The 57,671-nt window shown below is 59.0% G+C and carries 47 protein-coding genes and 1 pseudogene (1 of these 48 running past the window's edge); 32 read left to right on the top strand and 16 right to left on the bottom strand.

Going from position 1 to position 57,671, the window contains the following annotated elements; genetic code table 11:
• The 3 genes from EKD03_RS09880 to EKD03_RS09870 form a co-directional block, all read left to right on the top strand.
• Positions 1 to 672, top strand: the end of a protein-coding gene (locus EKD03_RS09880) for an Ig-like domain-containing protein (protein WP_129630087.1). Its footprint begins 5,919 nt before the window's first position; only the last 672 of its 6,591 coding nucleotides appear in the window; its start codon lies off the left edge, out of view; its stop codon occupies positions 670 to 672.
• Positions 673 to 1,203: 531 nt separating this feature from the next.
• Positions 1,204 to 3,375 (top strand): SUMF1/EgtB/PvdO family nonheme iron enzyme, encoded by a 2,172-nt coding sequence (locus EKD03_RS09875; RefSeq protein ID WP_129630085.1) that lies wholly within the window; start codon positions 1,204 to 1,206, stop codon positions 3,373 to 3,375.
• 512 nt (positions 3,376 to 3,887) lie between these two features.
• Positions 3,888 to 5,327 (top strand): KAP family P-loop NTPase fold protein, encoded by a 1,440-nt coding sequence (locus EKD03_RS09870; RefSeq protein ID WP_129630083.1) that lies wholly within the window; start codon positions 3,888 to 3,890, stop codon positions 5,325 to 5,327.
• Between the two features lie 182 nt (positions 5,328 to 5,509).
• Here EKD03_RS09870 and EKD03_RS09865 read toward each other — a convergent pair whose 3' ends face one another.
• On the bottom strand, positions 5,510 to 5,926 hold the full coding sequence (locus tag EKD03_RS09865) for an OsmC family protein (protein ID WP_129630082.1): 417 nt from the start codon (positions 5,924 to 5,926) through the stop codon (positions 5,510 to 5,512).
• A gap of 191 nt (positions 5,927 to 6,117) precedes the next feature.
• On the opposite strand from EKD03_RS09865, the gene EKD03_RS09860 reads away from it, so the two are divergent.
• A complete protein-coding gene (locus tag EKD03_RS09860; protein WP_202976784.1) occupies positions 6,118 to 6,459 on the top strand; it encodes a thioredoxin family protein in 342 nt (113 codons plus the stop codon).
• Between the two features lie 4 nt (positions 6,460 to 6,463).
• Positions 6,464 to 7,381, top strand: coding sequence for an NAD(P)/FAD-dependent oxidoreductase (locus EKD03_RS09855; RefSeq protein ID WP_129630079.1), 918 nt, complete (start codon positions 6,464 to 6,466; stop codon positions 7,379 to 7,381).
• A gap of 151 nt (positions 7,382 to 7,532) precedes the next feature.
• Here the strand turns inward: EKD03_RS09855 and EKD03_RS09850 are convergent, their stop codons facing one another.
• Positions 7,533 to 8,144 (bottom strand): GyrI-like domain-containing protein, encoded by a 612-nt coding sequence (locus tag EKD03_RS09850; protein ID WP_129630077.1) that lies wholly within the window; start codon positions 8,142 to 8,144, stop codon positions 7,533 to 7,535.
• A gap of 181 nt (positions 8,145 to 8,325) precedes the next feature.
• Here EKD03_RS09850 and clpB point away from each other — a divergent pair, with 181 nt between their 5' ends.
• The 10 genes from clpB (at position 8,326) to EKD03_RS09800 (ending at position 19,517) form a co-directional block, all read left to right on the top strand.
• Positions 8,326 to 10,905, top strand: coding sequence for an ATP-dependent chaperone ClpB (clpB, locus tag EKD03_RS09845; protein WP_129630075.1), 2,580 nt, complete (start codon positions 8,326 to 8,328; stop codon positions 10,903 to 10,905).
• Between the two features lie 344 nt (positions 10,906 to 11,249).
• Positions 11,250 to 11,663 carry a hypothetical protein gene (locus tag EKD03_RS09840; protein WP_129630073.1) on the top strand — a complete coding sequence of 138 codons (414 nt, stop codon included), beginning with the start codon at positions 11,250 to 11,252 and terminating at the stop codon, positions 11,661 to 11,663.
• Between the two features lie 321 nt (positions 11,664 to 11,984).
• On the top strand, positions 11,985 to 13,157 hold the full coding sequence (locus EKD03_RS09835; protein WP_129630071.1) for an aspartate aminotransferase family protein: 1,173 nt from the start codon (positions 11,985 to 11,987) through the stop codon (positions 13,155 to 13,157).
• A 5-nt stretch (positions 13,158 to 13,162) separates the two neighbouring features.
• Entirely contained in the window at positions 13,163 to 14,680 is a 1,518-nt protein-coding gene (locus tag EKD03_RS09830; protein WP_129630069.1) for a Ppx/GppA phosphatase family protein, read from the top strand.
• A 39-nt stretch (positions 14,681 to 14,719) separates the two neighbouring features.
• Positions 14,720 to 15,178, top strand: a complete 459-nt coding sequence (nrdR, locus tag EKD03_RS09825; protein WP_129630067.1) for a transcriptional regulator NrdR — start codon at positions 14,720 to 14,722, stop codon at positions 15,176 to 15,178.
• Position 15,179: 1 nt separating this feature from the next.
• Positions 15,180 to 16,079 (top strand): restriction endonuclease, encoded by a 900-nt coding sequence (locus EKD03_RS09820; RefSeq protein WP_174842852.1) that lies wholly within the window; start codon positions 15,180 to 15,182, stop codon positions 16,077 to 16,079.
• Positions 16,080 to 16,261: 182 nt separating this feature from the next.
• Positions 16,262 to 17,014: a 3-oxoacyl-[acyl-carrier-protein] reductase gene (fabG, locus tag EKD03_RS09815; protein ID WP_129630065.1), complete on the top strand. Its 753-nt coding sequence runs from the start codon at positions 16,262 to 16,264 to the stop codon at positions 17,012 to 17,014.
• Between the two features lie 248 nt (positions 17,015 to 17,262).
• Positions 17,263 to 18,636 (top strand): acetyl-CoA carboxylase biotin carboxylase subunit, encoded by a 1,374-nt coding sequence (gene accC / locus EKD03_RS09810; RefSeq protein WP_129630063.1) that lies wholly within the window; start codon positions 17,263 to 17,265, stop codon positions 18,634 to 18,636.
• Between the two features lie 75 nt (positions 18,637 to 18,711).
• Complete coding sequence (gene nusB / locus EKD03_RS09805) at positions 18,712 to 19,164, top strand: transcription antitermination factor NusB (RefSeq protein WP_129630061.1); 453 nt, start codon at positions 18,712 to 18,714, stop codon at positions 19,162 to 19,164.
• 101 nt (positions 19,165 to 19,265) lie between these two features.
• Complete coding sequence (locus tag EKD03_RS09800; protein WP_129630059.1) at positions 19,266 to 19,517, top strand: acyl carrier protein; 252 nt, start codon at positions 19,266 to 19,268, stop codon at positions 19,515 to 19,517.
• Positions 19,518 to 19,625: 108 nt separating this feature from the next.
• Here EKD03_RS09800 and EKD03_RS09795 read toward each other — a convergent pair whose 3' ends face one another.
• Genes EKD03_RS09795 through EKD03_RS09785 form a run of 3 tightly spaced genes read right to left on the bottom strand, consistent with a single transcriptional unit; the run spans position 19,626 to position 22,267 of the window.
• Positions 19,626 to 20,177, bottom strand: a complete 552-nt coding sequence (locus EKD03_RS09795; RefSeq protein WP_129630057.1) for a TlpA family protein disulfide reductase — start codon at positions 20,175 to 20,177, stop codon at positions 19,626 to 19,628.
• 10 nt (positions 20,178 to 20,187) lie between these two features.
• A complete protein-coding gene (locus tag EKD03_RS09790; protein WP_161569227.1) occupies positions 20,188 to 21,576 on the bottom strand; it encodes a sensor histidine kinase in 1,389 nt (462 codons plus the stop codon).
• 4 nt (positions 21,577 to 21,580) lie between these two features.
• Positions 21,581 to 22,267 carry a response regulator transcription factor gene (locus EKD03_RS09785; protein ID WP_129630053.1) on the bottom strand — a complete coding sequence of 229 codons (687 nt, stop codon included), beginning with the start codon at positions 22,265 to 22,267 and terminating at the stop codon, positions 21,581 to 21,583.
• Positions 22,268 to 22,415: 148 nt separating this feature from the next.
• Here EKD03_RS09785 and EKD03_RS19175 point away from each other — a divergent pair.
• Positions 22,416 to 24,218: pseudogene (locus tag EKD03_RS19175) on the top strand (glycosyltransferase family 39 protein); the annotation flags it as partial.
• 123 nt (positions 24,219 to 24,341) lie between these two features.
• Here EKD03_RS19175 and fabG (EKD03_RS09775) read toward each other — a convergent pair.
• The 3 genes from fabG (EKD03_RS09775) to EKD03_RS09765 form a co-directional block, all read right to left on the bottom strand.
• Positions 24,342 to 25,082, bottom strand: a complete 741-nt coding sequence (gene fabG, locus EKD03_RS09775) for a 3-oxoacyl-ACP reductase FabG (protein ID WP_129630049.1) — start codon at positions 25,080 to 25,082, stop codon at positions 24,342 to 24,344.
• An 82-nt stretch (positions 25,083 to 25,164) separates the two neighbouring features.
• Positions 25,165 to 26,271, bottom strand: a complete 1,107-nt coding sequence (locus EKD03_RS09770; RefSeq protein ID WP_129630047.1) for a PHA/PHB synthase family protein — start codon at positions 26,269 to 26,271, stop codon at positions 25,165 to 25,167.
• Between the two features lie 62 nt (positions 26,272 to 26,333).
• Positions 26,334 to 26,795 carry a poly(R)-hydroxyalkanoic acid synthase subunit PhaE gene (locus EKD03_RS09765; protein ID WP_129630045.1) on the bottom strand — a complete coding sequence of 154 codons (462 nt, stop codon included), beginning with the start codon at positions 26,793 to 26,795 and terminating at the stop codon, positions 26,334 to 26,336.
• Positions 26,796 to 27,120: 325 nt separating this feature from the next.
• On the opposite strand from EKD03_RS09765, the gene EKD03_RS09760 reads away from it, so the two are divergent.
• The 3 genes from EKD03_RS09760 (at position 27,121) to EKD03_RS09750 (ending at position 29,135) form a co-directional block, all read left to right on the top strand.
• Positions 27,121 to 27,435: an autorepressor SdpR family transcription factor gene (locus EKD03_RS09760; protein ID WP_129630043.1), complete on the top strand. Its 315-nt coding sequence runs from the start codon at positions 27,121 to 27,123 to the stop codon at positions 27,433 to 27,435.
• Positions 27,428 to 28,069 (top strand): SdpI family protein, encoded by a 642-nt coding sequence (locus EKD03_RS09755; RefSeq protein ID WP_129630041.1) that lies wholly within the window; start codon positions 27,428 to 27,430, stop codon positions 28,067 to 28,069. Before EKD03_RS09760 ends, EKD03_RS09755 begins: the two co-directional genes overlap by 8 nt.
• A gap of 160 nt (positions 28,070 to 28,229) precedes the next feature.
• Positions 28,230 to 29,135: a CPBP family intramembrane glutamic endopeptidase gene (locus EKD03_RS09750; protein WP_129630039.1), complete on the top strand. Its 906-nt coding sequence runs from the start codon at positions 28,230 to 28,232 to the stop codon at positions 29,133 to 29,135.
• Positions 29,136 to 29,212: 77 nt separating this feature from the next.
• Here the strand turns inward: EKD03_RS09750 and hemN are convergent, their stop codons facing one another.
• The 4 genes from hemN to EKD03_RS09730 form a co-directional block, all read right to left on the bottom strand.
• Positions 29,213 to 30,592 carry an oxygen-independent coproporphyrinogen III oxidase gene (gene hemN / locus EKD03_RS09745; RefSeq protein ID WP_129630037.1) on the bottom strand — a complete coding sequence of 460 codons (1,380 nt, stop codon included), beginning with the start codon at positions 30,590 to 30,592 and terminating at the stop codon, positions 29,213 to 29,215.
• Between the two features lie 120 nt (positions 30,593 to 30,712).
• Positions 30,713 to 32,377: a magnesium-protoporphyrin IX monomethyl ester anaerobic oxidative cyclase gene (bchE, locus tag EKD03_RS09740; RefSeq protein ID WP_129630036.1), complete on the bottom strand. Its 1,665-nt coding sequence runs from the start codon at positions 32,375 to 32,377 to the stop codon at positions 30,713 to 30,715.
• Positions 32,378 to 32,423: 46 nt separating this feature from the next.
• Positions 32,424 to 33,020, bottom strand: coding sequence for a bacteriochlorophyll 4-vinyl reductase (gene bchJ / locus EKD03_RS09735; protein ID WP_238613472.1), 597 nt, complete (start codon positions 33,018 to 33,020; stop codon positions 32,424 to 32,426).
• A 155-nt stretch (positions 33,021 to 33,175) separates the two neighbouring features.
• A complete protein-coding gene (locus EKD03_RS09730; RefSeq protein WP_129630034.1) occupies positions 33,176 to 33,616 on the bottom strand; it encodes an RrF2 family transcriptional regulator in 441 nt (146 codons plus the stop codon).
• Between the two features lie 341 nt (positions 33,617 to 33,957).
• Between EKD03_RS09730 and EKD03_RS09720 the strand changes: the two genes are divergently transcribed.
• Entirely contained in the window at positions 33,958 to 34,617 is a 660-nt protein-coding gene (locus EKD03_RS09720; protein ID WP_129630031.1) for an HAD family hydrolase, read from the top strand.
• Positions 34,618 to 34,683: 66 nt separating this feature from the next.
• On the opposite strand, the gene EKD03_RS09715 is transcribed toward EKD03_RS09720, so the two are convergent.
• From EKD03_RS09715 to EKD03_RS09705, 3 genes are all read right to left on the bottom strand, one after another.
• The gene (locus tag EKD03_RS09715; protein ID WP_338030939.1) at positions 34,684 to 35,529 is read right to left on the bottom strand and encodes a tetratricopeptide repeat protein; all 846 of its coding nucleotides are present in this window, start codon (positions 35,527 to 35,529) and stop codon (positions 34,684 to 34,686) included.
• A 78-nt stretch (positions 35,530 to 35,607) separates the two neighbouring features.
• Positions 35,608 to 36,981, bottom strand: coding sequence for a MiaB/RimO family radical SAM methylthiotransferase (locus EKD03_RS09710; RefSeq protein ID WP_129630029.1), 1,374 nt, complete (start codon positions 36,979 to 36,981; stop codon positions 35,608 to 35,610).
• 65 nt (positions 36,982 to 37,046) lie between these two features.
• On the bottom strand, positions 37,047 to 37,670 hold the full coding sequence (locus EKD03_RS09705; RefSeq protein WP_129630027.1) for a hypothetical protein: 624 nt from the start codon (positions 37,668 to 37,670) through the stop codon (positions 37,047 to 37,049).
• A gap of 564 nt (positions 37,671 to 38,234) precedes the next feature.
• Between EKD03_RS09705 and EKD03_RS09700 the strand changes: the two genes are divergently transcribed.
• The 12 genes from EKD03_RS09700 to EKD03_RS09640 all read left to right on the top strand — a co-directional run bounded on the left by EKD03_RS09700 (position 38,235) and on the right by EKD03_RS09640 (position 55,338).
• On the top strand, positions 38,235 to 39,158 hold the full coding sequence (locus tag EKD03_RS09700; RefSeq protein WP_238613471.1) for a ribonucleotide reductase N-terminal alpha domain-containing protein: 924 nt from the start codon (positions 38,235 to 38,237) through the stop codon (positions 39,156 to 39,158).
• Between the two features lie 219 nt (positions 39,159 to 39,377).
• On the top strand, positions 39,378 to 40,847 hold the full coding sequence (locus EKD03_RS09695) for a TSCPD domain-containing protein (protein ID WP_274542409.1): 1,470 nt from the start codon (positions 39,378 to 39,380) through the stop codon (positions 40,845 to 40,847).
• Positions 40,848 to 40,958: 111 nt separating this feature from the next.
• Entirely contained in the window at positions 40,959 to 41,588 is a 630-nt protein-coding gene (locus EKD03_RS09690) for a ComEA family DNA-binding protein (protein ID WP_129630024.1), read from the top strand.
• 8 nt (positions 41,589 to 41,596) lie between these two features.
• Positions 41,597 to 43,021, top strand: a complete 1,425-nt coding sequence (pyk, locus tag EKD03_RS09685) for a pyruvate kinase (RefSeq protein WP_129630022.1) — start codon at positions 41,597 to 41,599, stop codon at positions 43,019 to 43,021.
• Positions 43,022 to 43,613: 592 nt separating this feature from the next.
• Entirely contained in the window at positions 43,614 to 44,435 is an 822-nt protein-coding gene (gene nifH, locus EKD03_RS09680; protein WP_129630020.1) for a nitrogenase iron protein, read from the top strand.
• Between the two features lie 24 nt (positions 44,436 to 44,459).
• A complete protein-coding gene (locus EKD03_RS09675) occupies positions 44,460 to 45,383 on the top strand; it encodes a radical SAM protein (protein WP_129630018.1) in 924 nt (307 codons plus the stop codon).
• A gap of 17 nt (positions 45,384 to 45,400) precedes the next feature.
• Positions 45,401 to 46,840 carry a nitrogenase component I subunit alpha gene (locus EKD03_RS09670; protein ID WP_129630016.1) on the top strand — a complete coding sequence of 480 codons (1,440 nt, stop codon included), beginning with the start codon at positions 45,401 to 45,403 and terminating at the stop codon, positions 46,838 to 46,840.
• 1 nt (position 46,841) lies between these two features.
• Positions 46,842 to 48,269: a nitrogenase component 1 gene (locus EKD03_RS09665; protein WP_129630014.1), complete on the top strand. Its 1,428-nt coding sequence runs from the start codon at positions 46,842 to 46,844 to the stop codon at positions 48,267 to 48,269.
• A gap of 190 nt (positions 48,270 to 48,459) precedes the next feature.
• Positions 48,460 to 48,669, top strand: coding sequence for a hypothetical protein (locus EKD03_RS09655; RefSeq protein WP_129630010.1), 210 nt, complete (start codon positions 48,460 to 48,462; stop codon positions 48,667 to 48,669).
• Positions 48,670 to 48,941: 272 nt separating this feature from the next.
• Positions 48,942 to 49,208, top strand: coding sequence for a hypothetical protein (locus tag EKD03_RS09650; RefSeq protein ID WP_129630008.1), 267 nt, complete (start codon positions 48,942 to 48,944; stop codon positions 49,206 to 49,208).
• A gap of 129 nt (positions 49,209 to 49,337) precedes the next feature.
• Positions 49,338 to 53,396: a CHAT domain-containing protein gene (locus EKD03_RS09645; RefSeq protein WP_129630006.1), complete on the top strand. Its 4,059-nt coding sequence runs from the start codon at positions 49,338 to 49,340 to the stop codon at positions 53,394 to 53,396.
• Positions 53,386 to 55,338, top strand: a complete 1,953-nt coding sequence (locus EKD03_RS09640) for a hypothetical protein (protein ID WP_129630004.1) — start codon at positions 53,386 to 53,388, stop codon at positions 55,336 to 55,338. Before EKD03_RS09645 ends, EKD03_RS09640 begins: the two co-directional genes overlap by 11 nt.
• Before the next feature lie 579 nt (positions 55,339 to 55,917).
• On the opposite strand, the gene EKD03_RS09635 is transcribed toward EKD03_RS09640, so the two are convergent.
• Positions 55,918 to 57,534 (bottom strand): cache domain-containing protein, encoded by a 1,617-nt coding sequence (locus EKD03_RS09635; RefSeq protein WP_161569226.1) that lies wholly within the window; start codon positions 57,532 to 57,534, stop codon positions 55,918 to 55,920.
• Positions 57,535 to 57,671 lie beyond the last annotated feature (137 nt).

Raw genomic sequence — 57,671 nt, 5'->3', positions numbered from 1 at the left:
GCGCTGAACGATACCAGCCTGCACGAAGGGAGCGTAGATCGCAGCAACCTGAACACCCCGATAGAGATCCTGGTCAAACTGACCGATCTGGCGCAGGGCAGCGACAGCCAGTTGAGTATCCAGCGTCAGGGCGGAGCGGGGCGCCTCTACTACACCCTGCGCATGCGCAGCTATGCCGATGCGGCCAGCGTGCAGCCACTTGATCAGGGGGTAAGCGTGGCCCGCGAGTATGTGCTGGTGGACAGCGCCACGCTCAGCCCGACCGGGCAACTGACTAATCAGGCCACCCTAGGTGAACTGGTGCAGGTGCGGATCACACTGACCGTGCCGGAGGACATGCCCTACTTCATGGTCGAGGATATGCTGCCAGCGGGGTTGGAGGCACTCGACACCAGCTTGAAGACCAGCAGCGCGGCGGCGCGGGAGCCAGGGCTGGCGGACGCAGAGGGGACGCAGCCGGGGTGGTGGTACTTCGGGCGCAGCGAGATGCGTGACAACCGCGTGGCGCTCTTCGCCACCAACCTGCCACGCGGCAGCTACACCTACACCTACCTAGCGCGAGCGACGACACCGGGCGTCTTCCAGGTACTCCCGGCGACGGCGATGCGCACGTATGCCCCGGAGGTGTTCGGGCGTAGCGCGGGGGCGGAGTTCACGGTGGTTGCGCCGTAGGGGCTTCGTCGGTTTTTGACCGCAGAGGACGCGGAGGAACGCAGAGGAAGAACGTAGGTATCTCAAAACCTCTGCGAACCTCTGTGTCCTCTGCGGTTGATAGCGTGTGCCCCCGGTGTTTAACCGCAGAGGACGGGGAGGAACGCAGAGGAAGAACATGGCTACCCCCGCAGGTATCTTGAGCACCATTCCTCTGCGTACCTCTGCGTACCTCTGCGTCCCTCTGTGTCCTCTGCGGTTGATATGGTTGACCGCAGAGGACGCTGAGGTACGCAGAGGAAGAACCGTAGGTATCTCAAAACCTCTGCGAACCTCTGTGTCCTCTGCGGTTGATTTTTGTGTGCCCCGGTGTTTAACCGCAAAGGACGCAGAGGAACGCAGAGGAAGAACCGTAGGTATCTCAAAACCTCTACGAACCTCTATGTCCTCTGCGGTTGATAGCGTGCGCCCCATCCGGCAACATCCACAAAAACTCAGTATAATAGGGGCTGTTCCCTTCAAATCCACATTCATTATTGAGTAGCAGCACCTATGGCCTTCTTCTCAACAACGGTTCTTGGGCCAGGAAGCCCCGCCTTTCGCGGGCGAACCGACGAGCTTGCGCGTCTGGTACGCCTGTGTCAAGACGAGGTGACGAAGTATGGCGTGATCTATGGCGGGCGCCAGAACGGTAAGACCAGCCTGTTATACCAACTGCGCACGCAGTTGCCAGACTCGGTGCGCCTCTGCCAGATTGATTTTCAGGCATTTGATCGTGTCCCACCGGAGCGCGCCTTTGTGATGCTGGCCGAGCATATTCATGAGGTGCTGCCGCTTGGTGCTGATGTTGCCGCGATCACGAGTGCCCCGCGCCTCAAGGCGCGGCTGCGCGAGGCGCTGGCACAGACGCCCGATGATCATCGGCTGGTGTTGTTGCTCGACGAACTCGGCGCATTGTCGCCCGCCTCGCGTGAGGCGCTGAGTTACGCGCTGCGCTCCTTCTTCCACGAGCGCTTGCTTGCGCCCCAACTCCAGAAATTGCTGGTCATTTTTAGTGGTGGAGTTGAACTCTACACCATGGCGGTGAGTGGGGTCTCCACGCTGCACAGTGTCTGCGACGAGATCTACCTGCCCGACCTGCCCCACACCGAGGCGGTGCAACTGCTTGCCGATGGTCTCCAAGTGGCGGGTGTGGCTCCACCACTCAGCACCGACGTGGGCGAGGCGGTCTTTGCGCGGGTTGCTGGCCACCCCTACCTGACCCAACGTATGGGTGAGTTGCTGGTCGGCTATGCCAGCCGTGGCCAACCCCTGACTGCTGCCGATGTTGCACGGGCAGAAGCCGAGATCATCATAGCTGCGCCGCCACTGCTGCGTGACATCCACAGTGACATGCGCGCGTACCAGCTTGAAGATGCCGCCCGACGCCTGCTGCGTGAGCAGCCACGCTTCAGTCGCTCCCATGATGATCTGGTGCGCCTGGAACTGATCGGCCTAGCCAAGTGCGACGGTGACTACTGGGCGGTGCGCAACCCCCTGCTGGCGACGGCCTTTCGCGAGCGGCTGGGGGTGGAGATGCCGCCCGCCGTGCAGGTGGCAACCCCAGCGGTGGAGCGACCACCTGCCGTGCCGGTGGCCACCTCAGAGGTGGCGCAACCACCCGCCGTGCCGGTGGAAAACCCAGAGGTGGAGATGCCACCCGCCGTACCGGTGGCAACCCCAGAGGTGGCGCAACCACCCGCCGTGCCGGTGGCAACCCCAGCGGTGGAGATGCTACCCGCCGTGCCGGTTGCAACCCCAAAGGTGGAGCGACTGCCAGCCGTGTCGGTGGAAAGTCCAAAGATGGAGCGACTGCCAGCCGTGCCGGTTGCAACCCCAGAGGTGGAGCGGCCTTCAGCCTTGTCGGTGGAAAACCCAAAGGTGGCGCGACCACCCGCCGTGCAGCCCTGGGTACCTGTTCTCGTTCGAGTACCCGCTGGCCCCTTCCTGATGGGCAGCAGCGATGTAGACCCCATGGCTGATGTGAATGAAAAACCCCAACACCGCTTGAACCTACCTATCTACTGGATCGGCAAGACCCCGGTGACCAATGCCCAGTTCCGGCCCTTTGTCACGGGTGATGGCTACAGCAACCGGGTCTACTGGACTGCGGCGGGTTGGGATTGGCGCGAAGAGGAGCGGATTGTGGCACCGGCATACTGGGATGATTGGCGATGGAATGCAGGTGACAAGCCAGTGGTGGGGGTGAGTTGGTTTGAGGCGGTGGCCTACTGCCGCTGGCTGAGCGCCCAGACGAGCCATCCATTTCGGTTGCCGAGCGAGGCCGAGTGGGAGAAGGCGGCGCGAGGGCCAGAGGGGCGGATCTGGCCATGGGGCAACACATGGCAACCCGGGTACTGTAATAGTGAAGAGGCCAAGATTGGTAAGGCCACGCCCGTTGGTGGATACGACAAGGGCGCGAGCTATTATGCTGCGCTGGATATGGCGGGCAATGTCTGGGAGTGGTGTGCGACACGCTGGGGTAAACGGTATCCGTATGCCATTAAAGATGAGTGGGGACAGCGTGCGTTGGAACAAGACGGTGGGCGCGTGCTGCGTGGTGGATCGTGGCATAGATCTCAAAATTGTGTGCGTGGGGCGTACCGCAACTACAATCACCCGTGCTACCGCTACTTCGACTACGGCTTGCGGGTCGTCAGTTATTCTCCGTTGGCCGGTGGGTAGTCATGGCCCTCACCCCCCTAGCCCCCCTCTCCCGTTCGCTGCGCGAACAGGCGAGGGGGGAATACATTCCGGGATACCCCATCCATGTGCCCCCCTCTCCTGTGGGCGAAGCCCACGGGAGAGGGGCTGGGGGTGAGGGCCATACCGAAGCCCACGGGAGAGGGGCTGGGGGTGAGGGCCGTTCGGCGGCGAACTGTTAAGTGACCAGGGCATGTGCAAAGTCGGGCAGCACACACCCTTCGATACGCGCCTACGCTGCGCTGCGGCGCTACTCAGGATGCGTGCTGCGCGGAAATACCCGCTATCGCATCCTGAGTAGCCGCGCAGCGGCGTATCGAAGGGTGCGCGTACCGTATGAGTTCCCCAACATACTGTCAGAACCGGACTTTGCACATGCCCTGGCTAAGTGACTACGAGTCTTGTCTCTGCGTCAAAATCAGTATACTAAAAGCAGTATGAACAATGACCCCGGTGCTGTTTCCTGAAGGCTGTAGATTCCAAGGAGCACCCCCATGCATCAGATCGGCTATTGCGATCTCCCCGCTACCGAAGATGAACTCGATTTTACCCCAGCGGTCGTGGCGCTGACGACGATTGTGCAGGAGGCGCAGCGCGATGATACGCCGCTTACTGTGGGGGTGTATGGCGAGTGGGGCAGCGGTAAGACGAGCCTGATGCGGATGATCCTGGATCGCCTCGATCCGCACCGCTGTATGCCGGTGTGGTTTGATGCGTGGCGCTATGCTCAGCAGGAGACGCTCTGGCGGGCGCTGTTGTTGCGTGTGGTGGAGGCGCTGCGCGAACGTGTCTTGCTGCCCGATGATGTGTGGCTGCAAGCGATTGCGGATCACCACCAACGCATCGATCCGAGCCAGCCGCCGTATGACCCCGAATCACTTACGAGGCGCCTCGACGATCTTGCGAATAGCCTCTACCGCAGTATTGACCGCGAAGAGCCAGGGGAGATCCAGTTTCAGTGGGATGCGGCGGGGCGGTTGGTGGCGGGTGCGGTGGTGCGGGCTGGTTTTAGCTATATCCCCATCCTGGGCCAGATGAGTGCGGCGGTAGAGAAGGCGGCTGAGAAGTTGGGTGAGGAGCCATACGCCGATACGCTGCGCGACCTTTTTCAGCGTGAGCGCACCCGCATCTACCGCGAACAGGTGCAGAGCCTTGAGCAGTTCCACACCGGGCTGACGCACCTGGTCAAGGAGTTGGTGAGCGACCTCGACCGGCGTTTGGTGGTCTTTATTGATGATCTGGATCGCTGTTTGCCGGAGCAGGCGATTGGTGTGCTTGAGGCGCTCAAGGTCTTCCTCGATATTCCGGGCTGTGTCTTTGTGCTGGGGATTGACCGTGAGATTATCGAGCGCGGCATCCGGGTGCGCTACAAGGAGTTTGCGCTCCACGGCGCGGCTGGGTCTGAGCCGTTCCCGGTGGCCGAGCGCGATTATCTGGAGAAGATCATTCAGGTACCGTTCCGCATACCCCCACTGGCTCCAAGCACGATCACGCGCTTTCTCCAGCGGCGCTTGCCTGCTGTGGCGGGTATGAGCGACGAGGAGCGTACCCAGGTTGCCGATCTGATGACCACCGGCCTCTTGCGCAACCCGCGCAAGGTGAAGCGTAGTTTCAATATCTTCCGCCTGCACCTCACCCTTGATCGTGCCCAGGGCAAGCAGACTCATGCGGGCCTGATCGCCAAGCTGACCGTGATCCAGAGCAGCTTTCCCGACCTCTACGCGAAGATCGCCCGCGACCCGACACTCCTGCGGGTCTATGAGGCGATACCCCGTGGTATCCCGCTCTCAATCCCGATCACTGATGAGCAGCGCACCGAGATGGGTAAGCAGGATCAACGCTTGCACGCCATGCTGAGCCAGTCACCATGGTATAAAGAACTCACCGATGCCGAGCTAAAAGCACTGGTCTATCAGAGCAAAGCGAGTGCTTGATCTGAATGGGGCTTCGTGGTGATGAAGCCCCGTTTGTTGATCGCAGAGGAACGCAGAGGAAGAACCGTAGGTATCTCAAAACCTCTGCGTCCCTCTGCGTCCTCTGCGGTAAACCACATCAACCGTAGAGGAACGCAGAGAAAGAACCGTAGGGGCGCATCGGGATGCGCCCCGGTTTTTTGCTACGCCGGATTCAGCGTCGTAGCATCGTGGAACTCAAACATAACATCGCCGAGCGTAGCAATCGTCTCGTGGACGGGGCAATGCTCGGCGACGCGATGCAGCGCCTCTTCACGGGCACCAAACTCACCGTGCGGCAGATTAACCACCGAGCGCAGATTGATCAGGCGGGTCGGATTATCGGCCTTATCGAAGGTGATAACAACCTCTAAGCCACTGGCATCAATGCCGACCCGGTTACAATACTGAGCCACAAAAGCAGCGATACACGAACCGAGCGAAGCGACAAAGACCTCAGGCGGAGTAGGGCCACGGTCACTACCGCCCATCGCGGCTGGCACATCAATCCGGATGCTATGCTGACCCATCTGGCTCTCGAAGAGCATATCATCCACCAGACGAGTAGTAATGCTTCCCATTATCAAGCCTCCTGTCGAAAATGAGGTGAACCCATAGTTCACCGGGGGACAATCGTATGATCAATTATAGCGCGTTGTTGGGGGATTAGCAGCCCCCGAACTCCCGTCTTCGCATAGCCCCATGAAACCCGCGTGCCCCTTGCTGCATCAATACAATAGCGTCGTTCTACACCAGCAAGGAGAAGATGATCGTGCTTCAGACCAATCTCGAACATATTACCAGCAAGGAACAGTTGCAGCAGGTGATCGAAAGCAACGAAAAAGTCGCGGTCTGCTGTGGGCGGATGGGGCCGATGTGCATTCCCGTCTACGAAATCTTTGAAGTCTTGCGCGAGAAACACCCCGATATCAAATTCATGGATATGGAGTTTGATTCACCTGACGCTGAAGTCATCCGCAACCTGCCGGAGTGCCGCACCTTCCGTGGGCTACCCTTCACCGTCTACTACCGTAACGGGCAAGTGGTCAAAGCCACCACGAGTATCCAGAACGCCAAGCAGATCAAAGAGATCATCAGCGAAGTGCTCGCATAATCCTATGAGCCACCATTTTGACGTCATCATCATCGGTGCGGGGCCTGCGGGCCTCGCCGCCGCCATCTACACCGCCCGCGCTGGGGTCTCAACCCTCGTCATTGATCAATCATCGGCGGGCGGGCAAGTCAAGACCACGCACCAAGTCGCCAACTACCCAGGCTTTATCGAGCCGGTACTAGGGCACCAACTTGCGGCGAACATGAAGAAACAGGCCGAAAGGTATGGCACGAGGTTTGAATTAGCCGCCGACATCACCGAAATGGATCTGACTGGGGATGCAAAGTGGCTCAAGGTGGATGGTGAGACCTACACCAGCAAGGCGGTGATCATCGCTACTGGCTCGTCGCCGCGCCTGTTGAACGTGCCGGGCGAGCAAGAACTCAAAGGATCGGGCATCTCATACTGCGCCACCTGCGACGGAGAGTTCTACACCGGCAAAGACATTGTCGTGGTTGGTGGTGGCAACAGCGCCATGGAAGAGTCGCTCATGCTGCTCCAACATGTCAACTCGATCACCGTCATTCACCAGTTCGACACGCTACAAGCCGAGAAGATCACCGCCGACAAGGTGATGCAGCACCCCAAAGTGAGCTTCTTGTGGTCGCATGAGCCACGCGGCTTTGAGAAGCAGGGCGAGCGCATGGTGATCAAGGCCGAGAATCTGAAGACGCAAGAGATCGTCACCCTCGAACGGGATGGTGTCTTCATCTTCGCGGGCATGCTGCCCAATGTCGCCATCTTGCGCAACACGGGCTTGCAGATGAACGCCTACGGCTATATCACCACCAACGAAAGCATGGCCACCAACCTCCCCGGCGTCTACGCAGCCGGTGACGTGCGCGACAAGCGTTATCGGCAGATCACCACCTCGGTGGGTGACGGCACAATTGCCGCGTTGGAAGTCATTCGCAGCGTATAATACGAAACCGCATGTTACGCTGCGCACAGCGTAACATGCGGCAAAACTACAGGGATGGGGCAGATGACATGAATCTCGTCATGTTTTCGGCGATCACACTGAGTTAGGCTGGTCAACTCGTGGAGCATCAAAAACAGGCTTCTCTAAGGTACTACTGCATCGGTTGCCGAATGACTGTCTTCCATTTCGCTGGTTCGACCCGCCGGATGTCGCTGAGGTAAATTTCATGGTGTTTTCCGGTACGTTGATACCCAGCATCGGCAATGAAGGTGTGGAGTCGCTCAATCGTTGGGCCTTCGGATGCAAAGGGGCCAATATGCATAATCTGCGCGGCCATCCCTTCCGTGTGTGACGTAAAACGAACCTCCTCGATCTGAGGCAACCCCTTTTTTCGGCTGACCTCGGCAAGCGCGTTGTTGACGATGTCATGGGTTATGAAGTCGGGTTGCATGATCATCATCGTCCACTTCCAATCGGATCGGTCATCCATCGAGAAGTGCGACATATCCTCGACCCACCAGAGTCCCTCTAGTGGCATCACCCCATAGTCAATCGCCAATGGCCCCTTCTTGGCGGTAAATTTGATCGAATAGGCTACGGCAAAGAGCACTTCAACAGCGGCCTGGTACGCGGCTGAGGTGTTGGGATCGCCGGTACCATCAATCATCAAATAGTTCATCTGTGGAACAACAACCTGCACCACCTCTTTTGCAGAGGGCTGATAGAGGTGCTTGAGTTCCTGTTTGATATCAATCTTTTGCATATGGCCGCTCCTCGATGCCACGTCGCTTGCGAATGCTTGTTTGATTAGTATAGGTGTATTCAGAAACTATACAAGATCTTGTGGTTAGCCATATTCATGCACACCTCTAACATCGCTCTAGTACCTCCAAGATCCATCTGTGCTACCATAGGCTACAGCATACTCCCAAAGGAGGCCAGCTATGGCGATGAATACCAACCGGTTTACCCAAAAATCATACGAAGCGATTGAGGCGGCTCAGAATGCCGCCGAACGCGCCGGGAATAGCGAAGTCCAGCCGGAGCACTTGCTCTACGCCCTGCTCGATCAGGGTGATGGGGTGGTGCCGCAGGTGTTGGCGAAGATGAATATTGCGGTTGGGGCGATCAAGCAGCAGGTGAATGCGGAACTTGCTAAGTTCCCGCGTATCACTGGGAGTAATATGCAGCTCCAGATTGGGGCGCGTACTCGCCAGGTCATTCTGCGCGCCCACGATGAGTTGGGCCAGTTTGGTGATGAGTATGTCTCCACTGAGCACCTGCTGTTGGGTATCCTCGACCACGCCGGGGGCGCGGCGGAGCGTGTGCTGAAGCAGGCCGGGCTGACCCGCTCTGCCCTGCTCGATGCCCTGCGGGCGGTGCGTGGCTCGCAGCGTGTCACTAGCCCGAACCCGGAGGGGACTTACGCGGCACTCGAACAGTATGGCCGCGATCTGACCCAACTGGCTCAGCGTGGGAAGCTCGATCCGGTGATCGGGCGCGATGAGGAGATTCGCCGCGTCATCCAGATCCTCTCGCGGCGTACCAAGAATAATCCGGTGCTCATTGGTGATCCGGGTGTCGGTAAGACGGCGATTGTCGAGGGCCTTGCGCAGCGCGTGGTCTCCGGCGATGTGCCCGAGTCGCTCAAGCATAACCGGGTGGTGGCGCTGGATCTGGGTGCGCTGATCGCCGGGGCGAAGTATCGCGGTGAGTTTGAGGAGCGCCTCAAGGCGGTGCTGAAGGAAATTCAGGATCGCGATGATGTGATTCTCTTTATTGATGAACTGCATACGATGGTCGGCGCGGGTGCAGCCGAGGGCGCGATGGATGCCGGGAATATGCTCAAGCCGATGCTGGCGCGTGGTGAGTTGCATATGGTCGGCGCGACCACGCTTGATGAGTATCGCAAGCATATCGAGAAGGATGCCGCCCTGGAGCGCCGCTTCCAGCCGATCATGGTTGACCCGCCAAGTGTCGAGGATACGATCTCGATCCTGCGCGGTCTGAAGGAGCGCTACGAGGCCCACCACGCCGTCGCGATTACCGATAGTGCAATTGTGGCTGCTGCGACGCTCTCGGATCGCTATATCTCCGACCGCTTTTTGCCCGATAAGGCGATTGATCTGATTGATGAATCGGCGGCGCGCCGCCGTATGGAGAATACCAGTTCGCCCCAGGTGATTGATGACCTCAACCGGCTGGTTGCGCAGCGTGAGACTGAGCGCGAGATGCTGAAGCGCGAGAAGGACGCGGCCAGTAAGGAGCGCTTGGAGAAACTGGAACAGGAACTCGCCAATCTGCATGAGCAGCGTAGTGCGTTGGAGGCCCAGCGCCAGAGTGAGAGCGCCCTGCTGGAGCAGATCAAGCAACTCAAGGAGCAGATCAATACCACCCGCTTCGCCATTGAGCAGGCCCAGCGTGAATATGACTACAACCGCGCTGCCCGCCTTCAGTATGATGATCTGGCGCGCCTCGAACGCGAATTGGCCGTTGTGGAGGCCACGGCGGGGAACAACACCCTCCTGCGCCAAGAGGTGAATGCCCAGGACATCGCCGAGATCATCGCCAAGTGGACGGGTATCCCGGTGAGTAAGTTGCTCGAAGGCGAGGTCGAGAAGCTGGTGAAGATGGAGGAGCGTCTGCACCTGCGCGTGATCGGGCAGGACGAGGCGGTGGCGGCGGTCTCGAATGCGGTGCGCCGTTCACGCGCCGGGCTGCAAGACCCGCGCCGCCCGCTCGGCTCGTTCCTCTTCCTGGGGCCAACCGGGGTCGGCAAGACCGAGCTGGCCCGCGCACTGGCCGAGTTCCTCTTTGATGATGAGCAGGCCATGGTGCGGATTGATATGTCCGAGTATATGGAGAAGCATACCGTCGCCCGTCTGATCGGCGCACCGCCCGGCTATATCGGCTATGACGAGGGCGGCCAACTGACCGAGGCGGTGCGGCGGAAGCCCTACAGTGTGGTGCTCTTCGATGAGATCGAGAAGGCCCACAGCGATGTCTTCAATGTGCTGCTGCAAGTTCTCGACGATGGGCGACTCACTGACGGCCAGGGCCGGGTGGTCAACTTCAAGAACGTGGTCGTGATCATGACCAGTAACATCGCCAGTGGCCTGATCCAAGAGATGACTCAGGATGGCGATAGTGAAGAGGAGATCCGCCGGGCGGTACTGGGCGAGCTACGCGACTCGTTGCGCCCGGAGTTCCTCAACCGGATTGACGAGACGATCATGTTCCGCCCGCTCTCGCGTGAGCAGATCGGCCAGATCGTGACGATTCAGTTGGCGCACCTCGACAAACTGCTGGCGGAGCGCAAACTACGCCTCGAACTCACCCCGGCGGCACGTGCCCGCCTAGCCGAAGAGGGCTACGACCCGGTCTATGGGGCGCGCCCGCTCAAGCGGGTCATCCAACAGCGCCTCCAGAACCCCTTGGCGCTGCGCATCCTCCAGGGTGAGTTCGTGGCCGGTGATACGATTGTGGTGGAGGTGGGGAGCGAGGGGTATCGGTTTAGTAAGTAGGGGTGCATCGTGATGCGCCCGTAGCGGTTGTGCTGGGGACTACGGCCCCAGCACAACCATGGGTTTGGGGCGTAGCCCCAAGCAGAAATCTCGTGAGCTTGAAGGGTATGGGGGCGCGTCGCAACGCGCTCGAAGATCGAGTTTGGCGGCGTAGCCGCCCCCGCAGAAATTTTTTGTGGTGTTTTGGCGGCTTCGCCGCCAAAACACCACAAAAAATGGGGCTTGGGGCACAGCCCCAAGGACTTTGCACATGCCCTGGTAGCAGCCAAACACGATCTTGACTCTCCCCAACAATCGGCGTATGCTTAACATCCGCATACCAACCAAGTGATGGGGCATCCTCGATGAGCAAGATACCGCAATACCCAACCATTGTGCTTGCCGGTGCGGATCCAACCTGGATGTTTGACCTGCAACAACATCTGCGCTCGATTGTGGGTTGGGATTACGATCTTCTGCTCACCTTCTCCGCTAAACAGGCGTTGCACTATGTCACCCAACGTAATATCCAACTCTTGATCACTGAAGCCAAATTCATGCGGCATAGTGATGGCAGTGGTGCCGAACTGGCGCGGCTGGTGCGTGACCACGCCCCCGAAATACCAATATTACTCATTCACGATGAGCATACACACCTCTCCACCTCACCACATATCACCCATCTGTTAGCTCGGCGCACCTCAGCCGAAGAAGCCTGTACCCTCCTGCGCAGCATTCTTGTGCCACCCGACATGGCCAGTCTCTCATCTCCGGCTTAGATTCTTCTCACGCCCTATTTATCCTGATCCTCTATCCTAGCAGTGTCATCGAGCGTCCGAAGCGGGAAACGGGCATGCGGTGGCGAGCATCTTCATCCCTCCATACCAGAGGGGGCGCGTAGGGCACTCTACGCGCCCCCTCTGGTTTTTTAGAATCTTTGTTGTTGTTGTTTGGCGGCTGCGCCGCCAAACAACAACAACAAATTGGGGTTTGGGGCCTCAGCCCCAATGATGTTGCACATGCCCTAGGGCGGGGGTTCGGGAGCGCCAGCATGGTATACTGCCACCTATAAGGCTCCTTCTAGCAGGTGTGCAATCACTATGATCTCAAACGAAACCATCATCGCTACCGAGCAGCAGTTCACCTCTGGCCTCTACCCCAAGCGCCCAGTTGCGATTGTGCGCGGCGAGGGTGCGCGGCTCTATGATGCCGATGGGCGGATGTATATTGATTGTGTGGGCGGCCAGGGTTCGGCCAACTTGGGCCACAGCCATCCGGCGATTGTCGCCGCAGTGCAAGCTCAAGCCGCACGTCTAATGAGTTGCCCAGAGATCTTCCATAATGATGAGCGGGCGGCCTACCTGCAAGAACTGGCTGCTGCGTTGCCCTTCCCGGCGCGTATCTTCCTCTGCAATAGCGGTGCCGAGGCGGTTGAGGCTGGGCTGAAGTTTGCGCGCATGCTGAGTGGGAGCGGGCGCACAGGCATCATCGCCACGAAACGCGCCTTCCATGGGCGCACGATGGGTGCCCTCAGCGCTACGTGGGAACCCAAGTACCGCGAGCCGTTCCTGCCCCTGGTGCCCGAATTTAGCCACGTTGCCTATGGCGATGCCGAGGATCTGGCTGAGGTAGTGAATGAAACCACCGCCGCTGTGCTGCTGGAACCTGTCCAGGGTGAAGGTGGAGTACGCCCAGCACCGGCGGGCTACCTCGCAGAGGCGCGTCGCATCTGCGATGAGCGCGGTACACTGCTGCTGCTCGATGAAATCCAGACCGGCTTCGGGCGCACCGGGCGCATGTTCGCCTGTGAGCATAGCGGGGTCATCCCCGACATCCTGATCCTGGCCAAGAGTATCGCCGGCGGCTTGCCGATGGGCGCGGTGGCCATCCACGCCCGCCACGGTGCTTTGCCGGGAGGCACCCACGGCAGTACCTTTGGTGGTAATCCCCTGCTCTGCGCCGCCGCCCGCGCCGCCCTACGGGTCTACCAGGAAGACGCCATCGCCGAACAGGCCGCCACCAAGGGTGCCTGGCTGATCGAACAACTGCGCAACCTCAAACTGCCCGCCGTGCGTGAAGTGCGCGGCCAGGGGCTGCTGGTTGGTCTCGAACTCAAGACCCGCGTCCAACCCACGCTCACCGCCCTGATGGAACGCGGCGTGCTGGCCCTCCCGGCTGGCCCCACCGTGCTGCGCTTGCTCCCCCCACTGGTCATCTCGGCTGCTGATCTTGAGACGGTGGTGGCGACGATTGGTGAGGTATTGGGAAGCTGAATTCTATGCACAAGATCGGTATTATTGATCTAGGTTCCAACACGACCCGGCTGATCGTGATGGCCTATGAGTATGGGCGCTGTTTCCAACTCAAGGACGAGGTGAGTGAGGTGGTGCGCTTGGCCGAAGGTGTGGGTGATTCGCACACCTTGCGCGCCGAGCCAATCCGCCGGGCGGTCGAGGCACTCTCGATGTTCGAGCGCTTCTGTAAGAATACCGGGGTGGAACAGATTATTGCGGTGGGGACTAGCGCCATCCGCGAGGCCAAGAACCAGGAGGAGTTCTGGAGCGCCCTGCGTCGCGTCAGTACGCTCGATCTTCAGATCATTAGTGCCGAAGAGGAAGCGCGTTTGGGCTATCTGGGTACCATCAATGCCCTCGCCATGTACGATGGCTTTGTCTTTGATACCGGCGGTGGCTCGACTCAGGTCTGTGCCGTGCGCGACCGGCGCATGTTGCGGAGCTTTTCGGCTCAAGCTGGGGTGTTGCGCTTCACCGAACGCTATGTTAAGTCCGACCCGATCAACAAGAATGATCTGCGCCGTCTGCGTGAGGGTGCCCAACAGGTGTTCGCCGGGCTGGATTGGGTGCGCGGTGGCAATGGCCTGCAACTCGCCGGGATGGGCGGCACGGTGCGTACCCTCGCCCGCATGGAGCAGAAGCAGCGCAACTACCCACTGGATCGCATCCATGGCTATGTGCTCACCCGCAGCGCCATCGCGGGGCTGATCGAGCAGATGGCGCTGCGCAACCGGCGTGAACGCGAGGCGATTCCCGGCCTCAAAGCGGATCGCGCCGATGTCACCCTGGCGGGCGCGGTGATCATTGATCAACTCATGGAGCAGGGTGGCTTCCACGAGATCCTCGTCAGTGGCCAGGGCGTGCGCGAGGGTATCTTCTACCAACACTTCCTGGCCGCCCATGATCCGCCCTACCTGGAGAACCAGCGCGCCTTCAGCATCCATAGCCTCGCCTGCCTCCACGACTACGAGCCGGAACATTGTGCCAAGGTGGCTGAAATTAGCCTCTCGCTCTTCGACCAACTCGCGCCACTGCACCTCTACGGAGCATGGGAGCGCGAGTTGCTCGGCTATGCGGCCAAGATCCACGATATTGGGGTGCAGGTGGGCTACTATGATCACCACAAGCACTCGGCCTACCTAGTCTTCAATGCCACCCTGCTCGGTTTCTCCCATCGCGAGATCGTCATCCTCGCCAGCCTCGTGCGCAACCACCGCAAGGGTCAAGCCAATCTGGATGAATATATCCAGATCCTCGCCCCCGATGATGAACTACGTGTCGCCCGCCTCAGTGCGCTGCTGCGGCTGGCCGAGTACCTGGAGCGCAGTAAGAGCCAAGTGGTACGCCAGGTGGTGGTCAATCCACAAGCTGACCCACTTCAGATTGTGGTGTATGCCGATGGCGACCCCACCGTGGAGATCTGGGACGCCAATCGCCGCGCTGGGTTGATGAAGAAAGCCTTTGGGCGCAATATCGAGATCGTCGCCGCCCCTATGTTATAATGCGCCGAGTCGCGTTCACCCAGGGCTTCACACACGCCTATGCGCTGCCCCTACTGCCAGTATCAGGATACCGACGTCTCCGACTCGCGCAAACTGGGCGATGGCGAGATCATCCGCCGCCGCCGCAAGTGTCGCCACTGTGGGCGGCGCTTCACCACCTATGAGCGGGTTGAGTCGGTCAGTCTGACGGTGGTCAAGAAGGATGGCAAGCGCGAACCGTATGATCGCGAGAAAATCATGCGTGGAGTGCGGACGGCCTGCTACCGCCGCCCGATTGCGGTTCAGCAGATGGAGCAACTGGTCAATAATGTCGAGGCGGCCATGATGGCCACCGATGCCCAAGAGATCAGTTCCCAGGAGATCGGCGACAAGGTGATGCACGAACTTCGTGAACTTGACGAGGTTGCCTACATCCGCTTCGCCTCGGTCTATCGCGCCTTTACCGATATTGGCAAATTGCGTGAGGCGGTGGATGAGTTGTTGGATAGTGGAGAGTAGAATGAGTGTTGATACTAGCCCCGGTTCCTCCTCTGGTGCGCCACGCCCTTCGGTTATCCAGCGCATCATGGAGGGCATGGCCAATGTTGAGTGGAAGCAGGTACTCCTCGTCGCCCTCGTGATGGCCTTCGCGTGGTGTAGTCTCTTTATGACCTCACCCATGATGCAGATCCTCGCCGGGATTATCCCGGTCATGGGCGGGCTTTACTTGGGCAACCGCGTCAAGGGGCACTACTTGTCCAATGGGATCATGCTGGGGGTTGCCGGGTTCCTCTTCGGGCTGATCATCGTGGTTATCTATGGCTCCATGATCGGGGCCGGGATGGGTGTGCCACTCCCCCAGATTACCTCCGAGAGTGGTGAACTGGCCCCGATTGCAGGTGCAGATGATCTCGTCGCTGTCTACTTCTTCTACTCGCTCTTCGCCCTGGTGCCCTTCCCCGCCTTTGGTGCGGTGATGGCTGGGCGTACCCAGCAGCGTAACCTCGAACTACGCCGGGAGCTTGATGAGCGCGGCGGACGCCTCGAACGCCCTGGGGTTATTCGTACTCTAGAGGATCTGCGTGGGCTTTCGCTGCCCCAGTTCGGGATGTATGTCTCCAATCTCTATAAGAAGAAGGGCTTCACCTTCCACGATTACCGTTTTGTGGATAAAGATAAGCACCTCGATATTGAGATGGAGTATAACAACGAGCGCTATTTGATGCGCCTCTCGGTGGCTGATAAGGTGCGCGTGGGGACGGTGGAGAGCCTGATTCAGGATATGCGCCGCCGCGATATTCTCAAGGGCTTGGTGATCACCTCGACCGAGTTCGCTCCCGAAACGATCAAGGCGGCGGCCAATAAGCGGAACCTGATCACCATTGATGGGCCGACTCTGTTTGCAATGGCCGAGGCGTAGGTAACTGTTCACGATGGGGAAATGGCCCTCACCCCCCTAGCCCCCCTCTCCCGTTCGCTGCGCGAACAGGCGAGGGGGGAATAGAGCACGAGATACCTCAGATAGTGCCCCCCTCTCCTGTGGCCGTAGGCCACGGGAGAGGGGCTGGGGGTGAGGGCCATGTATAGGCGTAGTGAGGCTCTATGAAGATTGATCTGACGGGCCGGGTGGCCCTCGTGACGGGTGGCGGGCGTGGAATTGGGCGCTCGATTGCTCAGGCGTTGGCGGCATCCGGGGCAACCACGGTAATCAACTACCGGGGCAATAGTAGCGCCGCTGAAGAGACGGTCGCCGCGATTACCGCCGCAGGTGGCACTGCGCTCGCCGTGCAGGCCGATGTCAGCCAGACCCCCGATGTGGAGCGGCTGGTCAAGATGACCCTCGATACCTACGGGCGGCTCGATATTCTGGTCAATAATGCCGGTATCACCCGCGATACGCTGCTCTTGCGCATGAAGGACGATGACTTTGATCAGGTGATCAACACCAATCTGCGCGGGGTCTTTCTTTGTACCCGTGCCGTCTTCCGCCCCATGAGCAAGCAGCGTGGTGGGCGTATCATCAACATCAGTTCGGTGATCGGGCTGATCGGCAACCCCGGCCAGGCCAACTATGCCGCCGCCAAGGCCGGAATCATCGGCTTTACCAAATCTACCGCCCGCGAGATGGCCCCCCGTAGCATCACCGTCAATGCGATTGCTCCTGGTTTTATCGAAACCGAGATGACCGGGGTGCTAGACGAGAAGACCCGTAACGCGATCCTGGAGACCATTCCGCTTGGGCGACTCGGCCAACCCGATGAGGTTGCGGCGCTGGTCTGCTTTTTGGCTTCGGATGTGGCCGCCTATATCACCGGCCAAACCTTCGGGATTGATGGTGGGATGGTGATGTCGTAGCATTCACGATACACCGCAGACTGGCAAGATACCGGTCTGCGGCATATCGTGACCAGGGCATGGGCAAAGTTCTTGGGGCTGCGCCCCCAACCCCAATTTTTGTTGTTTTTTGGCGGCTACGCCGCCAAAAAACAACAAAAAAGATTTTCGGGGGCGGCGAAGCCGCCCCCCAACCCCCACCGAAGGTGGACTTTGTCCATGCCCTGGTATCGTGACCGGCAAGATGCCGGTGCTACCATGAGATTTTTATGCTAAACAAGGTTCTTATCGCCAACCGTGGCGAAATCGCCGTCCGCATCGTCCGCGCCTGCCAGGAGTTGGGCATCCGTACTGTCGCCGCCTTTAGCGAAGCCGACCGCGACTCGTTGGCGGTGCGCCTCGCCGATGAGGCGGTCTGTATTGGCCCCGCTGCACCAGCCAAATCCTACCTCAACACCCCGGCGCTGATCAGCGCCGCGCTGATCACCGGTTGTGATGGGATTCATCCGGGCTACGGCTTCCTCTCCGAGAATCCCTACTTTGCCGAGATCTGTGCCGAGTGTAAGCTGACCTTCATTGGCCCGACTGCCGAGATCATCCGCCTGATGGGCGATAAGTCCATTGGTCGCCAGACGATGCGCGCCGCTGGGGTGCCGATCATCCCCGGCTCAGAAGGTGAACTGCAATCGGTTGAAGAGGCGGTGGATCTGGCACGCGAGATCGGCTACCCGGTGCTGCTCAAACCGAGTGCGGGCGGTGGTGGGCGCGGCATGCGTGTCGCCCACGACGAGAACGAACTGATTCGCGCCTTCTCGACCGCTCGCGCCGAGGCCGAGGGCGCGTTTGGGCGCGGTGACCTGATCCTCGAAAAGTATCTGCCCAAGGTGCGCCACGTCGAGATCCAGGTCTTAGCCGATGCCTATGGCCACGCCATCCACCTTGGCGAACGTGATTGTTCGGCCCAGCGGCGCCACCAGAAGATCCTCGAAGAAGCCCCCTCGCCCATCGTCACTCCAGAGATGCGCGCCCAGATGGGCGCTGATGCCCTACGCGGCATCCAGTCCATCGGCTACCTCAACGCGGGTACCTTGGAATTCCTGATGGACACTGATGGTAACTACTACTTCATCGAGATGAATACCCGCATTCAGGTCGAACACCCCGTCACCGAAATGGTCACCGGCATAGACCTGCTGCGCTGGCAATTGCGGATCGCCTCCGGCGAACGCTTGACGCTCCAACAGAATGATATTAGAATAGCCCAGCATGCGGTTGAATGCCGGATCAATGCCGAAGACCCGGAGCGGGATTTTCTCCCCGCCGGGGGCGAGATCGAATTCTACCTACCGCCCGGTGGGCCAGGGGTACGGGTTGACTCCCACCTCTATGCGGGCTACAACCCACCCGGAAGTTACGACTCACTGTTGGCAAAGATTATCACCTATGGCGATACTCGTGACGATGCGCTGAACCGTATGCGCCGCGCATTGCACGAGTGCATCATCACCGGGGTAAAGACGACGATCCCGTTTCAGCTACACCTGATCGACGATCCGGCCTTCCGGGCCGGGAATATCTCGACTGGCTATGTTGCAGAACTGCTCCAGCGCTGGAAGGACGAGCGTGCCGCAGGCGTCGCTTAGCCAGAGGTACATTAGGCACCATGGTGGATCGCTGTTTAACAAACCATCACGTAGCCCCAGTTAGGGAGGTTGGCCGTGGCTAGTCTACGCCACCGGGTGCGGATCGCGGCGCTCCAGATTCTCTTCGAGGTCGATGCGACCGATCACCCGATCGACGTGGTCTATGAACGTCGCCTCGCTGAAGAGGAGCTGACGTCGGAGGGCGAACGCTTTCTGAACCGGATCGTCTTTGGTGTGTGGGAGCATCGCTCCTACCTCGACCGGATCATCGAAGAGGCCGCGCCGAACTGGCCGGTCACGCAGATGCCCGGTGTAGATAAGGCGATTCTACGGATTGCGATCTTTGAACTGCTGATTGATGAGGCCGAACAGACCCCCGTCAAGGCAGTGATCAACGAGGCGGTTGAGTTGGCCAAACACTTTGGCAGCGACAACTCAAGCCGCTTTATTAATGGTGTGCTGGGAACGGTAGTCAGTCGCTACCGACCCGGACATGAGGATCTGCTCATCAACGATGAGGATGTGTGAGCGGGTTGAAGCGCCGGTTGTGTGGTTCTGCTCTGTCAGCGGCGATTGGGCCGCATCTGGCAGCGAACATAGTGAGTCGTTACACGAAAGGTAGATAGTTCATGGCTTCTCAGGAGATCCAGGATCGCCTGCGCAAGATCGTCGCCGAACAGCTCGGTGCCGATGAGACCAGCGTTGTCCCCAGCGCCCACTTCACCGATGACCTGAACGCCGATTCGCTCGATCTGGTCGAGCTGATCATGGCGCTTGAGGAGGAGTTTGGCATCGAGATCCCCGACGATGATGCCGAGAAGATCGTCACCGTGGCCGATGCGCTCAACTATCTGGATGCGCACATGCCTGATGGCGAGTAGTTAACCTGCCCTTGCCCCTTTGAAAAGCTCAGGGCTGCTCTTGCCCCCCTCGCCCGTTCGTTGCACGAACAGGCGAGGGGGGTTCGTGTAGGAGGTCGCACTTGCGACCTATTCTAGTTCCGCCAGGTACTCCTCCAACTGTACCGCCGAGATGATCCCCACATGGCGGCGCTGGATCGTCCCATCCCGATTGATGAAGAAGGTCATTGGGAGGCTGGTAGCCCCATAACGGTCGCCAATATCCCCGCTCATGTTGGCGATCAGTGGGAAGGTGAGGCCGAGTTCATTCCCAAACGCGCTGATGACAGACGGGGCTTCGTTGCGGTTGACGGCCAAGATGACGAGATCATCGCGGTAGGTTTGGGCGGCCTGCTCAAAGGTCGCCATTTCGGTACGGCATGGGCCGCACCAGGTGGCCCAGAAGTTGAGGATCACCGGTGTGCCACGCAGATCACTCAGCTTGTGGCGGGTGCCATCGGCCATGGTGTAGCTGAAGTCGGGGGCGCTGCTGCCATCGGCGGGGCGCTGGGTGCCCGTCGTGAGCATTTCGCTCTGGGTTGCGAGGCTGAGGCCGCCTTGGCTGGCTGGCGCGGCGGGTGTGGCACGTGCGCAACTGCTGAGGCTGAGAGCGAGCAGGATGAGGATGACGAGGCGTGGCATCGGTTCTTCCTTATGGTTTGGGGGGCGATGCGATGGGGAAACGCACCCAAAAGGTACTCCCCACCCCCACCTGACTCTCTACCCCTATGGCTCCGCCGTGCGCCTCAATGATCGAACGCACAATCGCAAGCCCCAACCCCGAACCACCCGTCTGTTGGCGGGCTTGGTCGGCACGGTAGAGGCGCTCAAAGATGTTGGGCAGGTGCTCAGTGGGGATGCCCGCACCAGTATCGCGTACCTGCATGATGAGTTGCTCGGCATCGCGCTGCGCACGTAACTCAATGCTGCCTCCCTCTGGGGTGTGGCGGATCGCGTTACTGACCAAGTTCCCCAACGCCCGACAGAGGCGTTCAGCATCCACCACCACCTCCGGCAGATTCTCGGCCACTGTGTAGCGTAATGCGATCCCCGCCTGCTCAGCGGTGTGGCTGTAGGTCTCGGCCACATGGGCCAGGATCTGGGCGGGTGGGCTGGCCTGCAACTGAAGCGTCAGTTCCCCGGCGTCGGCTAACGAGAGTGTGTGCAGGTCATCCACGAGGCGTTGCAGGATCTGGACTTCGGCGTAGAGTGTTGCGAAGCGTTCAGGGGTGGGCTTGAGAATCTGATCACGCAGCGACTCCAGGTAGCCGGAGAGCACCGTCAGGGGAGTCCGCAGATCATGGGCGATGTCGGCGGTCATCTGGTGGCGCAGTTGGATGGCGTGCGCCAGATCGGCGCTCATCTGGTTGAACTGGGTGGCGAGTTGGCCCAGTTCGTCGCGTGAACGCACGCGAACTTGGTGCCCCAGTTCCCCGGCGGCGATGCGGCGGGTCGCGGCGGTCAGTTCGCGTAGCGGGCTGGTGATCAGGCGGGCGAGGAGGATACCCAGCACAAGCGCGATCACTGCGGTGATGATGGCCGCAATGGCTAAGGCAGCATCGGTACTGGCCAGGTAACGCTCCTCGTCGGGGTCGCGCAAGGAGGCAATATCGGGGGTGATCACCACACCAATGATGCTCTGACCACTCATGACTGGGGTGCCAGTGGCAAGGGTGTTGGCCGGTAGTAGCTCACCTACCTGATAGCTCTTGGTGGCAATCAACACCCGCCCCTGGGGATCGGCGAGGCCAAAGAGGAACGTGAAACGACTGGGGCGTAGCGGTATTCCGCCATTGGGCGGCTCTTCATCGTGCGGGTGGCGTTCATCACGCTCCAGCACCCACTGGTTGATCCCGATCAGGCTGCCACGCGAGACGTAATAGTCGCTGACGCGGTTGACGAAGAACTCGCGCTGTTGGCCGATCACAAAGGCATCAAACTGGGCACTCACGAGTTGGCGCACGAAGACAGCCGCCAACACCGCACCCACCAGACTGGTGAGCAGGAAGGCGAGAACGAGTTTGGAACTGAGCGAACGCATAGGGTTAGTCCACACGGCAGCGGTAGCCAACACCAAAGACGGTCTCGACGTAGCGTGGTTGGGTTGGGTCGGGTTCGAGTTTCTTGCGCAAGTTACGGATGTGGACATCAATCGTGCGCTCAACGCCTTCGTAGTCGTTGCCCTGGAGGCGTTCGAGCAGTTGTTCGCGGCTAAAGACGCGCCCCGGCGACTCCATCAGTGCCGCGAGCAACGCAAACTCCGAGGGGGTCAGTGAGACATCGCGGTTCCCGTCACGCACCATGCGGGTAGCGCGGTTCAGGGTCAGTTCGCCCACCCGCAACACCTCATCGGGGTTGATTGCGTCGGGGGCGGTGCGGCGCAACACGGCGCGCACGCGGGCGACCAGTTCGTGCATCCCGAAGGGCTTGGTGACATAATCATCGGCTCCGAGTTCCAGGCCCACCACCTTATCCGATTCGGCAATCCGCGCTGTGAGCATAATCACCGGCGTCGTATGGCGTTTACGAAATTGCTGCATAAACGCGAAGCCATCGAGCTTGGGCATCATCACATCAAGCAGGATGAGGTCGGGATTCTCGCGTCCGGCCACCGCAAGCGCCTCGGAGCCATCGGAGGCGGTGATCACGCGGAAGCCATGTTCGCTCAGGTAATCTTTAAGTAAGAGCCGTACATTGGCGTGGTCGTCAACGACGAGGATAGTTTTGCTCATGAGGGCACTCCGATTCGTGCGTATGCTCGTGCTAGTATACCCGCTGAGTGTTCAGATTCAGTATAGGGATTGTGTACCTCTTCTACACACGCCATGAACATAATGGCGCTAGAGTTGTGGGAGAATATCTACATACGAGGAGAATCTGATGCTGCCTAACCCCTCCACACCGCCCCGCCGATTTGCTCCCCACATCATCGCGCTGGTGGGGGTACTCATCCTGGCGCTTGGGTTACGGGTCAGCAACCTAGAGGCAGTAGGTGACGGTAATCTCTACTATACGGCTGGAGTTGCCAGTATGCTCCAGTCGTGGTCCAACTTCTTCTTTGTGGCTGCCGAACCGGGCGGTTCGGTCAGTATTGATAAACCACCACTTGGTCTCTGGATTCAGGCTCTTTCAGCGTATGTACTAGGCGTCAATGGTGTGGCAGTCATTTTACCCCAGATCATTGCTGGGGTAATGGCAGTGTTGCTCCTCTATCACCTGATTGCGCGTCAGTTTGGCGTATGGCCGGGCGTGGTGGGCGCACTAGCGTTGGCAATCACTCCGGTAGCAGTGGCAACAGATCGTAACAATACCATGGATAGCCTATTGATGCTTACCCTGCTGCTGGCTGCGTGGGCAGTGATCAAGGCAACCGAACAGGCGCGGCTACGTTGGCTCTTGCTCGGTGCATTCCTGGTGGGGCTAGGCTTCAATATCAAGATGCTCCAGGCATTTTTGCCTCTGCCCGCATTCATTGCGCTCTACTTTTTGGGAGCCAACCTTGGTTGGTGGCGCAAGATCGCCCATCTAGCCCTGGCTGGCCTAGTGGTGGGGGGCGTCGCCTTGGCTTGGCCGATTGCCGTTGATCTGACACCAGCGAATATGCGTCCTTATGTGGGCAGTAGCACCAACAACACGGTCACTGAACTGATCATTGGCCATAACGGGCTGAGCCGCCTCTTTGGGCGTAGCACGGGGACGCAGCCAACCGACCCCGTTCTGCCAACCACGATGCACGGTGCAGATGGTGGGATGCGCCCACCTCCACCATTGAACGGAGATGTCGGAACCCGCCCACCGCCGGGTGGGGGTGGGCCAGGGAATGAGATCGGCCCGCCGGGGCTATTACGGCTCGTGAGCGCTCCACTGAGCAACGAGGTCAGTTGGTTATTCCCGGTTGGGTTGTTGGGGATGGGCTTACTCGCATGGAGCGCACGGTTCCGGTTACCTCTTGCACCGCAACACCAAGCAGTAGTTCTATGGGGTGGTTGGCTCCTGATCGCGCTAGTCTTTTTTAGCAGCGCCTCGTTCTACCACGCCTACTACCTGATCATGGTTGCGGCCCCGGTGGCCGCACTCGTTGGGGGAGCGGTGGCACACATCTTCGCCCAGTCGGGGCAGCGGGGGGGCATCATGCTGCTGCTCATCACTGCTAGTACCCTCGTGGCCCAAGACCAGATCGCCTCGGCCTACCTCAGCGAGCGTTGGTGGATGCCATGGGCCTACGCACTGCTCGTACTGGCGGCGGGTCTCTGGATGAGCAGAAGACCCATGCTCACACGGGTCGGAATGGTGACGGCGCTGGCCTGCATCCTACTCACCCCACTGGTCTGGTCGGTTTATACCAGTAGCGATCCCAACCCAGATGTGCGGCTACCCCACGCCTACGACGGAACCAGCCAATCCTTGGGCGGTGCCGCTAACCAGGAACCAACCGAAACAGCCCTGATCAGCTTTTTAACCGCCAACACCCAGGATGTCACCTACCTCGTCGCGGTACCGAGCGCCAACGAAGGTGATCGCTATGTCCTCGCAACTGGGCGTCCGGTGCTCTATATGGGCGGCTTCTCCGGCAGTGATCCGGTGGTTGATAGCGAAGATCTGGCTCAGATGGTGGCAAATGGCACATTGCGCTACATCTTGTGGGGCGAACAGCGAGGAGGAAGTAGCGAACTCGGTGCGTGGATCACGAGCCACGGCACGTTGGTGGAGGGGATGGGATTGCGTGAGGGATGGGGGTTACAACTCTACAGGCTACAAAACCCGGTGGGGCGCATCACAACGCGCCCCACACCTATGCGTCTCTACCTAGAACATCAAGCCGCCATCAACCGAGAGCACCGTGCCGGTGATGAAACTGGCCTCATCGGATGCGAGGAAGAGGTAGGCATTGGCAATATCCTCAGACACACCGATGCGGCGGAGCGGGGTGCGCTCCTTCATCGACTCGATCACCTTGTCGGGTACCGAGGCGATCATGTCGGTCTGGATGAAACCGGGGGCGACCGCATTGACGCGGATACCACTTGGCCCCAGTTCGCGTGCCCAGGTCTTCGTCATGCCGATCACCCCGGACTTCGCGGCGACATAGTTGCTCTGGCCGAAGTTGCCATAGAGTGCCACCACCGAAGCGGCATTCAGGATGACCCCATTGCCGTGGGTGATCATATACGGGGCGGCGTATTTACTGCATAGCCAGACCCCCTTGAGGTTCACGCCGATCACCGCATCCCACTGATCCTCGGTCATCTTCTGCATGCGGGCATCGCGGGTAATGCCAGCATTATTAACCAGAATATTGATCCCGCCGCCCCACTCATTGGCCGCACGCATAGCAACCTCAACCGACTCGGTGCGGGCCGCATCGAGAAAGACCGCACGAGCCTGACCATCAGCCTGCTCGATCTCGGTTGCCACCGCCTGCGCGGCGGTCATATTCACATCAGCCACCACCACCTTGGCCCCTTCGCGGGCGAACGTGAGCGCGGTCTGACGACCAATTCCCTGCCCACCACCAGTAACGATGGCAACTTTGTTCTTCAGGCGCATAGTAGCGTGCTCCTCTGCACTAGGTTGTAGTTCAAATGACAGAAAGGGGCGCAGTGCATACTACGCCCCGATGGTGGGTCTTCTATTTACTCCGCTTGGCTAACCACGCATCAATCTGGGGCCAGACACGCTTGTTCGCGCCGCTGCCGACCATCATCCCGATATGGCCACCGCGCATATGCAGTAGTAGCTTATCCTTCGTGCCGACCTTATCCATCACGGTGGTGGATTGGCACGTGGGCACGATATGGTCTTTATCGGCAATCACATTCAGGAAGTTGCAGCGCAGGTTGCGCAGATCAACCAACTCGCCACGCAGACGCAGCGTCCCCTCCATCAGCCGATTTTCGCGGTAGAACTCCACCACCCACTGGCGGAAGGCGGCACCGGGGAAATCAACCAGATCGGTGACCCACTTATTCATAGCGAGGTACGAATCGACCACCGCCGGGTTGTCGAGGTTGTCCCACAGTTTGAAGTAGGTGCTGATGAAGTTCTCGACTGGCTTGAGCATTTTACTGCCATAGTCAATCATCGAACCGGGCATATTGCCATACTGGCGAACCAGTTCATCAACATTGTAGTACTCGGTGGTGAGCCAACGGTTGAATGGCCCGGCCTGCTTATCGGCAAAATCGAGCGGCGCGGTCAGCAGGATCAGGTTACGGATGCCATCATTGGGGCGCATGGCCGCATAGAGGGTGGTGAGCATCGCACCGATACACCAGCCCAACATACTAAACTCACGCCGCCCAATATGGCGCTGCATTGCCCGGACGATACGCGGCAGATAATCGAGCACATAATCGTCCATCTGGTAGTGGGCATCTTCGAGGCCAGGGCTGCCCCAATCTACCATATAGACATCATAGCCCTGGTGGAGCAGGTACTCGACAAAACTATTCCCGGGACGCAGATCGAAAATATCCGGGCGGTTGATCAAGGCAAAGATGAGCAGAAGCGGTACCGGATGGCGCTGTTCAGGCGGGAGTACTGGAGTGAAGTGGTAGAGCTTCGCCTTATTCAGCGTCCAGATGACCGTTTTAGGTGTCTGGCCGATCTTAACATCCAGACGATTCGCGGCGAGTTTGGCGAAGGTATCGCTACTCTTCGTAAATCGCTCAAGCTCTTCAAAAAAGCGCTTCGTCAAGACTTCGGGGTCGAGGGCCGGGTCTGGCACAGTAGTCATACGCTACTCCCTACGCTATGGGTTCGGCTGAAGGCAGGCGAAAGGCTCAGGTGTGCTCGCAGCTACTCACTCGTTGTGCGGCGGGTTCGTCGCGCAGCGGGCTTGGTAGCCGGATCACTCTCCGGGTTGGCTTCGGCAGCAGAAGCGTCCTCGGCGGGCTCAGCGACGAGGGCGGGAGTTGCCAGGGCGCGTAGGGCAGCCAGAATATCATCAAGACGGGCATCCATGTCGTCAAGCCGCATCTCGATGTTGGTCATCCGTTGGGCCAAACTGACCATTTCGGAGCGTGAGGGGAGATTCGCCTGCTTGAGATACGCCTCCATGTACTGGTTCATGGCCTTCTGCATTGGAGCTGAGGCGGCCAGCATGGTGTCGAGCTGGATACCGAGCGCCTTCGAGAAGGTTTCGGTATTCACCATGGTAGCCATACCCTTGGCCCAGGCATCCAGATTCGCATCGCGAATCGTGCGCCAAGTACCAACTGGGTCGGTGAAGTCGAACCCCTCGTTCTGGTTGGTGGTCATTCTGGATCTACTACTTTCTAGGTGATCGCCCGTGATCACCGCAACACTCCTGCTGTATGGGTGATGAGGACCGCAGTGAGAGTCCCGGCTAAATTTTACAGTATCACTCCTAGTTACACGAAGGTTACGAGGGAGAATCCTATGTTTGGTTGATGTTTGGCGGCGCAGCCGCCAAACATCAACCAAAAAAGATCTTCGGGGGCGGCGCAGCCGCCTCCGCCCCCCCCCACCGCCGTAGGCGGCATCCGTCCTACGACGGATTGACGCTCGGTTGGAAACTCCGTATACTTAGCCCGTAGCCTAATTAGACGATTGGCTAAATACTATGCAGAACGCACTCACCCAAACCATGCAGGCGCTTGCCGACCCAACGCGGCGGGCCATTCTTCAGATGCTGAATGATGGTGATATGACTGCCGGCGAGATCGCGGCGCGTTTTGCGATCACGGCACCGAGTGTGTCGCACCACCTGAATGTACTCAAAGCGGCGGAACTGGTGCTGACCCAGCGCCAGGGGCAGAAGATCATCTACCGCCTGAATACCACGGTGGTGCAGGAGATGTTGCAACAAATGATGCAGATCTTTCGGGTTGGTGGCCTAGAGCAGCGACCGACTGAAGGGGAGGAGAACGATGCGTAACCTACGCGCACTCTATGTGCTTGTGGCGGTGATGTTTATCAGTGGTTTGATTGCGCTCCCCTACATGCCCAATCCGGCTCCAATGCACTGGAATATTGCGGGTGAGGTGGATGGGTATGGACATCCGCTGCTGGCGGTTCTGTTGGCTCCGATCATCGCGTTGCTGATGGTGGTGCTGATGCCGCTCTTGCCCAAGTTCGATCCGCGCCGCGAGAACTATGCGAGCTTTGCGGGCAGTTACCACCAGATTATGACGGCGCTGGTGCTCTTTTTTGCGCTGGTGCATGGCCTAGTGATTGCCGCCGCCCTGGGCTGGCCGGTGAGTGTGCCGCGCACCATGATGGTGGGGATGGGTTTGCTCTTTGGCCTGATCGGGAATGTGTTGGGGCGTGTGCAGCCCAACTATTTTGTCGGTATCCGCACGCCATGGACGTTGGCCGATCCTGAGGTCTGGCGACGCAGCCATCGGGTGGGCGGGCGTATGTTTGTGGCTGCCGGGGCCTTCACGCTGCTGCTGGGCCTCTTTGCACCAGAGGTGGTGGGGTTTAGCCTCGGTCTGACGGCAATTCTGGTGGCGGCGTTTGGTTCGATGGCCTATTCCTATTGGGTCTCGCGCCAGCAGACGACGCGCTAACTGTTCACCCATGGGGTAACAAAGTCTCTGATTGACGCAAAGGCGCGAAGACGCAAAGGGTTCGATTGGGGTCTATCGTAAAGACTTTGCGCCTTGGCGTCTTTGCGTCAAAACCGAGATATTAGGTTCATGCCGCATGTATAGTTTCACGAGGAATGTTATGCCTACAACCATAGACCGCAAAGGACTGATTAGCTACATCGCGCTCTCGTTCGGCTTGGCCTGGTTGGTGGTGAGTCCGCTCTGGATCAGTGGCCAGGGCTTGGCCTTCCCTATGGCTCTGCCGCTGATGACGGCGATGATGTTTGCGCCCACTATCGCCGCGCTGGTTGTCTCGCGCTTCATTAGCCCACCCCAGGGCGATGCGCGCGATGCACTGGGCGTGCGTTTGGGCAAGGGGCGGCGCTGGGGGTGGTACTGGCTCTTTGCGTGGCTGCTAATCCCGCTGATCAACCTCGTGGCACCCTTTGTTGGCGCGGCCTTGGGTCTCATCCAGCTTGATCTGGTCAATTTTTCGGCCTACCGGGAACTCTTGGCCCAGGCCGAGGCGATCAGTGGCCCAGTACCCATCGCGGCCTCTACGTTGGTGATGATCCAGATCGCTGCTGCCTTTACGATTGCGCCGATCCTCAACGCGATTCCCACGCTGGGTGAGGAGTTGGGCTGGCGCGGTTACTTGTTGCCACAACTGCTCCCGCTCGGCCAGTGGCCTGCGCTGCTGATCAGCGGGGCGATCTGGGGGCTGTGGCACGCGCCGGTGATCCTGCTTGGCTACAACTACCCCGACCATCCCGTGTTGGGGGTGCTGTTGATGACCGGCTTCTGTATCATTTGGGGCATTCTCTTCGGATGGCTACGGCTGGCCACCGGGAGTGTCTGGCCGGCCATGATTGCCCACGGGGCGCTCAACGGGAGTGCCGGGATCACCTTCCTGCTGCTCCAGGCGGGGACGAGTTACGACACGGCGCTAACCGGGCCAACCGGGATGACCGGCTGGATCGTGCCTCTGTTGGTGATTGGGCTGTTGATGGGGGTGCGGCAGTTGCCGCTGCGCGATCCGCGTTGAGGGCTTGCATGGTACAACGAACTTCCAGGAAGTTTCGAGCTTCCTGGAAGTTCCATGGGAGCGGGGGTACCCCAACCTTATACCGTCTTGGAGAAGGCCATCCGCTCCGAAGTCTTCGCCAAGTGAGCATCCAACTCCATCGCCAACAGGCGCACGAAGAAGCGGCCCAGCGGCGTTACCTGGATGCGGTCGGGGAGCAACTCAATGAAGCCATCCTCGACATAGGCTTCCATACGCTCCAGATCCTCGCCCAAGGCATCCTGCAAGCTCATCCCATACGTGGTACGGGTCAGATCGTAGGGTAGTTCCAGGTTACACATCAGGTGCAGAATAACCTGCCGCCGCATCAGGTCGTCTTCAGTCAGCTTGTAGCCCTTAACGATGGGCAACTTACCGGCAGCAACCATCTTCTGGTACTTACCGAGGTGCGGCTCGTTCTGCACAAAGCGGCCAACGATATCGCTGATGCTGCTCATGCCGAAGGCGATCATATTCGAGGCCGGGCGGGTGGTATAGCCCATGAAGTTGCGGTGCAAGCGCCGCTCACGCGCTGCAATCGCCAACTCATCATCACGCTGGGCAAAGTGATCCATGCCCACCCAATCGTAGCCAGCCTCGCCCATCATGTCAATCGCCATGCGGAAGAGGCTAAACTTGGTGAAGGTATCGGGCAGCGCGGTGACATCAATCAGCTTCTGGTTGGACTTGACCCACGGCACATGCGCATAGCTGAAGCAGGCGATCCGGTCGGGGCGCAGATCGCGGATCGCGATCACCGTATCGCGGAAACTCTCGGCGGTCTGCTTGGGCAAGCCATAGACCATATCCACATTGACGCTGCTGAAACCCAACTCACGGCTGGCGCGGAAGAGCTTCTCGGTCAGATCAAACGGCTGGATGCGGCCAATCGCCTCTTGCACCGCCGGGTTGATATCCTGGACACCGAAACTGATGCGGTTGAACCCGAGTTCGCGGATCTGCTCAAGCTGTTCAACCGAACCGATGCGCGGATCAAACTCAATCGCCACTTCGCCGTCGGCACTAATCAGGAAATGCTCATTGAGCAGGCGCACCAGCCGCTCCATCTGGGGCTGGTTCAGAAAGTTGGGTGTACCGCCACCCCAATGCAACTGCACCACCTGACGTCGCGCCCCCAATTGGGGGACAACCAGATCCAATTCACGCTCAACATAATCCAGATACTTATCCACCACATCCGCGCGCGTTGTCACGGTTGCGTTACAACCACAATAGGTGCAGCGCTCGGCGCAGAAGGGCAGGTGAACATAGAGCGAGATCGGATCGTGGTTGCGGGTCGCGAGGTCATTCAACGCCTCACGATACTCCGCCTCGCCAAAAGACTCAGTCCACGCCGGTACGGTCGGGTAACTCGTATAGCGCGGGCCGGGTTTGTTATAACGCGCCAGCACCTCTGGCGTGATGACAACATCAGACATAATAGCTCCCATCAGTAATGACGGTAGGGATTCGGGAGCGGCTGCGCCGCTCCCGAAGATCATGTTGGTTGGTGTTTGGCGGCGCAGCCGCCAAACACCAACCAACATGATGATCAAAACCTAGCAACTCATCTGCGCATTGGGATCGCGGTGGCCGAACTCAGAGACCTCGGTGCCATCGAGCGGCAGGTTGAGCGTATTCTCGGCCTGGTGCTTGATCAGTTCGGGGTCATAGCGGTCGGGGATGGCACCACCGAAGGTGGTATCGGCAACCAGTTCGGGGTGCTCTTCCTTCATACGGGAGATCTCATCGCGGGTGAAGATGCGGCTCTCATCGAAGCCGAGGTCAACCTCCATCTGGCCACCGCGCATATGCACGCGGCCAATGTCGTAGAAGCGCTTCTCGAAGGTCGTCTTGGCGAAGGCGCGCAGACAGCCCATCATATACTTGCGCTTCTCCGGGTCCTTGATGAAGGGATACTCAAGGAACGCCTTGCGCATGTAGAAGCGGGCATAGTTGCGCAGCACACCCTTGAGCACGTCCTCACGCTCCATCAGGTCGGGCTTCATGATCGGGGTAACGAAGTTGTACTTGGAGTAGTCGCGCACCTCAACCCGGTCGCCGAGATCCTCAAAGAGTTCCGCGAAGGGCCAGGGGGTGTACATGTTCCAGTTGGCCATGTCCACCTTCCAATCGCGGGCGTAGTTATACGTCTCCTCGATCAGTTCAGGCGTCTCATTCTCCATACCCATGATGAACTGGGCCTCAGCGACCATTCCAGCGTCCTGGATGAGCTTAATTGCTTCCTTATTCTGGTCAATGGTGGTCTGCTTACGGAAGATCTCTAGGTTCATCTGGGCGGCAGCCTCGGTACCGAGCGAGATATGGATGAGGCCGGCCTTGCGCCACAAGGGCAAGAGCGCCTTATCGCGCATAATGTCGGTCACACGGGTATTGATACCCCAGAGCACCGGGAGCTTCCGCTTGGCCAGTTCTTCACACAGGGCGGTGAACTTCTTACGATTGAGGGTCGGCTCCTCATCGGCAAGAATGAAGAAGCCCACGTTATGATCGCGCACGAGCGTCTCAACCTCATCCACAAACTTCATGGGGTTGCGAGCGCGGTAGCGACGCCAGAACTTCCACTGCGAGCAGAAGCGGCAGGTGAAGGGGCAGCCACGGGCAAAGTTGGGTACTGCCACGCGAACATTCATGGGAACATAGATGTACTTGTCCCACTCCAGCAAGCTCCAATCGGGAGCCAACTGATCCAGATCGGCAATCGGGTCAGCGGCGGGGGTCGCCACAACCTTGCCATCTTCCAGGTAGGCAATACCCTTGATGTTGACGCGATCTTTGAGGTCGGTACCGGCCTCAATGCTGCGCATCAACTCAACAATGATCTCCTCAGCCTCACCACGAACGATATAATCAATCCAGGGTGCCTCGCTGAAGACCTGGGTATACATGAAGGTTGGGTGGATACCACCAAGGATGAGGCGCGCATTGGGGCGCTCCTCACGCGCCAGACGCAGCGTCTCTTGGGCCTTGAGGATCATGGGGGTGATCGCCGTGGCCATGATCACATCGGGCTTATTGATCCGGATGATTTCGCGCAGTTTATCGTTTTCAATATGGAAGGTCATCGCGTCGATAAAGCGCACATTCTCATAGCCAGCGCTCTTCAGCGCACCACCAATGTAGGGCACCCAGCTAGGCGGCCAGTTGCCCGCAATTTCGGCGCCACCCGCGTGGTAGTTCGGCTGGATCATCATGATCCGCATGTCGGTACTCCTTAGTTTGCCTTGGTAACGTTACGTAACATAGACCTTAGAGAACAATCTGATAGACACACGCCGCCCCGCCCTGCGCCTGACAAGCCGTTTCGCGCAGGGTGATGCGCGGATTAACAACGCGACGGAGCAACTGCGTAAAAGCACCGCAGTAGTAGCGGCACAGAACGGCGGCAATCGCCGTGGTGTCTCGATCCACCGGCTTGCCGATGCTCAGCCATGGGGTACGGCCGAGGTGGAAACTGAACTTCCCGCTCCCAGCAAATGTCCATGCATGTTTGCTGATCGCAAGGAGAAGCAGACGTAGCCCTAGCGGAGCGGGGAGCATGCCCACCAGGGTCTGGAACGGGCCGGGGATACGGTTGGCCCGCACATAGTCGGCGGTGCGCTCGCCCGAACGAAAGAGTATTTCACCCGCTCGCTCGCCCCCTAGGCGCGGGGTTAGCAACTCGACGAGCGCATGGAACTGCTCTTCGGGGATCATTTCGTGGGGGAGTTCGCTCAGATAGACCTCGGCCCCTCCGGCGAGAAGTTTGGGTAACTCCTCTGGCGCGTATACCTCGCGTAAGGCCGCGATTGTCTGAATGATCGCGTTTGGGCCGATCCTGGCCGCGTGCATGGTGGCCGGTACCACGGCATCCTCCAACCTTAGCCGACGGGAACCGCCGACCATGATGTGACCACTATGTAGTTCAGATTCTAGACTACACACACTATAGTACCGAGAGTGCCTGTCGTGGGAGAGCGAGAACCAACCAGGGGTTGTAGTGCCTTAACCAAAAATCTCGCTCAGATATAGTACATCACATCGCCACGTTGCTGGCGCTTGCGCTGACACAGGTCGTCGAGCGTGATCTGAGCCAGGATGTGTTCGATCTGGCCGCGCACATCATCCCAGACCGTATCAATCAACATGTCATCATCCGGCTCGGTTGGTACGAGATCCTCGCGGGTAGCCTCCGCCGGGAGTAATGGCCCCTCTAGCACGATGATCGCATCGCGGAGGGTGATCGTCTCCGGGCTGCGGGCTAACATATGCCCACCTTGCGGGCCACGCAGGCTCTCGATCAGCCCGGCCCGGCGCATGGTAATCAGTAACTGGTTTAAGTAGTTGACCGGAATGCCCTGGCGAATCGCAATCTCTTCGCTCTGGACTGGCCCTTCACCATAGCGCTGGGCGAGATCAAAGAGCGCACGCAGGCCGTAGTCGCCTTTGCTTGAGATGCGCATCGTTGCTCCTGGCCAAACGAAAGATCACGACTTAAGAAACATTGGCCTATCCTATCATTAGCTGTGCATTGCGTCAATTTTTTTGCCTTTAGGCATCAAGGCATGTGCAAAGTTCACCGCCGGTGGGGGGGGCGGGGGCGGCTGCGCCACCCCCGAAGAACTTTTTTGTGGTGTTTTGGCGGCTTCGCCGCCAAAACACCACAACAATTGGGTTTGGGGCATAGCCCCAAGGTCGTTGCACATGCCCTGCCTTTCGACAAATTTGTGCGTAGCGACAAAATAATTCGTGCAGAGATACACAAATTATAACACGGAAAGTTGGCAATGGTATACTAGATCGTATGAATCTCCCACGTTACACCACCGTCCTCTTTGATCTTGACGGCACACTCACCGACCCCTTCGAGGGTATTTCACGCTCAATCAACTACGCGCTCGAACGTCTAGGCCGCCCAGCTATTCCACTAGAGATCCTGCGCACCTGGATTGGCCCGTCGCTGCGCGATTCGTTTGCCAGCGTCTTGGATGAAGATCGCGGCTTGGTCGAGCAGGCGGTGGCCCTCTACCGCGAGCGCTACGGCCCCATCGGCAGCACCGAGAATCGCATCTACCCCGGCATCCCGGAGTTGCTGGGCGACCTCAGCGCGGCGGGGTGTGCGGTCTGTTTAGCCACCTCCAAACCCCAGATCTTTGCCCGCCACATCCTCGAACACTTCGGGCTAGAGCAGCACTTCAGCGTGATTGGTGGGGCCAGCCTCGACACCAGCCGCGAGCGTAAGGCCGATGTGATCGCCTATGTCCTCGACCAGTTACCACCGCAACGCCGCGAACGGGTCGTTATGGTCGGCGACCGCGAACACGATGTGGCGGGAGCCACTGAGCATGGCATCCCGGCGATTGGCGTGAGTTGGGGCTATGGGAGTGCTGAGGAGTTGAGTGTGGCTGGCGCAGTTGCCGTGGTGGAGCGGGTGGTGGATCTGCGTCCGTTGTTGGGCGTGTAAAAGAGGATAATTCCCCCCTCTCCCGTGTGCGGGAGAGGGGGGCTAGGGGGAGGAGGGGCGTCTCTACTATTCTTCGATGTTATCGTCGTCATCGCCCATATCTTGGTCAATCTCCTCCAGCCCCAACTCCTCTTCTTCGTCACCGCCGCCAATGTACTCCTCGACGCTGGAATCATCATCGTCGTTGGAATCATCGTCGTCAATAACGTCCTCGTACTCCTCGTAGCGCAGGCTCGAAACATACATCGCCCCCTCGCCAAGCTTGCCGGGGAAGGAGATGCGCCCACGCTGGCTGGGGTCCTGGTAGGTCTCGCGGATGAGCAAGCGCACCAGACGCGGATCAGTTTGGGCAATCGCCGCGATGTAACGATTGCCGCCGTTGATCAATTCGGCCAAGCGCTGGCCCAGTTTGGGTTCTAGGCGGCCAACCACCGTCCCATCGGCATCAATCACATAGACTGTGCGACCTTCGATACGAAAGTCCATCTTCTCGCCGGTGACCAGAGCATCAACCGCAGGGCTGCGCGGCACATCAATCAGCGTCGTCAGCGCGGTGCGCCCGGTTTCGGTAATGAAGAGCCGCAGATCAACCTGCTGGCGGGGGGAGCGATTCTCCTGGCCATGATCAAAGCCACGCGCCAGCAGGGCATCAAGACGCTGCACATTCTTGCGCGCAATCGCATTGGTCGGGAAGAGGCGCAACGCCTGCTGGTAGCAATCGTGGCTCTCGCTATACTGGCCAAGCTCCATCAGCGCCTTACCCATACGGTTGTAGGTATCGGGGTCTTCACCCAGGGTCAGAATCTGGCGATTGACCTCCAGCGCCTCTGCCCAATTATTCATCGCGGCCAGCTCAACCGCCTTCTCCTGAAGCTTGCGGCGCATCCGCATCTTCTCATCTTGCTTTGCCAAGGGTGCAACTCCTCATTCTTCTATTATGTAATCGGGTTCCTCGTTCATCGCGTAGGGGCGAAGCATCGCTCACCAATCTCATCCGCGTTCCCCAGGCTCCAGGTGGGGCGTGCTTCGCCCCTGAAGCGACCAGGGGCTGGTCTGGGTAATATGGACATGCGCAATCCGGCCTGTCCAATCCGCCGCATCGGAAAAGAAGACCAACTTGTTGCCAGGGCTGCGCCCGCGCCACTTCCCGCGTGATTCGCCCTCAACTAGCACATCAAGCGTCTGGCCGAGCAGCATGGTGCTACGCTCGGTTGCGATCCGTTCGTGGAGTTGCTCCATGGCAATGCGGCGCACCTGTTTCTGCTCTTCAGAAACCGCCAAACTCGGATCAGCCTCTTGTTCTGCGGCGACCGTACCGGGGCGGGACGAGAAGGCGGCGATATGGATCTTATCGAAACCGATCTCCTCACACAGCGCCAGGGTCTGTGCGAAGTCTGCGTCCGTCTCACCGGGATGACCCACGATCACATCGGTGGTCAGCGAAATGTGGGGCATCGCGGCACGAATGCGGGCGATCAGATCGCGGTAGCGAGCGGTCGTATAGCCGCGCTGCATCAACGCCAGCACCCGATCCGAGCCAGATTGCACCGGCAAGTTGATCTCCGGCATACAGCGCGGTAGGCTGGCGACCGTCTCGATTAGATCGTCGGTCATCCAGGCTGGATGGGAGGTGAGGAAGCGCAGCCGCAGCAGGCCAGGGATGGCGTGGACAGCCCGGATCAGATCGGCAAGTTGGGGGCGAGTGGGCAGATCGTGGCCCCAGGAATCGACAATCTGGCCGAGGAGGACAATCTCGCGTGCGCCGTGGTCAACAATCCGTGTCACCTCAGTGACAATCTCTTCGAGCGGGCGCGAGCGTTCGCGGCCACGCCGTTGGGGGATGACGCAATAGCTACAGCGCATATTGCAGCCATACTGAATGGGGACATGCACTGCTACCGGCGGATTGGCCGCATCGCGCACGGGGAGTACCGGCTCATCGAGGGTGTAGATCGGATTGGGGGCCAGTGCCACCACCGCATCTACCGCCGAGGGCGAGACGAAATGATTCACCATGGGCAGTTGGCGCTCGAAGATCGAGCGGTTGTGCGGCCCGACCATACAGCCCCACAAGACCACGATAGTATCGGGGTTCTCGCGCTTGACTCGTACCAACTCACCGAGTTTACCAATAATCCGTTCTTCAGCACTAGCGCGTACACTACACGAGTTGAGCACAATAAAACTGGCCTGCTCAGGGCGAGCCGCCGGGCTATAACCAACCCCTTGCAGTGCAGCCTCTAGCCGCTCGGAGTCGGAGATATTCATCTGGCAACCGACAGTCCAGACATAATAGCGCCGCGAGCGCGGAGTCGCGTCGCGGTCGGGTCGGGTCGGCGCGTCGAGGAAACGCAGATCCTGCATGCGCGTGATCTAGGGTCGCGGTTGGATCGAAGGAGTACCTTCAACCCAACCCCACAACCATGGAGCTACCAGACAATAATCGGCAGACCGTACTCAAGGCTCTTAGCGGCTGCCTCCGTGAGCAATTCGAGGCAGCGATAGGCATCGGATGTATGTGAAACCCCGGCCTTGATCAACATGGGGCCAAGTTCGGCCAGTTCGCGCTGGAGGCGTGCCGAGGAGCCAAAGAAGGCGTTATCTTCCTGACCCTCTTCATCCTCAAACGAGAGCCAAACGGGCTGATCAAAATCAACCGGCATGTAGTAGCTATTGATGCCTTGAAGGTTGATAAGGTGCTGAAAGCGTGACTTAACCAGATCGTCCCACACATCGGTAACGGTGCGATCCAGATCTTCATCATCAATCGCCGGGCCAGCGGCGATCACCTCTTCAATATCGAGACCCTGTTCGAGCCGCGCCGCGAAGCGCGAGAGTTGGTAGAGCGCACCCATGCGTTCCAGTGCCCCCTCCCAAACCTCGGTACCGGGCTGTGAGAGCAGATCTACATCAATCCCCTCCTCGCGCAGTTGATCCTGCACGGTGGCGACCGACTCATATTCCTCTTCGTATACCGTGCGATCCTCATCGGGTCGCATTGTGATCATCGAGCCGACCACAAGATCCAGCTCGGAAACAACCTCATCACTCATGGCAGAACATTCTCCTTGGGCGCAGAGCGCATACGAACTCTAGTATACCATATAGGTCGGGGCGCAACATCGGCCCTACGGGTAACTGTTCACACTTGGGGTAAAGGAAGCTTCTGATTGACGCCAAGGCGCAAAGACGCAAAGGTTTTGTTGAAGGCTTTGCGCCTTGGCGTCTTTGCGTCAAAACCGGAATGCTAGGAGAACTGTGAACAATTACCCCTACGGCGGGTATCTAGGGCATGGGCAAAGTCATTGGGGCTGCGCCCCAAACCCTCATTTTTATGGTGTTTTGGCGGCGAAGCCGCCAAGCAATAACCCGAAAAGTGTAAAGGCTTTTTTACCTTGACAGCATGCCAGCAGCGTGATACACTACCAGCGAAATTCATTTTGTCTATATCTTGTAAGCAATATAACGAATTACTACCAAATATAGACAAACATCTTCTTTCGCTAGACATCAACCCCCAACATTTCGTCAACTTACTACTTACACTCCGATCAGTACCGGTCGGGGTTGTATGTTGTTTTGCCTACGGATTCGCCAATCAAGAAGCAAGGATTGCTATGACCACGCCAGCCGCCGCACCACCGGCCGCCCTCAGCGAGATTGCCCGGACGGTGCTGAAGAAGCGCTACCTGATCAAAGATGAGCAGGGGAAGGTGACGGAGACCCCAGAGACGATGTTTCGGCGCGTTGCCGAGACGATTGCGCAGATTGATGCGCGTTATGGGGCGACGCCGAGCCAAGTTAAGGCCCGCGCCGACACCTTCTACCATATGATGACGCAGGGCTTGTTTGAGCCGAATAGCCCGACCCTGATGAATGCCGGACGGCCATTGGGGATGTTGAGTGCCTGTTTCGTCCTGCCTGTGGATGATAGCCTGGAGAGTATCTACGAGACGATGAAGCACGCCGCATTGGTGCATCAGAGCGGCGGCGGTACCGGCTTCTCCTTCTCGCGCCTGCGCCCACATAACGACATTGTGCGCTCCACCATGGGCGTGGCGTCGGGGCCGGTCAGTTTTATGGAGGTCTATAACTACTCGACCGAGGCGATCAAGCAGGGTGGCACCCGCCGGGGGGCCAATATGGGGATCCTGCGCTGCGATCACCCCGATATTCTGCACTTTATTAGTGTCAAACAAGACCTCTCGCGGGTGACCAATTTTAATATCTCGGTGGCCGTTACCGATGCCTTTATGCGGGCGGTGGCCAATGATGAGGAGTATGATCTGCTCAACCCGCGCACTGGTCAGGTGCAACTGGCCGTCCGCGAGGCGCTCAAGCACCCCTTTACGGGTGAAGTGCTGGTGGAGGCCAATCAGCCCATGCGCCTGCGCGCACGGGTGGTTTTCGACCTGATCATCCAGTGTGCGCACGCCACCGGCGAACCGGGCCTCTTCTTTGTAGACCGTACCAATGAAGGCAATCCCGTTCCGGCGCTTGGGGAGTATGAGGCAACCAATCCGTTAAGCCTAGCGGCCTAAGCGAGTGATCGTTTAGGAAAACCTCGAATATCGGAGGAAGCCCGCTGGGGTCACTCCGACGCACAGCCCGTAAGGGAAGGCGCGAGAGAGCGACAAGAGGCATCTCGGTTCTGAGATGGTGATGCGCTCCGACCTGCACGTATAGTTGAAGGTGCAGCGTGTGGCAGAAATGACCACACCCCCCGCAAGGGGTGTAACAGACGTGGTGGTGAACAGCCGTTGCTCCCGTATGATTCGTGTAATTTGGGTAGTGTCAATTTGGGTCTCTTTGTCACCGCCAAGCAGACGGTGGATTGGGATAACCTGCGCACGGTGGTGCATGAGAGTACGCGCTTCTTGGACAATGTGATTGATGCCAACCACTACCCCTTGCCCCAGATCGGCGATCTGAGCCAGCGCATTCGGCGTATTGGCCTGGGGGTGATGGGCTGGGCGGATATGTTGGTCAAACTGGGGATCTCCTACGCTTCCGACGAGGCGATTGAGTTGGCGCGTGAGGTGATGGCGTTTGTGGATGAGGAGAGCAAGGTTGCCTCGGAACAATTAGCGCGGGAGCGTGGCACCTTTGCGGAGTGGGAGCAGAGTGTGTGGGGGCCAGATGCAACCTGCGCCCGCCGCCCGGATGGATCGCGCCTCCAGCCCTTCCGTGAACTGCGGAATTGTAATGTGACCACCGTTGCCCCCACGGGGACGATCAGTATCATTGCGGGTTGCTCGTCGGGGATTGAGCCGCTCTTCGCGATTGCCTTCTGGCGCCACCAAGCCGATGCGCGCATGCTCGATGTGAATGAGCAGTTTGTGGCCCAGGCGCAGCGCGAGGGCTGGTATAGCCAGGATTTGATGGAGCGCATCGCTGATAGTGGTCACATCCACCACTCCGAAGTCCCCGCCGAGGTGCAACGGGTCTGGACGACGGCCCACGATATTGCCCCGGAGTGGCATGTGCGTACCCAGGCCGCGTTCCAGGAATCGGTGGATAGCGCGATCTCCAAGACGATCAATATGCCCAACGAGGCCACGCCCGATGATGTGCGGGCGGCGTATGAACTGGCCTTCAACCTGGGATGCAAGGGCATCACCGTCTACCGCGATGGTTCGCGCAGCAACCAGGTGCTCTCGACGGGCAGCGGCGAGAAGGAGAAGGCTGCCGAGTCGGCTCCGGTGGTCATCGAGCAGCCGATCACGCCGCGTACCATCCCCGCCGATGGCCTGCCCAGCCACTCCTTCCCCGTCCAAACCCCGTTGGGCAAACTGCGCCTCTTCGTCACCGAATTGGACGAGAAGCCGTTTGAGGTCTTCGCCATTATTGGGCGGGCGGGCAGCGACGTGATGGCCTTCACCGAGGCGATTGGGCGGCTGACCTCGTTGGCGCTCCGCTGTGGCGTGCCGGTCAAGTTGATCGCCGAGCAACTCCGTGGGATTGGCGGGGCCAGCAGTGCTGGTTTCGGCCCCAACCGGGTACGCTCGGTGCCCGACGCCATCGGTAAGTTGCTCCAGGAACATTATGTCAACCCAGATCACCCGGAGCGCCCCAAGAGCCTCAAGTCGAGCGACCTCCCGCCGAGCGTCGCGGTCGTGATCGAGCACCCGGTCAGTTCGGGAGAGATCTGCCCCGACTGCCAGAATGCAACCTTGATGAATGAGGAGGGCTGCCGCAAGTGCCACACCTGTGGGTATAGCGAGTGCTAGAAGTGAACGCTGGGGAGGTGTTAGCACACCTCCCCAGGTCTTATTCGACACCCTCCGCACCCCTCAATCGGTATATGGATATAACCATCTACCAATGAGAGGGGATCTGCCATGTCCAACCTTGCGCATACTTGGTATCGTCGTCCGCAACTCATTGCCGCCGCCGTCTGCATCGTCCTGGGGCTGCTGATCCTCATTGTTGGCCCTAGCCTCCGCACCTCCGCCCCGCTTCCCGCCGACGACCTCGCCCTCACTACCTTTGTCGAACCTGATCCCGCGCCCATCGCCCCGATTGCGCCCACCACCATCCCCGATGTGATCGTGTATATTAGTGGGGCCGTCGCCGCGCCCGATGTCTACCGCCTCCCCGCCGATGCGCGCGTGCTCGATGTCGTACTCGCCGCCGGTGGTCTGCTGGCTGATGCGGCCAGTGAGCAGATCAATCTGGCCGCGCCGCTTACCGATGCTCAACACATCCACATCCCCCGCCAGAGCGATCCCGCTGCTGTGCCCGCCCCCGCCGAGGTCGCGGCGGCAAGTTCGGGTGGCGCGATCAATATCAACCGTGCCAGTGCGGTTGACCTTGAAGAACTGCCGGGGATTGGTCAAGCTCTCGCGGCGCGCATTGTGGCCTACCGCGATCAGCAAGGCCCCTTCGGTTCGGTCGAGGATCTTCAGCAGGTGAGCGGTATCGGAGAATCGCTCTTCAACCAGATCCGCCCGTTGGTTACGGTGAATTAGGAGACGCTATGCGCCAGACCAAGATCGTCGCCACGCTTGGCCCAGCTACCAACACCCCCGAACGTATCGCGGGCCTCATCCGCGCTGGAATGGACGTTGCGCGGCTCAACTTCTCCCACGGCACCCACGCCGAACACGCCGCCCGCATCGCCATGGTGCGCCGCGCTGCCGCTGAAACTGGGCATCAGGTGGCGATCCTTCAGGATCTCCAGGGGCCGAAGATCCGCACCGGCCCGCTCCTCGCGGGCCAGCCGGTTGATCTCGTCGCTGGCCAGCACTTCACCATCACCAGCGATCCGATCCTCGGTGATGCTACCCGCGTCAGTACCACCTACCAAGCACTGCCCCACGATGTGCAGCCCGCTGATCGCATCCTGCTCTCCGATGGCCTGATCGAATTGCGGGTTCTTAGCCATACCGACCACTCGGTGACGACCGAGGTGGTCCACGGTGGACGTCTCAAGCAGCATCAGGGGATCAATCTGCCCGGTGTGCGCGTGAGTGCCCCCGCTGCCACCTCCAAGGATCTGGAGGATCTGCGCTTTGGCTTGGAGCAGGGTGTGGATTATGTGGCGCTCTCGTTTGTGCGCACCGCCAGCGATATTCTTCAGGTGAAGGAGATTATCAGCGCGGCGGGCAAGACCACCCCGGTGATCGCCAAGATCGAGCGCCCCGAAGCCTTGGATGTGCTCCCAGAGATTCTCGCCGTCGCTGACGCGATCATGGTGGCCCGTGGCGACTTAGGGGTTGAGATGCCACCCGAACGGGTGCCGCTGGTGCAGAAGCAGATTATTGATGCCGCCAATCGCGCCCTCATTCCGGTCATCACCGCTACCCAGATGCTCGAATCGATGATCCAGAACCCGCGCCCCACTCGCGCCGAGGCCAGCGATGTGGCCAACGCGATCATTGATGGTACCGATGCGATTATGCTCAGTGGCGAGACGGCAGCCGGCAATTACCCACTTGAAGCCGTCTCCATGATGGCGCTGATTGCCGACTCCATCGAGTCAAGTGGCCGCCACGCCGATCATAATGCCGTCCCGCGTTGGGCCTTACCGGAGGTGCAGAGTACCCCGCGTGCGATTGCCGCCGCTGCCTGTACGATTGCCACCTCGCTGCCTATTCGCGCCATCGCCGTCCTCACCCAGAGCGGCACCAGTGCCCGCCTCGTCTCCCACTATCGCCCGTCCGTGCCGATCATCGCCTTCTGCCCCAGCGCCGAAACCTGCCGCCGTACCAGTCTCTATTGGGGTGTCACTTCCTTTGAAGTTGCCGCTTACGACCAGATCGTGGCGATTGAACAGCAGATCCTCCACCTGCTCCACCACCACGGCTTCGCTCAACCCGGCGATCTGATCGCGCTCACCGGCGGCCATCCGATCTATCGCTATGGGGCTACCAACTTCCTCAAGGTGTTGGCGGTGCCGTAGTCGCACCGATGTAGGGGCGCGTCGCGACGCGCCCCTACGCGATGATCCGTAACCACTCTAATAACAAGTACTACACTTCACAAATAATCAGTCAAAATAAACCTAAAAAAACTATCTCGCACAACCAACTTTATACGATCAATCCAATAGAAAACCCCAAACTACCTGCTATACTTACGACATACCCACGTGACACCGATGTAGTTCCTCAATGTTGCTCCTCTGCACTGATGCAGTAACCTCGCCTGTCTACGCTTAGACACCATTTCTTATTCGTGACTTACATCTGAATCTTTCGCTTTGGCCATGTAGGCTAAATCAATCTATCAACAGTACGTTGATGGGCTTGCCAAAGTATGCGCAACGTTCATAGGGCTATGCCCATACGTATGAAGTTATGCCTCCCGGCGGGGGTTCGGAGGAGGCGAAACCTCCCCCGAAGAACTCTTTTTCTCTGCTTTTGGCGGCAAAGCCGCCAAAAGCAGAGAAAAAAGCGGATTTGGGGCACAGCCCCAATCTTCACCGAAGGTGGACGTTGCCAACATCGGGTCATACTTTTCTCTCTGATAACGACGACAAGAGGAGCACAATCATGCGTCAGGTAGCCTTCTACGGCAAGGGTGGTATCGGCAAGTCAACCACTCAGCAGAACACGGCGGCAGCGTTCGCCTCGATGGGCAATAAGCTGATGGTGGTGGGCTGTGACCCCAAGGCCGATTGTACGCGCCTCCTCCTCGGTGGCACCCGCCAGCTTTCGGTGCTCGATGCCCTGCGCGATACTGGCCCTGAAAGTGTCGAAATTGATACGGTGCTGGTCAAGGGCTATGGTGATGTCAAGTGTGTCGAGGCCGGTGGCCCTGAACCTGGTGTCGGTTGTGGTGGCCGTGGTGTTATTACCGCCATCCAGACCCTAGAGACGCTCGGTGCCTACAAGGCCGAACTCGACTATGTATTCTATGACGTACTCGGCGACGTGGTCTGTGGTGGGTTTGCCATGCCCATTCGTGAGGGCTACGCCGAAGAGATCTATATCGTCTGCTCCGGTGAGTATATGGCCCTCTTCGCCGCCAACAATATCGCCAAGGGTATCAAGAAGTTTGGCGAGCGTGGCTATGCCCGCCTCGGTGGCCTGATCTGCAACTCGCGTATGGTCGAGAATGAGTACGAGATGGTGGCCGAGTTCGCCAAGCGCATCAACTCCAAGCTCATCCACTTTGTCCCGCGTAGCAAGGATGTCCAGCGTGCCGAGATCAACCGCAAGACGGTGATCGAGTTCGATCCTGCACTCCCCCAGGCCGATGAGTATCGCCAGTTGGCCAGCAAGATCGAGGCCAATAAGGACTTCACCATCCCCACCCCGATGACTCAGGACGATCTTGAGGAACTGATGCGCGACTACGGGATTGTGGATTAGGGTTCTAGCCAACGAGGTGATGTTATGGAAGCTCCAGCCCCGCAGGCGTGTGAGGGGACATGTACCCCCAAGGTGGATATTGACACCCACCCGTGTTATAGCCCTGCTGCCCACTTTCGTTACGGGCGCATCCACGTCCCGGTGGCGCCGCGCTGCAACATCCAGTGCAACTACTGTCTGCGCAAGTATGCCTGCCCCAATGAGAACCGTCCTGGCGTGACGATGCAGGTGGTCTCGCCCGACCAGGCACTCTCCACGATCCGCCAGGCGGTTGGGCGTGACCCGCGCCTGCGGGTGTTGGGGGTGGCTGGCCCCGGCGATGCGCTCGCCAATGATGCTACGCTGCAGACCTTCGAGTTGGCGCGTGATGAGTTTCCCCAACTGACCCGCTGTATCTCGACCAATGGCCTGCTCCTTCCCGACCGGATCGATCAGATTGAACGTGCCGGAATCACCACGATTACTATCACCATCAATGCGGTTGATCCGGCCATCGGTGAGCAGATCTACTCCCGCGTTCGCTATAAGGGTAAAACTTACCGTGGACGCGCCGCCGCCGAACTCCTGCTCCATAACCAGCTCCTGGGCCTGCGTGAGGCTGATCTGCGCGGCATGCTGGTCAAGGTGAATTCGGTTCTTATCCCCGGTATCAACGACGCCCACATGCTTGAGGTTGCCCGGACGGTGCGTGATTGGGGTGCCTACATTATGAATGTCATCCCCATGTTGCCCCTCGCGCAGTTCGCCCACCTGCCCGAACCCACTACCGAGATGGTCGAATCGGTACGCAATGCCTGTGGTCAGGTGATCAAACAGTTCCGCAACTGCCAGCGCTGCCGCGCCGATGCCATCGGAGTGCCCGGTGAGGATGGCTGCGGTACCGAGAAGCCCGAAACGGTCTGTGTGCCCAAGTTCCTCGCCCAGCGTCACGCCGATCCGCAGGACTAATCAACCAGGAGATGACGATGCAGTTCAAATGTAATGAGACCCTCCCCGAACGGGGAACCCATATTGCGCTCAAGGCTGCCGGTGGTGGCTGTCAGCGCGGTGACGGGACGAGTTGTGGGATTGTGAGCAATTCGGCCACCACCCCCGGCGATATGACTGAGCGCGGTTGTACCTATGCCGGTTGTCGTGGTGTGGTCGGCGGCCCCGTTAAGGATGCTATCCAGCTCACCCACGGCCCCATCGGTTGCGCCTTCTTCTCCTGGGGCTATCGCCCCCACTTGGCCGATACCGATTTCCACATGAAGTACACCTTCGTGTCGGATATGAAAGAGACCAACATCGTCTTCGGTGGTGAGAAGAAACTGCTTCAGTCCATCATCGAAGCCAACCGCGAGTTTCCCGAAGCCAAGGCGGTCTTTGTCTACAACACCTGCGCCACCGCCCTCATCGGCGATGATGGCCGCGATGTGGCCAAGCAGGCCGAGGAGATCATTGGCAAGCCGGTCGTCTTCTTCGAGTGCGAGGGCTTCAAGGGCGTCAGCCAGTCCATGGGCCACCACGTCGGTAACGAGACCATCTTCCGCCAGCTCGTCGGCTCGATTGAGCCAGAAGGCGACTTTAGCCGCACGATCAACATCGTTGGCGACTACAACATCAAGAACGACATCCGCACCTTCGAGTACCTCTTCGAGGCGCTTGGGCTGAAGATCATTACCCGCTTCACCGGTAATGTCGGCGTGGATGAGCTGCGCATCATGCATAAAGCGGCGCTTAATGTCATCCACTGCCAGCGTTCAGCCACCTACATCGCCGACATGATGCACGATAAGTATGGCACCCCCGCCATCAATGTCACCCTCTGGGGCATCAAGCACATGTCCCAAGCCCTGCGCGACACCGCCAAGTTCTTTGGGCTTGAGGCTGAGGCCGAGGAAATCATCGAGCGCGAGTTGGCCAAGATTCAGCCCAAGATTGACTACTACCGCGAGCGCCTCAAGGGCAAGACTGTCTTCATCTACCAGGGTGGCCCGCGCACTTGGCACTGGATCGAACTGCTGCGCGAGTTGGGCATGGAGACCATGACCGCCGCCACCACCTTCGGCCACGACGACGACTACGAGAAGATCTTCGAGCAGATCTCCGAGGGTGCGATGATGATTGACAACCCCAACGTCCCGGAGATCGAGGAGATCCTGACCAAGCGCCGCCCCGACCTCTTCATTTCGGGCAATAAGGAGAAGTACCTCGCCTACAAGCTCGGTGTTCCCTTTGTCAACGGCCACACCTACGACACCGGCCCCTATGCTGGTTTCATCGGCATGGTCAACTTCGCCCGCGACATGGACAAGGCATTGCACGCTCCGATCTGGGGCACGCTGCGCAATCGGGCACGCCCCGCTCCGGCTGCGCACCACTCGGCACACGGCTTCGCCCACGGCTTTGAGGAGGCTGATTAATATGAGCTGCGTAACACTACAAGATCGCGCGGTGGCGATTAACCCCACCCGCTCATGTGCTCCCATCGGGGCGATGCTGGCCAACTACGGGATTCACGGTGCTATCACCATCAACCACGGCTCGCAGGGTTGTGCCACCTACCCGCGCCACCAGATGGCGCGCCACTTCCGCGAGCCGGTTGAGGTCGCTACCACCTCACTCACCGAAAAGACCACTGTCTATGGTGGTCGTAATAACCTGCTCGCCGCGCTCAAGAATATCTGGGAGCGCTTCCACCCGACCATGATCATGGTCTGCTCGACCTGTCTCTCCGAGACGATTGGCGATGACATCCCTGGTGTCATTGACGAGTTCAAGGAGAAGAATCCCGACATCACCATCCCGATCATGTCGGTCAAGACGCCCTCCTACATCGGCACGCACACCACCGGTTTCGACAACTTCCTAACCGAGTTGGCGAACACCATGCCCGAACGGCGCAAGAAGAAGGGCGAGACCAACGGTAAGATCAACATCATCCCCGGTTGGGTCAACCCCGGTGACATCCGCGAACTCAAGCACATCGTGCGCGAGATGGGTCTGCACGGTCTCTGGCTGACCGACTACTCCGAGACGCTCGACGGCGGCTATTACGAGCCACGCCCGCACTTTGCGCGGGGCGGCACCACCGTCGAAGATCTGCGCAGTTCCGCCAAGTCGCTGGCCACCATCGCCCTCCAGCGCCACATCGGCGGCGAAGCGGCACGGGTCTACGAGCGCCGCCACAACGTCCCGGCACACATTCTCCCCATGCCTATCGGCTTGGCCAATACCGACGCCTTTGTCGAGACCCTGACCGAGATCACCGACCACGCTATCCCAGAGGCGCTCCAGGTTGAACGTGCCCGCCTGCTCGACGCCCTCGTGGACACCCACATGTTCACCACTGGGCTGCGGGTTGCGCTCTATGGCGACCCCGATCTGCTCGAAGGGCTCACCGGCCTCGTCGCCGAAATGGGCATGACCCCGGCCTACATCCTGACCGCTGACGAGCGCAAGCCTTGGGCCGAGCGCATGGTCGAACTGACCCAAGAACTCGGTGTTGAGAGCGAGATCATCATCAAAGGCGATCTCCACGAACTCCACAAGCGCATCAAGGCCAACCCCGTCGATCTCATCATCGGCCACTCCAAGGGCAAATTCATCTCCGACGCCGAGAAGATCCCCCTCATCCGGCTCGGTTTCCCAGTCGAGGATCGCTTCGGCTACCACCGCCGCTCCATCGTTGGCTACAACGGGGCCATATCCCTGGTAGACGAGATCACCAATGTCGTCTTCGAGCGCAAGGCGACGGCAGTCGTCAGCAACACCCTGCTCGAAATCGGTGTCGAAGGCCACACCAGCATTCCATTCACCTTCACCAACGGCAGCACGAACGGGAAACACTAAGTCGGTGGGGGTTCGGGGGAGGCTTTGCCTCACCCGAAAAGCTCTTTTTCTCGTATGTTGGTGGCTGTGCCACCAACATACGAGAAAAAAGAAGATCTGGGGCGCAGCCACCCCCACCCCCCCACCGGAGGTAGATACATGTTCTAGGGCGCATCGTAATGCGCCCCTTCACACCGAAAGGAGGCTCCTCATGGACGACGCATACGGCTACGAAGAGCGGATTGACGGGAGCGACGGGCCACAGATCGTGACCAGCGGCGACTACCTGTGTGTCCAGCACGAAGGGCGCCTGCGCTACGTCTACCGGCGGGTTGTGCCGGGTGGCGCACTGCCCCAGGGCAGCCACACCTCCTATGGCGGTGAGATCTATAGTTTGGCCTGGATTGAGGATGATGATTAGTATAATAAATGATCAATAAAACGATCTAAAAAAAGATCCTAAAAGAGAGTATAAAATGCCTATCGGAATATAAAGCCGATAGGCATTCGTTATTAGAAGATCATATTTAATTCCAAAAAGATCTAATTCAGGGGCTTGCATAAGACAAAAAATCCAAATATACTATGGCAAGGTTTGGATCAATGATCCAATCTAGGAACCAACTCTACAGCGTCTGCGGTCAAACCGCACGCACTCTACACGCAAGATTGAAACCAAGGAGAGGTGTGTCGATGAAGACAACCGGACATCAGTTCATCAACGAGTCGGTCGTATCGTTCGAGGAGATGGGCGCTGACCTGCACGCACTCTACAGCGGCAGCAACGTCACCGTCCAGCAGTTGGCCATCGATCTCCAGGCGCTCTACGGGAGCACCCCCCTTCCGGTCAGCCAGAGTGATCTCCTTGCTGAGATGCGCGAACTCTACGGCGATGATGAAGTGTCTTGGTCGGACTTCAGCCGGGACTTCGAGGGCCTCTACGTCGCCCACGCAGTCTAGGTACAACCTCCAACCCAGAATCAGAACCGGGGCGGCTATGCCGCCCCGGTTTTGTGATTCGTTTGTTGTACTCCCCCCCACTTGCGCCTATACTAATTGCAAGTCACCAAGGTCTAAGCGGAGGAATCTATGCCGCTCTCATTCTCCCAGACCACCGATACCACCTGCCCACAGTGCAGCCACACCTTCCCCTACGCGGTCTGGTTGATTGTTGCCGCCGCTGAGCGCCCCGATCTGCTTGAGCGTATCCGCATTGGAACTATTCATACCTTGACGTGCCCACAGTGCGCTCACACCTTTGATGGGATTGATGCACCACTGCTGATCTTCCAGCCCAATGCGACGCCGCCAATCCTCTTCTCACCCGCCCAACACACCACCAACGAACAAGACCAGCAGCAGGCCATAGAGTTGCTCGGTCTGATCCGTGAGCAACTCGGTACCGCATGGCATGATGCGTGGCTTGCCCAGGGGGTATCCAGCATCCCGCGCCAGAGGCTTGCTGCGGCAATTGAGAACGTTGCTCCTAATGGTCTTCCTAACAAAAGAGACAAAAGTTCTAAGGTTGCAATTTGGGAATCTGTGACCATTGAACCACCCGCCTCCATCGCCATCTCCTCATCTCCCGTGCTTGCCGACGTACTTGATGCCTTCCTCAATGCCCATTCGTGGGATGAATCCTACCGCCAATTGCAGGCTCACCCGGAGTTGCTGGGTACCGAGGCAATCGCTATGCTTGACCGAGAGATCATCGCTGCTCAGGCTGAGGGTAATATTGATAGTGCCAACTTCTATACCGAACACTGCGATCTGCTCCGCCGCTGCCACCAGATCGGGCAAGACGCGGCCTTTGCTGAGAAGATGGAGGTATCGGTAGCACAGTTACAAAGCCAGATTGCTATCCCCACCGTATTTGCAACCTGGTTGACTGAGGCCCAACAAGCCGAACAACGCTTTCTCCAAAAAGGTGATTCTAGCGCACTCGATGTGGCTGTTAGCGTATGGCATACGATTTTGGAACACCCTGATTTCGCCACCTCACAGCTTAATTTTCGCCTCACAGTGCTCAACAATGCTGGCGGTACATTTCTCCGCCGCTATTGGTCATGTGGGCAGAGCGCTGATCTTGATCGTGCGCTTGATCTCCGAAAAGAGGCGCTGGACAATACTCTTCCCGACTCTCCTGATCGGGCGATGATCCTGAACAACCTAGGTAATAGTCTGCGTACTCGCTATGCGCGGAGCGGGCAAATGGAAGATTTGGAGCAGGCGTTAGTGGTTTGGCAGCAGGCGGTGGCGAGTACCCCCCCCGCTTCGTCCGACCGGGCGGTGTACCTCAATAACCTGGGCAGTGGCATGCGCGCTCGTTATACGCGAAGTGGGCGCTTGGAGGATTTAATTCAGGCACTGGATTGCTATGAGCAGGCATTGGCGAGTACTTCCCCCGACTCTCCCGACTGGGTGTCAATTTTGAACAACCTGGGTTTGGGCTTGCATGACCGCTATATACGGAGCGGGCGACTAGAGGACTTGGAACAGGCGCTAGAGGTTTGGCAGCAGGCAGTGGCGATGTCTCCCCATGAATCGCCCGACCGGGCGGGGTACTTGAATAATCTGGGCATTGGCATGAGCCTTCGCTATGCGCGGAGCGGGCGACTGGAGGATTTGGAACAGGCGCTGGATTGCTATGCGCAGGCGGTTGCCAGAACTCCACCCGATTCTCCTGACCGGGCGATGTACCTGAGTAATTTGGGTAATGGCTTGTGTGGCCGTTATGCACGGAGTGGGCGACTGAAGGACTTGGAGCAAGCGCTGGAGGTCTATCAGCAGGCGGTGGATAGTACCACTCCTGACTCGCCTGATTATGTGCGGTACCTGAGCAATCTGAGTAACGGACTGCGTGACCGCTATGCGCGGAGCGGGCGGCTAGAAGACTTGGAACAGGCGTTAGAGTATTATGCGCAGGCGTTGGCGAATACTGAGTCTGACTCCCCCGAATGGGCATCAATCTTGACCAACCTGGGCCTGTGCCTGTGCGACCGCTATGCGCGGAATAGGAACATGGAGGACTTGGAGCAGGCGCTAGGGTTTTGGCAACAGGCAGTATCTAGCACTGCACCTAACGCGCCTGATCGAGCAGGATACTTGAATAGCCTGGGCATCGGTCTGAGCTATCACTATGCGCTAAGTGGGCGGCAGGAGGACTTGCAGCAGTCACTGATGTACTATACGCAGGCAGTGGATAGTACCGCGCCCGATTCTCCCAACATGCCGATCTTCCTCACTAATCTGGGCAAAGGTTTGCGTGACCGCTATGCACTAAGCGGTCAACTGAATGACTTGGAACAGGCGCAGCATGCCTATGCCAGTGCCTGTGAGCGCGGCCAGATCGTTGCTCCTGAAGTTGCCCTTACAGCATCCCAGACTTGGGGGCGTTGGGCGAGTGCGCGGGCGGCATGGGATGAGGCTGTGCGGGCCTTTGAGACGGGCCTAGTCACGATTGAGCAACTGCATCGCTCGCAGCTCCGGCGTAGCGACCAAGAGGCATGGTTGCATGATGCGCGTGGGCTGCATATCCAGGCGGCCTATGCTTTGGTTCGCCTGGGCCAGCCTGCATTACGCCAACGCGCCGTAGAAGTAGCCGAAATTGGGCGTGCCCGTGGCCTTGGCGAGACGCTGGCCCGCGACCGCAGTGATCTCTCGGCTATTGAGCAAATCGCCCCGCAACTTGTCGAACGCTACCGTGCGGCTGCGTCACAGGTGCGCTCCTTCGAGCATGCCGACCGAGCCACCTCTCCGCAGAGTGGGCCACCTCCACCCACGACACACCAGGATCGCATCGTACAGATCCTGGCCGCACGCGAGGAACTTGATGCGGTGATCGAGGCCATCCGTAACCTTCCCGGCTACGCCACCTTCTTGCGTTCGCCCACCTATGCCGACATTGCAGCCGTAGCGATGCCGCAAACCCCGCTGGTCTACCTGCTAACTACCCCTCACGGGAGTCTGGCGCTCATTGTCACCGCTGGTGCTGATCAACCAGAGGTGCTGCTGCTCGATAGCTTCACGCAGGAGATGCTCGATGCTCTCCTGATCACCCGCGAAGGTGATCAGGTTGTCGGTGGCTACCTGCCGGGCCAACTCGGTGATCACCAGTGGCTGACCGCAGCGCTCGATACTGCGCTGCCCATATTCGGTACACAGATTATTGCTCCGCTGGCTGCATGGCTGCGCGAACGAAATGCTCATGGTGTCACCCTCATTCCCACTGGCCTGCTCAGCCTGTTACCCCTCCACGCCGCGACGTATACCCTCGACGGGCAAACCCGTTGTTTGCTCGACGAGTTCGATGTCGCCTATGCTCCCTCGGCGCGCATGCTGGCAACCGCCCAGCGCGAGAATCAACAGCGCCACGCGGCGCTGCATTTAGCTGGGGTGGGCAATCCCACCCGCGATCTGAACTACGCTGGCCCTGAGTTGGTCGCTATCTGCGAGTTACTGCCGAGTGCTGCATCTACTCCGTTTTACAAAGAAGATGCCCGCCGCCATGCGCTCTGGTCGGCTCTTCCCACCGCAACCATTGCCCACTTCTCCTGCCACGGCAGTTTTGCCAATGATCCGCTCGATGCCGCCCTCTACCTCGCAGGTGGCGACCGCATCACCTTGCGTGATCTGGTTGCTGGGGATACCAGTGCCTTGGCCAATCTGCGTCTGGTGGTCATGTCGGCCTGCCAGACCGCTCTCTCCGATTTCCAGCGCGTACCCGATGAGAGCATCGGGCTACCAGGGGGATTCCTGCAAACGGGGGTTCCGGCGGTGGTAGGTACGCTCTGGAGTGTGGATGATCTGAGTACCGCCCTGCTGATGCACCGTTTCTACGAACTCTACCTCCAGGGTGATAGTGCGCTGGATGTACGGCCCCAGCAGCCAGCGCGGGCCTTACGTCTGGCGCAGCGTTGGTTGCGCGAGATAACCTACCGAGATCTCCAGGTTTACCTCGAACACCACGAGGCGCTGAAGATGGACGCTCAAACCACCAGCCGCCTACCCTGGCTCCTGATCGAAGAAGGGCTTCTCAAAGCTGAAATAGGCCAGAATCAACACCGTACCGAGCGCCCATTTGCGCCGCCACGCTACTGGGCACCATTCGCATTCTATGGGGTGATGGAGGATAATAATGGCCGGTGAAGAGACCCTTGCAGCCCTGCTGGCCATCTGGCCGCAGATGCAGAATCTGCGCGATTGGGACGCCGTGGAGGCGGATCTGTTGTCGCTTATTGCCACTTACCGCACCAGCGACCGCGACCAGGAAGATCAGGCGCGTGTTGCCCGCCAGATGCGTAGGTTGCTGCAACAACGTGCGCCAGAAATCTACCAACTCCTGATCACGAAGATCAGCCAACTTCAATCCGCCCCAGAATTAACCACGCGGGGTGTTGAACCATCCGACTGCGCCGGTGATACCCCAACCGAAACAGAAGCCACTCGTAACCAAGATCGCTCCTTCCTCAACGTCCGCTTCGATGGCTACGAACACGCCAGCCACCTTCCCTGCAACCAGTGGCTCCCGCTTGTCGTTGGCGTGGGAGCCAAAACCGCAACCGGCCCACTCAGTGTAAGCCCGCCGTTTGCCTTCCAGTTCCAGGATCAAACCGGCCCGGTCGAGTTTTGCGTCTCCGTCTATGGCGATCCTGACGTGTGGGAGTTCCGGCTTGCCGAGGACACCATGCTTGTCGCGCCCCTCCCCCAACCAGGCTTGGCCCATTCGGTGCGCGACGCGCTCTTGCTGGTACGCGCCAAACAAACCGGGCAGCAGAAACTTTACATCCGCGTGGCCCAAAAGGACACCGGCACTGTCGTCCAGAACCTCTGGCTCTACGTCGTTGTCGGTGAGGCGACGGGGAACTCCACAAGTCCCGTCCACACCGTAAGCATCAGCCAGCCATTGGATCTCCAGGCCAGTTCACCCCATTGGGTTCACCTGATCTTCGAAGCATCCGGCAACACGGCGGCTGGCTTTGCACTGCGCATTGATGCCCGCCTTCCCGACTGGGTGCATGATGCCCGTTACACCATCCCGGTCAGCGAAGAAGAACTACGGGGCGCTGCGGCGCGCCTACGCCGCGAGCTTGAGCAGATTGTCAACACCAACCAACCCGATGCCGAGGAACCAAACCCATTCCTAAGCCAAACCAGCCTGCACATCAATGAAACCCTCATGCGGCGAGTGGCTGTCGCCCTCGCCGATGCGGGGCGTCAGATCTGGGACATGCTCTTCTACACCGGCAAGGCTTCAGCCGAACTCAAGGAAGTCGCCAAACGACTACGCAATCTAGAAGCAGGAACAGTAGTCGAGATTCGGCTAGAAAACCCCAAATTCGCCCTACCCTGGGCCTTACTCTATGACCAACCCGGCCCGATCACCGCCGACAACCTCAACTGGTCGGGATTCTGGGGCTATCGTTTCGATCTACGAACACTCTACCCCGGCGATTATCCCGGCCCGGTGATTGATTCCAGCGACCTCGATATATTCATGGCATTTTGTGATGATTACGATCTTGGTGCGTGGATTGATGAGCAGCAATCCGTCTTGCATGAACACCTGGGTGCGCAGGGCTGCACCACCACCATCGGCGCAGATTCGTTTCTTGACGCGCTCCAGCAGCAGCACAAAACGAAACTGATATACACCCTCTGCTATGGCCACCGCGCCAAGCAACCTGGCCAATCTTTGTCCCTACCCGCAGAGGCAACCGTCTTCTTCAGCCCAGACATCCCCACACGGGTCGCCGATCTGCGCCGCCTAGAACTGGAACCGTTCGTTGGGCGGCCCCTCATTTTTATGAACTCCTGCGAAGGCGTCAGCCGCGATCCTGCGCACCACGATGACTTTGCAAGCTACTTCATTGCAGATCAACAAGCACGCGGCTGTATCGGCACCGAGGTGATCGTGCCCAAACTTCTCGCCCACCGCTTCGCCCTAGACTTCTTCAAGGCATTTACCAGCGGCCATGCCATCGGCCCAACCCTTTGGCAACTACGCCGTACCTACCTCGACACATACCACAACATTCTGGCTTTTAACTATACCCTGTATGGCAATGGAGATATTCGGCTCTCCACGTAACTGTTCACACTTCTCCTCAGTAGGGGCGAAGCATCGCCCGCCAACCTAGTTCGGGTTCCGCTACGCAATGACGGGCGATGCTTCGCCCCTACGGGATGATTGGAAAACCCGCACCAGGGTGTGGCGTAAAGTCTTGCACCGACTATCCGCCGTTGGCTTCGACAAGCTCAGCCACCGCCAACGGCGTCCCAACGCCCCATGCCCGTGCTGGCTGAGCTTGTCGAAGCCAGCGCGAGGAGGGTATGGAGACGGCTACTCCCCTTTTGTGATGTACCGTGCAAGACTTTACGCCACACCCTCCAGCGTGGTGTCACGTAACGTTTTGCACGAAACCGTCCATGCGTGCGTAGGGGCACGTCGCGACGCGCCCACCGCGCCGGGCGGCCCTCACCCCCTAGCCCCCTCTCCCACTGCGTGGGAGAGGGGGGATCGAACGCATCGCGCTGCGGAATCACCCCGCTCCCGCGTGCGGGAGCGGGGCCAGGGGTGAGGGCATCGGGCGGCAATGGGGCGCATCCCGATGCGCCCCTCCATGTTCCTTACTGAGTAATGCGTTGCTGCAAGACTTTACGCCACAACCTACCCACGCCGCAACACATCCGACACTGCCGCCTGGAGGTTCGCCAGCGTCCGGATGCCGTCGAGAGAAAGCCCCAGGGCAACCAAGCTCTGCGCAACTTCGGGGCGAATGCCGACTAGGGTAACATGGGCACCCAGGAGGCGGGTGGCCTGAGCAACAGCGATAATCTGCTGCGCAATCGCCTCATCAATCATTGCCAGACCAGTCAGATCCAGAATAACCGCCCGTGCCTTCTGGCACTCCACGGCATCGAGGAGGGCGCTGCTCAACTGCTGGGCACGGCGCTCATCAAGCACGCCGACCACCGGCAATACCAGCGTATCTTTGAGAATCGGTACTACCGGCATACTCAGCGCCTGGATCTCCTGCTCTTTCTGCTGCACACGCTCAAGAGCCAGCGCCAGATCACGCGCATGTGCGTCGCGTTCGTTGAGTGTCTGCTGTAATGTATTCGTCCGTGCGGCGACAACATGCTCCAGATCGCTGTACGACTGTGCAATCTGCGCCGCCATCTGTTCAAAGGCTTGGGCTAACCGTCCAATCTCGTCGTGTCGCCTGATCCCCAGTGAGATAGCACTACGATCAACGGCGAATCGCTCCACCCCGCGCACCAACTGTACAATCGGGCGTAACACCGTCGTGGTACCAAACCAGCCGAGCAGGGCTACACTCGCGAGCGCAAAACCACCAATCAGAACTAGCGTCGTCCGTAGCTGTGTCACGGGCTGCACGAGATCGGCCTTCGGCGTCAGCACGGCCAGCGACCAGTCGGTTGCGTCAATGTGCTGATACGCTACGACCATATCTGTGTTGGTAAAGGGGTCGCGCAGATAGCTCAACCCACTCTCCCCACCAACCATTGCCGCCCCAAGCCGTGCGAGATCCTGGCTCTGCATTTGCGTTGCGGCATCGCCAATGGTTGCGGTCAGTACCAGATCGGGCCGGCGTGGATGGGCGATAAAGATGCCCTTATGACTTACCAACATGACATAGCTATCGTCTGTGGGGCGGATCTGTGCGATAAACGCATTGATCGTTGCGAGCTGGACATCGGCGGTCGCCACACCGGCCAACTCACCGTGATACACCACTGGCACCGAGGCCGTAACCATAGTGACTTCGGCACCACCGGCATCGAAGTAGGGTTCGCTCCATGTCAACTGCCCAGAAGCAATGGGTTGCGTGTACCACTCCTGCTCAAAGTAGTTATACAACTCCTGGTCGGGATCATAGCCAGGTTCACCGGGCATATTTGTCGTGATGCGCCGGATCGCCCCTGCCGCATCACGTACATACCAGACCGTAGCATAAGGGCGGCCTTGAATAAAGTTCGGCTCAAAGAAGGTCGTCAGGCTAAGTACTTCAGGTGGAGCAGCCGCAAAAAGGGCGGGGATCGTCGTGTTATACCAGTGCAGACGGGACTCTGCCGAAGTATCGAGAGTCTCTACCAGCGCAGCCAGAGTCTGCGGAAAGGTAGCTACATGAACAAACTGGCTGGCAATCGTCACACTCGCGGTTTGGGCCAGTTCCTGCATGGCCTGCTCGCTCTCAGCAATCACCGTGCGCTGAGAGACATAATCAATCACTCCTCCCGCCCCACCGACGACGAGCAACATAGTTATGAACATAACCAGGACAATGCGAGTCTGAAAGCTCACCCGCAAAAGCATACTCATTAGTCCGTAAATTAAGTTTCCAGGTCTTTTTGCGACATAGCACTACCCACCCGCTCACCTTGAACGCCCGCAACGGG

The organism is Candidatus Oscillochloris fontis, assembly GCF_004138135.1.
In the GTDB taxonomy this organism is placed as follows: Bacteria; Chloroflexota; Chloroflexia; order Chloroflexales; family Chloroflexaceae; genus Oscillochloris; species Oscillochloris fontis.
Note: the sequence above shows the minus strand (reverse complement) of the source record. Positions and strands in the feature narration are given on the sequence as shown.

What these genes read in the sequence shown, in the direction of transcription:
- EKD03_RS09875 (WP_129630085.1), top strand. Translation starts at nt 1,204, where the DNA reads ATGGCCTTCTTCTCAACAACGGTTCTTGGGCCAGGAAGCCCCGCCTTT.
- EKD03_RS09870 (WP_129630083.1), top strand. Translation starts at nt 3,888, where the DNA reads ATGCATCAGATCGGCTATTGCGATCTCCCCGCTACCGAAGATGAACTC.
- EKD03_RS09865 (WP_129630082.1), bottom strand. Translation starts at nt 5,926, where the DNA reads ATGGGAAGCATTACTACTCGTCTGGTGGATGATATGCTCTTCGAGAGC.
- EKD03_RS09855 (WP_129630079.1), top strand. Translation starts at nt 6,464, where the DNA reads ATGAGCCACCATTTTGACGTCATCATCATCGGTGCGGGGCCTGCGGGC.
- EKD03_RS09850 (WP_129630077.1), bottom strand. Translation starts at nt 8,144, where the DNA reads ATGCAAAAGATTGATATCAAACAGGAACTCAAGCACCTCTATCAGCCC.
- clpB (WP_129630075.1), top strand. Translation starts at nt 8,326, where the DNA reads ATGGCGATGAATACCAACCGGTTTACCCAAAAATCATACGAAGCGATT.
- EKD03_RS09840 (WP_129630073.1), top strand. Translation starts at nt 11,250, where the DNA reads ATGAGCAAGATACCGCAATACCCAACCATTGTGCTTGCCGGTGCGGAT.
- EKD03_RS09835 (WP_129630071.1), top strand. Translation starts at nt 11,985, where the DNA reads ATGATCTCAAACGAAACCATCATCGCTACCGAGCAGCAGTTCACCTCT.
- EKD03_RS09830 (WP_129630069.1), top strand. Translation starts at nt 13,163, where the DNA reads ATGCACAAGATCGGTATTATTGATCTAGGTTCCAACACGACCCGGCTG.
- nrdR (WP_129630067.1), top strand. Translation starts at nt 14,720, where the DNA reads ATGCGCTGCCCCTACTGCCAGTATCAGGATACCGACGTCTCCGACTCG.
- EKD03_RS09820 (WP_174842852.1), top strand. Translation starts at nt 15,180, where the DNA reads ATGAGTGTTGATACTAGCCCCGGTTCCTCCTCTGGTGCGCCACGCCCT.
- fabG (WP_129630065.1), top strand. Translation starts at nt 16,262, where the DNA reads ATGAAGATTGATCTGACGGGCCGGGTGGCCCTCGTGACGGGTGGCGGG.
- accC (WP_129630063.1), top strand. Translation starts at nt 17,263, where the DNA reads ATGCTAAACAAGGTTCTTATCGCCAACCGTGGCGAAATCGCCGTCCGC.
- EKD03_RS09800 (WP_129630059.1), top strand. Translation starts at nt 19,266, where the DNA reads ATGGCTTCTCAGGAGATCCAGGATCGCCTGCGCAAGATCGTCGCCGAA.
- EKD03_RS09795 (WP_129630057.1), bottom strand. Translation starts at nt 20,177, where the DNA reads ATGCCACGCCTCGTCATCCTCATCCTGCTCGCTCTCAGCCTCAGCAGT.
- EKD03_RS09790 (WP_161569227.1), bottom strand. Translation starts at nt 21,576, where the DNA reads ATGCGTTCGCTCAGTTCCAAACTCGTTCTCGCCTTCCTGCTCACCAGT.
- EKD03_RS09785 (WP_129630053.1), bottom strand. Translation starts at nt 22,267, where the DNA reads ATGAGCAAAACTATCCTCGTCGTTGACGACCACGCCAATGTACGGCTC.
- fabG (WP_129630049.1), bottom strand. Translation starts at nt 25,082, where the DNA reads ATGCGCCTGAAGAACAAAGTTGCCATCGTTACTGGTGGTGGGCAGGGA.
- EKD03_RS09770 (WP_129630047.1), bottom strand. Translation starts at nt 26,271, where the DNA reads ATGACTACTGTGCCAGACCCGGCCCTCGACCCCGAAGTCTTGACGAAG.
- EKD03_RS09765 (WP_129630045.1), bottom strand. Translation starts at nt 26,795, where the DNA reads ATGACCACCAACCAGAACGAGGGGTTCGACTTCACCGACCCAGTTGGT.
- EKD03_RS09760 (WP_129630043.1), top strand. Translation starts at nt 27,121, where the DNA reads ATGCAGAACGCACTCACCCAAACCATGCAGGCGCTTGCCGACCCAACG.
- EKD03_RS09755 (WP_129630041.1), top strand. Translation starts at nt 27,428, where the DNA reads ATGCGTAACCTACGCGCACTCTATGTGCTTGTGGCGGTGATGTTTATC.
- EKD03_RS09750 (WP_129630039.1), top strand. Translation starts at nt 28,230, where the DNA reads ATGCCTACAACCATAGACCGCAAAGGACTGATTAGCTACATCGCGCTC.
- hemN (WP_129630037.1), bottom strand. Translation starts at nt 30,592, where the DNA reads ATGTCTGATGTTGTCATCACGCCAGAGGTGCTGGCGCGTTATAACAAA.
- bchE (WP_129630036.1), bottom strand. Translation starts at nt 32,377, where the DNA reads ATGCGGATCATGATGATCCAGCCGAACTACCACGCGGGTGGCGCCGAA.
- EKD03_RS09730 (WP_129630034.1), bottom strand. Translation starts at nt 33,616, where the DNA reads ATGCGCATCTCAAGCAAAGGCGACTACGGCCTGCGTGCGCTCTTTGAT.
- EKD03_RS09720 (WP_129630031.1), top strand. Translation starts at nt 33,958, where the DNA reads ATGAATCTCCCACGTTACACCACCGTCCTCTTTGATCTTGACGGCACA.
- EKD03_RS09710 (WP_129630029.1), bottom strand. Translation starts at nt 36,981, where the DNA reads ATGCAGGATCTGCGTTTCCTCGACGCGCCGACCCGACCCGACCGCGAC.
- EKD03_RS09705 (WP_129630027.1), bottom strand. Translation starts at nt 37,670, where the DNA reads ATGAGTGATGAGGTTGTTTCCGAGCTGGATCTTGTGGTCGGCTCGATG.
- EKD03_RS09700 (WP_238613471.1), top strand. Translation starts at nt 38,235, where the DNA reads ATGACCACGCCAGCCGCCGCACCACCGGCCGCCCTCAGCGAGATTGCC.
- EKD03_RS09690 (WP_129630024.1), top strand. Translation starts at nt 40,959, where the DNA reads ATGTCCAACCTTGCGCATACTTGGTATCGTCGTCCGCAACTCATTGCC.
- pyk (WP_129630022.1), top strand. Translation starts at nt 41,597, where the DNA reads ATGCGCCAGACCAAGATCGTCGCCACGCTTGGCCCAGCTACCAACACC.
- nifH (WP_129630020.1), top strand. Translation starts at nt 43,614, where the DNA reads ATGCGTCAGGTAGCCTTCTACGGCAAGGGTGGTATCGGCAAGTCAACC.
- EKD03_RS09675 (WP_129630018.1), top strand. Translation starts at nt 44,460, where the DNA reads ATGGAAGCTCCAGCCCCGCAGGCGTGTGAGGGGACATGTACCCCCAAG.
- EKD03_RS09670 (WP_129630016.1), top strand. Translation starts at nt 45,401, where the DNA reads ATGCAGTTCAAATGTAATGAGACCCTCCCCGAACGGGGAACCCATATT.
- EKD03_RS09665 (WP_129630014.1), top strand. Translation starts at nt 46,842, where the DNA reads ATGAGCTGCGTAACACTACAAGATCGCGCGGTGGCGATTAACCCCACC.
- EKD03_RS09655 (WP_129630010.1), top strand. Translation starts at nt 48,460, where the DNA reads ATGGACGACGCATACGGCTACGAAGAGCGGATTGACGGGAGCGACGGG.
- EKD03_RS09650 (WP_129630008.1), top strand. Translation starts at nt 48,942, where the DNA reads ATGAAGACAACCGGACATCAGTTCATCAACGAGTCGGTCGTATCGTTC.
- EKD03_RS09645 (WP_129630006.1), top strand. Translation starts at nt 49,338, where the DNA reads ATGCCGCTCTCATTCTCCCAGACCACCGATACCACCTGCCCACAGTGC.
- EKD03_RS09640 (WP_129630004.1), top strand. Translation starts at nt 53,386, where the DNA reads ATGGCCGGTGAAGAGACCCTTGCAGCCCTGCTGGCCATCTGGCCGCAG.
- EKD03_RS09635 (WP_161569226.1), bottom strand. Translation starts at nt 57,534, where the DNA reads ATGTTGCTCGTCGTCGGTGGGGCGGGAGGAGTGATTGATTATGTCTCT.